Below are 57,671 nucleotides of genomic sequence, written 5' to 3'. Positions count from 1 at the left end.
ACGCGTGCGGCAGAATCCATCGCTTGCCGGCGCCGTGCTGGAAGAAAGTATGCGGCTCGACCCGCCTGTATCGCTCGTCATGCGCTTCGCGACCGATGACACGGAACTGGGTGGAAAGGTCATTCCCAAAGGCATGCCGGTCTATGCCATGCTCGGGGTCGCCTGTCATGATCCGGACATCTTCCCCGATCCCTACAGGTTCGACATCGACCGACCCAATGGGAAGGACCATCTGGCCTTCGGCTATGGTATGCACACCTGCATAGGCAATGCGATCACCCGCAATGTCGTGCCGCTGCTCCTGAACAAGTTGCTCGCGCGCATGCCCGACCTGCGGCTCGCCGATCGCGACGATGCGGTGCAGTGGGACACATCGACCCCCCGTGCGCGCCACATCGGCAAGCTCTATCTCGAAGCGCGATAGACCATTTCGGTGAAATGCCCCACAAGAGGTCTGGTATCGACGTAGGCGAAGCGTGCGTTCGGGGTGTCGCCTTCCATGGCGATGTCCATGCCCGACGCGCGTATCGTCCGCATCGCAGCCTCCCACGAAGGCATGTCGGATTGCATGTAGCCCAGATGATGGAGCCCTATCATGGCGCCACCGATCGGCAGGGCGTCGAGATAGATCGAAGGCCAGTTGAGCCGGGGTTGGATGATCTCGATCTCGACATCACCCATCGACAAATGAGCCAGCGACCGTATCGCGACGGCATTCCCCGCCGGATCGGCGAAATCCGAGATCAGGTCAATACGGCGTGCGCCCATCCGGGTTTCCAGCATGGCGACCGCGCCCCGAATGTCGCGGGCGACATAGCGAAGCTGGAAGAAAATGCCGAATGGATCGACCGTCTGCTTCATATCTGTGTCCCTCTAAAACCAAGAGCCGCGCCTTGAGCGTCCTGTCCGAAGGCAGGTGGCGGAGATGAAGGCGCACGCTAAACATCGGCGGCAATCGACGCTTAAAAGAGCGCCTGCTATATGTGGAGAGCGGACCATGGCTTCTGATCCCGTCCGGCGGCTGAAGGATGTTTCCACCGCCGCACCGTCGCGTGTCCCTCTCGACATTGTCGAGACTGCTTCGCCCCAGAAGCGCCTGCGGATTCTGCATCGTGCGACCGAGATTTTCCTGGAGCGCGGATTTGCCGGCACCAATCTGGACGAGATCGCCTTCGCAGCGGGCGTGGGAAAGGCAGCGATCTACCAGTTGTTCGGCGACAAGACCGAACTGTTCGCGCAATGCCTTCTGGAAGCAGTCGGGACGAGTTCGGTGCTGTTGCGGAATACATTGCGAACCGACCTGCCGATCAAGCAGGTGCTGAGCGACTTTGCCGAACAACATATATTGCGCATGTTCCGTCCCGTCTGCGGATCGCAGCCCTATTATCAGTTCGCGCGCGTCCTGTTGAGCGCGGCCATAACTCATCCCGAACTGAGCCGTCGATGCCTGGAAGTGTTCCGTCAAGAAGAAGGCTTGCCGCTGCGGCAATATTTTGCCGAAATGCTGCGCACCGGCGCCCTCGTGAATGCCGAACCGGAGTTTCTGGCCGAACATTTCTTCCAGACCATCTTTTTCACCAATCATGTCATTCTCGAACCAGTCCATGCCGAGGAATATCGCGACATTCGCGCGCATGCCGAGCGGACCGTGCATCTGTTCCTCTACGGCTGCAGCCCGCTCGCTCCCTCCGCCGTCGAATGAGGAACCTGTGCGCTTCCGTTCGGAGTCACCTCCACGGGAGATGCATGGGCGTACCGACCCGTAACATGATCCGACTTTAGCGCGCGTTCCGCGCGGCGCAGCCCGGCAAAACCCGCAAGTTCTCCTGAATTGAAGCATGCCCCGCGCTGCCTATGCTCTCCCATGTCGGCAAGATCGTACAAAGCGATGCCGGGTGCACATATGGGAGGGGTTATCATGAAGTTGATGGAAATGGTGAGCGCGAGCGCGCTGGCCATGGGGGCGGTGACGGTCTTCCCGGTCTATGCCCAGACAGCCGAAAGTTCCGCGAAGGCGCCGCCACAGGAAACGGCCAGCGACGCATCCTTTAGCGACATCATCGTCACGGCTAATCGGCGCGAGGAAAATGCCCAGACCGTTCCCGTATCGGTGATTGCATTCGGCACCGAGGCGCTGGCCGAAAAGAGCGTGCGCTCGCTGGGAGACCTGACGGCCGTCGCCCCCGGCATACGCTTCGTCCACCAGGGCGGCGGCGGCAATATGAACGTCGTCATGCGCGGGCTGCAGCGCATCCCGATCGGCGTCGCGCCGAATGCGGTCATCAATTACTTTGCCGACATCCCGCTGAATTTCCAGGGATCCAACATTCCAGCCTATGATCTGGGCAGCGTTCAGGTGCTCAAGGGACCGCAAGGTACATTGTTCGGCCGCAACGCCATTGGTGGCGCCGTAATCATTACGCCCCAGGCACCTACCTATAATCTGGAAGGCTATGTCCGCGGCAGCTACGGCAATTACGATTATAAGGACGTCGAAGGCGCCATCAACGTGCCGATCATCGATGGCAAGATCGCCCTGCGCCTGTCCGGCAAGATGACCCGCCGTGATGGATACACCAAAAATCTGTCCGGCGGGCACGACATGGACGATGTTCACCAGGACAGCTTCCGCGCCTCGCTGCTGATCGAACCGACCGACGGGTTCCGCAATATCACGATATTCGACTGGTTCCGCGCACGCGAGGCCGGCACCGGCTCGATCTTGAGCGCCGTGCTGCCCACGGGCCTCGTCCGTGTCCCGCAACTGGCCCATTTCTTCGATTGCCATACCGTCAACGCGTTCAACCCCGGCTGCGGCGCCATTCCCGGCGCCCTTCCGGCGGGCAACGACATTGACGACACCTTTGCGCTCCAGCAACAACTGGGGCCACGCAAGACCTTCTCGGAAATCAACCAGCGCCTCAACCGCGACCTGTGGGGCGTATCCAACAAGACCGAGTTCGCGTTGAGCGACGCGGTGACGCTGCGCAACATCTTCGGCTATCGCCGCACCCATCTGGAAACCGACCTCAACACCGACGGCGTCGCCTTCACGCCGCTGCCGATCATCACCGCATCGAACCGGGCGCGCGAAGAGCAAATCAGCGACGAATTCCACGTCTTCGGTACGCTGTTCAACGACCGGCTCGATTATCTGGTCGGCGCTTTCTACATCAAGGAAAACCCGACCGGTTTGGAGGGCAGCAACTTTCCCGTCGCCGCCGCCGCGGGCCCCTGGGTGATCGCCTATACCGACAAGACCAACAAGGCTGTGTTCGGCCAGCTCGGTTTCAAGATCACGGACAGCATCAAGCTGAATGGCGGCATCCGCTACAACAAGACGTCGCAAAGCGCCTGTTCGGTAACCGAGAAGAACACGGTGCCGACCATCCTGATCGACACGTCGGAACCCTCCATCGCCCCGGACGCCTGTGCCTCGGCGGCTGGCGCCAGCACGGCAAGCACGAAGGAAAGCGCAACTACCTACAATGTGGGTGTCGACTGGCAGGTCTCGGATTCAATCTTCGCCTATGTCACCCACCGGAAGGGCTACCGCGAGGGCGGCCTCAACTATCCGGGCTTCACCACGCCTTGCACGACGGGCAATTCCAACGGCGTCTGCATCGGCAACAACGGCTTGCCCACGGCCAATCCGGCCGACCTTCGTCCCTATCAATCCTATCAGCCCGAAACGCTCAAGGATGTCGAAATCGGCGTGAAGTCTGAATTCCGCCTGGGCGAGGGCCGGCTGCGCTTCAACGTATCGGCCTATCGCGGCACTTATTCGAATGCTGTGGTCGCCTTCAACACCTCAGCCATCGTACCGTCGAACGACACGTCGGCGCCCCAATCGAGTTCGATCGGCATCAATGTCGGCAAGCGCCGCCTGTCGGGCTTCGAGACCGAAGTGATGTTCCAGCCCAACCGGAGCCTCAGCTTCACCAACACGCTGGCCTATGTGCATCAGAAGATCCTCTCGAACACGCTGCCTGACATTCCAGGCCTGCAACTGCCCTCGCTTACGCCCGCTTCGCCCAAATGGTCGCTCACCAACTCGATCCGCTGGGTGCTGCCGTTCCGCCCGGCCGATGGCGAGATCGTGCTGAATGCCGACCATTATCACCAGAGCCGCTTCTACAACGGCAACGACACGTTCGCGGCCTATGACAATGTCAACGCGCGGATCGAATGGAGCGGCATCGGCGGTAGCGGCATGACGGTGGCGGCTTTCCTGCGCAACGCCTTTAACGACACCTACGCCTATGCCAGCTCGGCCAGTTCGGCGAGCCTGGGCATCTTCACCCGTTCCTATAACGAGCCGCGTATGTACGGCCTGGAGCTGGGCTACAAATTCTGAAGGATTGCGGCCAAAGGGGGACGCAATGGCCCGCCGGATACATATCCGGCGGGCTCTTTTTTACGTGTGCCTACTCCAGAATCGTCGTCATCAGCACCATACAGCCCACAACTTCCTGCGCAGCCGTCAGAACGGTCAGACCTGCTGGCGCGCTCGCCATTGGCGCGCCGCCAGGAAAAAGGCGACGGCCGCACCGAGCTGGACGGTTGCAAGCACGCCAATCGCCGCACTGATCGAACGCGCGCCCAGCGCAGGCGCCAGCCAATCCGACAACAGGCCCGTCAGCAAAGGCCCCAGCCCCGACCCGATGAGGTTGCACAGCACTGCGAACAAGGCAAAACCCACGCCCCGCGCGCGTTCGGGCGCCAGGCCGGCGATGCCCGCATTGGCCGGCCCGGAATAGACCAGCGCACTCACGCCCCACAGGGCAAAGCAGGCGAGCGCAACCGGGAAATATTGCGACACCGCGAGCGCGATCCCGGCGCCGCCGTTGAACAGCGCGGCGATAGCGAGCGCGGTCAGCATCCCGCCCTTGCGCTTCCGCTCGAACCAATCCGACGCAAAGCCGAAACCGATGCTGCCCAGCGTCGCCAACAGCCCGAAGGCAAGCGCTACCGTGACGCCCGCAGTCGCGACCGGCAGATGATGGACCCGCATCAGATAGGGCACCATCCAGCTGCCGACACCCGACATGGACAGGGTATAAAGCACCGACCCGCAATAGACGGGCAGCAGCGCGCGATCCTGGATAAGCCCGCGCGCGGTCGTCCAGAAGCCGCGCGCCACGCTCGTATCGGTGATCGCCCGACGCTTCGGCTCGGGCACGGTCAACCAGATGAGCGCGGCGAGCAGCAGGCCCGGAGCGCCATAGACGAAGAATACCGCTCGCCAGCCGAAATGCTGCGCGATATAGCCCCCCACAAGAAAGCTGACGATGCCGCCGACGCCGGCGCCAGCGAAGAAGATGCTGGAAACGGTCGCGCGCTTCTCAGGCGGATACAGGTCGCTCAGGATCGAAAGCGACGTCGGCGATCCGCCCGATTCCGCCGCGCCGACGATGGCGCGCGACACCGCCAGATGCCAGAACTGCCCCGCCAGCGCACAGAGCATGGTGCCCCCGCTCCAGATCGCGACCAGCGCGCCGAGCAGTCGGGACCGGTTCGTCCGGTCGATCATGAAGCCGAGCGGCAGGCCGACCAGTGCGTAGAACACACCATAGCTCAGCCCCGTGGCGAGACCCACCTGCGTGTCGCTCAGGTGGAATTCCGCCTTGAACAACTCCTGCGTCACCAGCACGGCATTGCGATCGAGCAGGTAGAAGAAATAGACGCAGGTCAGGAGCGCCAGCGTGTAGGCCGGACGGCGCGCGCGTCCTCTGGGACCGCTCATGCGTCGGCCGCGCGGGCGACAATGTGCGGGTCGGCAATCTGCCGGTCGATGAAGCCATCCCAATCGCCTGCCCGGTCGATCAGATGGTCGCGGATCTGGGCGTGCGTCGGCAGCATGAAGCTGTTGGCCAATATGGCGTCGGCGACCTGCTCTCCGACCTCGGCTGGCTCCATCAGGTCAAAAGCCGGCCCCGGCCCCCGCGTATCGGTGGGCGGGCCGAAAGTGCGCAGGCTTGCCATGATGTTCGTCTTCACCGGTCCGGGGCACAGCACCGTAACCCCAATACCCTTGGGGCGCAGATAGAGGGCGAGCCCCTCGGAAATCTGGACCACCGCCGCCTTGGAGGCCGAATAGGCCAGCCGGTCGAAGGCATAGGTCATGAGCCCGGCGAAGGAGGCGGTATTGACGATATGGCCGCTGCCCTGCGCGATCAGCAGCGGCAGGAAAGCGAGGTTGCTGCGCACCACCGACAGCAGGTTGACGTCCAGCACCCGGCGCCACTCGTCAAGCGGGACATGCTCGGGCAATCCCCGGGTCAGCCCGCCGGCATTGTTCATGACGATATCGACCCGACCGAACCGGTCGAGCGCCTTGTCCTTGAGTGCCTCGAACGCGTTGTCGCAGGTGATGTCGCACGGCTGGGCAATGGCGTCGCCGCCGGCGGTCTCGATCTCTCCAGCCACCGTCTTCGCGGCATCGGCGTTAATGTCAGCGACGAGGATCGACGTGCCGCGCGCCGCCAGCGACAGCGCCGTAGCGCGGCCGATGCCACTGGCGGCACCGGTGATGATGGCGACTTTTCCCGCAAGACTGTCCATGACCGACCCTCAGCCCAACATGCCTGCGCGCCCCAGCGCGGCGATCGCGACATTGCGCGCGCTGTGCGCAGCGGGGAAACCGGCATAACCGCTCGCCTGGTAGATGACCTGCTCCAGCTCGGCGACCGTCGCGCCGTTGCGGATGGCGGCGGGAAAATGAATTTCCAGTTCCTCATAGGCGCGCAACGCGATCAGGATCGACACCGTCACCAGACTGCGCGTCCGTGTGTCCAGCGTGTCGTCGGTCCACAACGGCTCGAAGATATTGTTCATCGCCATCTCGCCGATCTGGCCGGCAAAGGAAGGCCCAGTCGGCCCCTTGCCAAGTTCGGCGGCCATTTCGGGCGCCAGCATCCTCTTCAGAAGGCCCATAGCCTGCTCGCGTTTCTCTCCCATATCCCGGTCCTTCTCATTTGGCTTTTGCAGGTAAGGCATAAGCGATCAGATAGTCGCCGGCCCTGGTGTTCATCATGGGATGGCCGCCGGCCGCGACGGCCACCATCTGTCGCCCGCCGGGCGACAAATAGGTCATCGGTGTCGACTGGCCGCCGGCTGGCAGGCGCGAGCGCCACAGCACCTCGCCGGTCGCGGTGTCGAAAGCGCGCAGATAGCGGTCCTGGGTCGCGGCGAGGAAGAACAGACCCCCGCGCGTCGTCACCGCGCCGCCCATATTGGGCACACCGATACGGAAGGGCAGCATGGATGAAAGGCCGAGCGGACCACTGTCACGCGCTGTGCCCAGCCTGTGCGTCCACACCAGCTTGCCCGTGACCAGATCGACCGCGCTGATATTGCCCCAGGGCGGAGCCTGGCAGGGCGCGAAGATGGGCGAGAGGAAGGGATAGATCTTCACCGCGACCGGCGTGCCTTTGAGCGCGGCATAGCCCGCCCCCTCCCCGCTTGTCGTCTTCGTCAGGTCGGCAGGGGCGATGCCCATCTTGTCGGCGGTCGCACGCGCGATGAGTTTGATGTAATTTGCCATGCGATTGGAATTGACGATCATCAGATGGCGGTCGGCGTCGATCGACACGCTGCCCCAGTCCGACCCGCCCAGGAAACCGGGCGATACGATATTGGGTGTGAAGCCGGGCGGCGTCAGCGGCCCGTCATAGCGCGCCTCGCGAAAGGCGATACGGCACCAGAGCTGATCCAAGGGCGTCACGCCCCACATGGACTGCTCGGTGAGCAATGGCCCCCGGAAGGACGGCATCGCATCCGAATAGGGCTGGCTGGGCGATGGGCGCTCCCCCGGCACCGCGCCGCGCGTTGGCGCAGCATGTTCTGTCACGGGATAGAGTGGCTTGCCCGTCTCCCGGTCCAGCACGAACATCTCGCCCCGCTTGGTTGGCTGGATCAAGGCATGGCGGACGCCACCCGGCATCGGCAGGTCCACCAGCGTCGGCTGCGACGCGACGTCATAGTCCCACAGGTCGTGATGGACGGTCTGGAACTTCCAGCGCGGGGTTCCGGTTTCCGCGTCCAGCGCGACGACGGAACCCGACCAGGCGTCGTCGAACGGGCGGCGGGCGTGGCCGGCATAGTCCAGCACTGCCCCGCCCAAGGGCGCGTAGATCAGGCCCAGCTTGTCGTCCACGCTCATCGGCGCCCAGCTATTGGGGGTGGACGGGGTATAGGTTTCCCCCGGCGGCGGCGCGCCCTTGCGGTCAGGCCGTCCGATGTCGAACGCCCAGCTCAGCCTGCCGGTGACGGCGTCGAAGGCGCGGATCACGCCGGACGGCTCGCCCCAATACATATTGTCGAACACCCATCCGCCCAGCACGATGCGGCCGCGCGCGATGGTTGGCGCGGAGCTGACATAATAATAGCCCTTGGGCGACTTGGGCATGCCCTCCTGCAGGGACACGATTCCGTTGTGGCCGAAATCCTGGCAAGGCTTGCCGGTCGCTGCATCCACCGCAATCAGGCGCGCGTCGATCGTGTTGGTGAAGATGCGCGCGGCACAGGCGCCGGTCGCTCCGGGCACGGGATAATAAGATACCCCCCGGCACGCACCATGAGGGGCGCCACTGACGTCGGTGCGCGCGCGATAGCGCCAGCGCTGATGCCCGGTCTCCGCGTCCAGCGCCACGATGTCGTTATAGCTGGTGCAGGCGTAGAGCGTGTCGCCGACCTTGATCGGCGTCACCTGCAACGACCGGGGTGCGCCGGCCGGCGCCGGACCGAAGCGGTAGGTCCAGGCCGGCTGAAGGTCGCCGACATTGGCAGGCGTGATCTGCGCCAATGGCGAGAAGCGGGTGCCCCCCGCGTCATTGCCATAGCTTGCCCAGTCGCCGACCTGCTGCTGCGCGGGGACCGCCGCCATCGTCGCGACCGGGACCGGCGCCATGCCGGTCTGGAATAGAGGATCGACCGGCCGGGTGCCGAACGCAGCGTTGAGCGCCGCGCCCAGCAGCAGGGCGGCCACTCCTATGCCGATCCGCGTCGGCCAGGACCAGGGCGCGTCGCCCGCCAGCTTGCGCCGGGTCCAGGGCATGAGGAACCACAGGCCCAGCACCGTCGGCGCGGCGAGCCGCGCGGTCAGCGCCCAGCCGTCGAAGCCCGACTCCCAGATCGACCAGGCCAGTGTCGCCGCCAGCATCACGCCATAGACTTTGGCCCCCGCGTGACGTCCCGTCCCCACCAGTACAGCACTGGCGATGACGGTCAGGCCCGCCAGCAGATAATAGGGCGATCCGCCCAGCCGCACGAGCGACGATCCACCCCAGGCCAGCACGATGCCCAGCGCCAGCAGCAACAGGGCGAACAGATAAGGGCGCGCGCGAAAGCCGCGGCGTTCCGGCGATGGCACGACAGCCGCGTTCACCGCGGCAGCCCGATGCCGACGGTCTTGACCCGCAGGAACTCGTCCAGCCCCTCCTTGCCGCCCTCGCGCCCATAGCCGCTGTCGAGCAGTCCGCCGAACGGTCGCTTGGGCTGGATGTTACGGGACTGGTTAATCAGCACGCAGCCGCTCTTCAGCTCTTCCGCCAGCCGCATCGCAATGCCGAGATCGCGCGTTTCGGCATAGGCGGACAGGCCGTAACGGGTGGCGTTGGCGATGCGGATCGCCTCGGCCTCGTCACGAAAGCGACTGATCGCCAGTACCGGGCCGAACAATTCCTTCTGCGCCAGTTCCGAATCCGGATCGACCTCTCCGAATATGGTCGGCTCGATGAAATAGCCGCTGGCCAGTGCACCGCCGATCCGGTTTCCACCCATCAGCAATGTCCCCGCACCCCGTGCCTTCGCGGTTTCGATCATCGCCAGGATGCGGTTCATGCCGGCCTCGTTGATCACCGGGCCTGACGTCGTGACAGCGTCGAAGGGATCGCCGACCTTGATGTGGGCGGCGATCGCCAACACCCGCTCGACGACCTGGTCGTAAATGTCCGTATGAACCAGCAGCCGCGTGGGGAAGGCGCACCCCTGGCCGCTCATCATGCCGATCGAATTGAACACGCCGAAGGTGCAGGCTGCATCCAGATCGGCATCGGGGAAGATGATATTGGCCGACTTTCCGCCCAGTTCCAGCACCGCGGGTTTCATCTGTTCGGCGCAGGCCGCCAATATCTTGCGCGCCGTCACTGGCCCGCCGGTGAAGCTCACCTTCTCGACCAGAGGATGCCGCACCAGCGCGTCGCCCGCCTCGATCGATCCGGGGATCATGTTGATGACGCCAGCCGGAATGCCCGCCTCCGCCGCCAGCTTCATGAACAGCTCGCCAGAATAGGGCGTCATCTCGGACGGCTTCACCACCACCGTATTGCCCGCCGCGATCGCCGGCGCGACTTTCATGCCCAGCGAGATCAGCGGACCGTTCCAGGTGATGATGACGCCGATCACGCCATAGGGTTCGGCCAGCGTGTAGCCCAGTTCGCCGTCGGCCATCACCGTGCTGTTGACCCGGCTTTCGATCCGGTCCGCCCAACCGGCATAATAGTCGATCCATTCAGCGGCGATATGCGCCCCGCCCGCCGCAAAGGTTGCAGGCGTACCGTTGTCCAGCGCCCCCAGCCGTCCGAACTCCGCGTCATTATCGCGTATCAGTTGCGCCAGACGCTGCAGCATCTGGCGCCGCTCGATGGGCTTGGACCGGCGCCAGCTCTTGAACGCCTCTGACGCAGCCTCAACCGCCTCCTGCGCTTCGGCGGCGCCCGCCAGCGGGATGCGGCTCGTGGTCGATCCGTCCGCGGGATAGATATGATCGTGCGTGCCGCCAGATGCCTGCGCTAATCTACGGTCGCCGATATGCAGATGGACAGGGATCGGGGTTGTCGGTGCGGTCACGTCGGCTCTCCGGAAGCAGGATGGCGCGTGGCGGCAAGCAGCCCGCCGTCCACAAGAATGTCGATACCGCTGATGAAGGAGGCATCGCGCGATATGAGGAAGTCGACGGTCGCCGCGATCTCCAGCATCGTACCCTCGCGCGCCAGCGGCGTGGCGGCCAGCAGGTCGTACTTCATCGGCTGCTTTTCAAATTCAAGCGCGCCCATCGGCGTCGCGATCAGGCCCGGCGACAGCGAAAGGATGCGCGCGCCTTGCGCTCCCCATGCCCGTGCTTCACGCTGACACAGGCGGATCAGGGCTGATTTGGATAGACGATAGGCCAGTGTAGGCGTCGCGGGTTCATCTGGCGCCGTTTCGATCCTGTCCAGGAAAACGGGCGCCAGCGGATCGTCCAATATCGCGTGCAGCGACGGATCGATCGGCGCCGCATGCGCAGCCAGCGAAGCAATGAAGATCGCGGCCGTGCCGCCGGTCGCCAGCGGCAGCATCGCATCATGAATCAGGCGGGCGCCGATTAGATTTACCGCCATGATCGTGCGAAAATCACCCATGCTCGGCGACAGTCCGACGACATGGGCCAGCGCTGCCAGCGGCCCCGCTTTTGCAACCACCTCAGCAAATTCCTCAACCGCAGCGCGGTCGGTCACGTCACACACGACGCCGCGCGCATCATGACCTTCCCCACACAAGGCAGCAACCAGCCGATCAAGACTAGCCCGATCGCGGTCGGCAACTATCAACCTATTACGCGCGCCAAGCCGGCGCGCGATCGCTGCGCCCATGCCACCGGCCCCGACCACCACCGCCAGGGGAAGGTCGGGTCGCGCGCTCGTTCCTACCGTCGATCTTGTCACATATCCTCCGCTTCCGGATGGACCATGCGATAGGCTCGCGCCCTTGGACATGGCGCAAAACTGCCGCGTTCTGTCATATGGCCGCGTCAGGCCAAGCCACGCATGTTTGCCCCGATATCTTCGGCAACAGCCGGGTTGGCGGGAGAAACGATGTGCGTGAACTGATGGATTCCACCCATGCCCTGGGAGACCGCGAGGCGCTGACGCGCATCTGGGAGGAGCATGGCTACTGGTTCTTCCGGGATGTTCTCGATCGGGAGGCGACGACCGCATTGCGTGACGAATATATGCGCGAACTCAAGGCGCTCGAACTGGTCGATGCCGATTCAACCGACCCGTTCTGGAACGGCCGACCGATCGAGAATTTCCCAGCCACCTTCCGTACGCTGCACCAACGGAAAGTCTGGCAGAAGTTCGTCCGCGAGCCCCGGATCAACGCGTTTTTCGAGGATGTGCTGGACGACGCCGTTTACTGGATTCCGATGGATTATTATCGCATCGTAGCACCGAACAGGAACGCCACGTCCGACGCTTATCTAGGCCTGCATCAGGATGGCATGTCCAATCCCGGCGTGGAGTTCGTCACCTGCTGGATGCCGCTCACAGATATCGATGACAAGGTCGGCGGCCTGGTCATAGCCGCGGGCCAGGAGAAACGCGGTTACATGGCATTTGCCGACGGCAAGGCGGGCTTTACCGACGGACCGATCCCGGAGGACAGTTGGAGCACGGCCGATTACCGCCTTGGCGACGTGGTGATCTTTACCCGTACCATGCCGCATTATGGACGCTCGAACACGTCCGACCGGTTCCGCCTGTCCCTTGATATTCGTGCGGTGCGCAGATCCGACCGACTTCCGGTCGTCGGCACCGTCAAGAGCATATCGACAGATCAAATCGTCATCCGCAGCGAAGAAGAAATCGATGTCACGCTTGTTTTGGACGACAAGACCTTTCTGCGCGGGCCAGCGCCGAACAGTCCTAACCCGGTCCCGATCAATCGGCATGACGTCACCCAGGCCCTGCCCGCTGGCACAGCCGTGATGGCAACGGAAGAAAATGGCGTCGCCCTCGTCTTAAGACCTCAAAACTGAATGATATCGAACTTTTGGATTGAACTGTGCCCCGCAGGGCCGCAGTCGAATGGAATGCTGAGAGGATTATATAGGCGCACCGATCATGTCCGTCGCCCAGCAAGATGTAGGCGGGCGACGTGCGCCGCCCACTGCGTTGAGGCGATGGGTTCCATGCCGTGGTGGAAAATCGGGCCACCCGCCTCAGTGCGCAAAGGCCGCCGGAAACGATCTGCCGATCTCGCGCCCATTTTTTGCCCATAGCGATTTTCTCAAGCGACTCAGGCCGGCTCAAACCGCTGCAACATCAAGCGCATCCTCAAACCCCAACCGGGCCAAGCCAGCAAAGCGCTTGCGAGACACAGGATGGCAATGGGCATGACGAGCATCCACAATGCCCAGAGCGAGCCACCGCCCGCCTGGCTCAACCAGGCGCCGGTGAACAGGCCGGAAAAGCCCAGACCGATCTTCGATGTCGCCGTGAACCAGCCATAGGCCCGGGCGGCGGCGGCCGGATCATCCGCCATGCCCCAATTGCCCAGTTGCTCGGAGAAGCTGGACCAGGCCAGCAGGATCACGCCACCAACGGACATTCCCAAAAGGCCAAGAATTACGGCGGCACTCCATGTCCCTTGACCGATCGCTGCGGGGAGGGCGATGGTTGCGAACGCGCTGCCCATATAAGCCACACTCAACGCTCTGGCGGACCCCATATGCGCGGCGAGAGGCGACCACAGGCCGACCGCCGCGAGGCGGACCACGGTGAGGATCAACAGGGCATAGTCGAACAACCAGCCCTGCATCGCGCCCGCATGTAGCATCGCCTTGCCCATGGAGCCCAGCGCTGCGAAACCCAGCATCTGGGCGAGACAGAATAGCGCGAGTCCGCTTAGCGACACCCCCTTGGCATGGCCCATGCGCGCGTTACGGAAAATTGGCGTCGCGGGGCGAGCCATGCGTATCAGCCAGGGAAGCGGCGCCAGCAGCAAGCAAGCCAGGCCGGCAATTCCCAGGAACATCATCCGCGCAATATGCGGCCCGATGACTGCCGTGTCGATCATCGGTAAAGCCGCCGCAGCCACCATGATTGCAGTCAGGGCGCTCAGGATCGATCGCCACCGCGCTACGACCAGATGGCCATGGAGATTGGCGAGTACAGCCGCCGTGGCGTTGTGCGGGACGTCGAGGAGCGAGAAGGCCGTCCTGAACAGGAAAAGCGCAAAAATCGTCTCGGCTGTGGACTCGGTCGGTAACCAGGGCAGAACGATGAAGGACAGGCAGCCCAGTCCCGCCGCCAGGCCGCACAGGCTCGGCAATATCATGCGGATTGCCGCGCAGCGATTGACAATATGGCCCCAGACGCCATCTACCATCGCGTTCCAGAAGGAGGACAGCACGAACAGCGCGCCGGCCGTGACTGGCGGCATATGCAGTATCTTGACGAGGATGAAGAGGGTGAAGGCGTCGGTGCCCGCCCACAGCAGGCTCTTGCCCGCATGGGTCATGCCGAAGGCGATCGGGAGCAGGCGATTGGCGGTCACAGCCGGGCCGATAGACGCCATGCGTGACAGGCTGGCGACAATCCGAATTGGGACGACGCGTCAAGCTGGACTGTTCGTCGCTACACGATATGCAATGGCGCATGACCAGTTCTCCCGATCGAAGCGCCACCCGTAGTCTTGAAGGCAACGCGGCTATTTTGGACGCCGCCCGAACCGTCATCGCGCATCGGGGACTGTCCGGCATGAGCCTGCGCACCGTTGCCGACGAGGCCGGCATATCCGTAGGCTCGATCAGCTACCGCATCGGCGATCGCGCGGCGCTGGTCCGCGCGATCGTGGACCGGGAAATCGATCTGCTCACCGCAGTCGGGCATCGCTGGCGAGAACGACTGGCCGGTGTCGATCCTGTCGCGGCGCACATCCTGCCCGACCTGATCTGCGAATGGCTCGACCTGCCCGAGCGGCGTACGTCGGCGATCGTCACTTGTGAACTCGCGCTCCTCGCCAGTCGGGACGCCCGGGCGATGCCGGACGTGAGGATCTTGCTCGACCATGGCGAGAAGCTCTGGACCGATCTGCTGGGCGTCCCGACCGACCGGCCGGGCCTGAGCCGAAGGGTCGCGCGCTATTGCCTGGACGAACAGCCCTTTTCGCTGCTGCTGGCGGATAATGTGGATTATAGGCTGTTGCGCCATTCCACGGTGCGTGGCTTGCTGCGGGACCACAGCCTGCCGGTCGGGGGCGACCGGAACGCATGGCATATGCATCTGGTCGACCGACTGGCGGTGCCGGCTGCCGCCGCACTCGGCAAGGCGGCCGAAATACCCGAGGGCGCCAAGGCTGTCATCGCCGACCATATCGCTGACGTCATCATCGCACAGGGTGTGGGCGCGCTATCGCATCGCGTCGTCGGCCACGCCTGCGCCATGGCCGCATCCAGCGTGGCGCATCATTACCCTTCCCAGCGGGACATACTTTCCGCGGGGGTGGAGGCCATCTATCGACGGATGCGCGCGGATATCCGGGCGACCAATGCCGCGGCACCGGGCAGCGGCGATGTGATCCGCCTGACCCATGACAGCGCCCTGACCGCATTGTGGAATCCCGACTTCATACCGTTCGCGATCGATATGCGGCGGCGGCGCGCGGAAAATGTGCATGTTCAGGTCGCCCAATGGTTGGGCATCGCCCCCGGCTTCGACCGTGCGCGGGTGCAGGCAATGGTCATGGCGATGATCGGCAATGGTCTCCGCGCAATGGCCGTCGGAGAAGCGCCGTTGTCCGGCCCCGATGTCACCGCACTTCTCGCGTGATGCAGTACGATCGTTTTAAATTATCTTTTATGGTAGATATTATAGTCGAACTATCGTCTTAAAACCGTCACCAATCAGCCCTAGTGCCGCCCCAACATTTGCAGGGACGGAGCAAAAATCATGTCAATTCTCAAGGGAAAGCGCGCCTTTTACCTGGTTTCTACAATGCTGATGGGCGCCGCCGCGCCCTTCGGTGCGGGAATCGCCCAGGCGCAGGAAGCTGCGGAGGATACAGGCCTCACGGAAATCGTGGTGACCGCCGAGCGCCGCGCCGAAAGCAGCCAGAAGGTGCCATTGGCGATCCAGTCGATCAGCGGTGAGACGCTGGCCAAGGCCGGCTACACCTCCGTCACCGACCTTCAATATACCATGCCGGGCGTGCAATATGATCCGACGCAGGGCGCCGCCTTCCAGATCCGCGGCGTCGGCAGCACCTCCTTCGACTTTTCCAACGCAAAGTCGGTCAGTGTCGTGGTCGACGATGTCGTGATGGACGGCCAGCGCGCCAATGGCTTGACCGGACTGGTCGATATCGAGCGCGTCGATGTGCTGATGGGGCCACAGGGCACGTTGTTCGGGAAGAACGCCACATCCGGCGTCATCGCGGTGACCACCGGCAAGCCCAGGATCGGCGATACCTCCGTAAAAGCCAGCGCCAGCTTCGGCGAGCATGACGAGCGCATCCTGAACGGCACGGTGAATATCCCGCTGGGGCCGATCGCCGCATTGCGCGTATCGGGTTTCGACCAGGCGTATGACGGCTTCGGCCGCAACGTGACGCTGAACCGCAAGGTAGGATCACAGCATGAATATGGCGGCCGCGCCAAGCTGTATCTGGAACCATCAGACAAGTTCAACCTGATGCTGTCGGGCGACTATGCCTATCATTGGGACAGCAGCGTGCGCACGCCGGTCTCTGGCCAGCCCGCCGCCGTCACCGCGATCCTCAATGAACTGGGCGTCTTCCCCGGCCCGAAGAGCGCCGACACGGCCGACTCGTCCTTTGGCCAGATCACGACCGAGGAATGGGGCACGTCGCTGCGCCTGAACGCCAAGCTTGGCGATCTCGACCTGACCTCGATCACCGCCTATCGCGTCACGCGCTATGACAATGCGACCCCCGCCAGCCTCGTACCTGTCGATCGTTATGCCTATATCCCGTTCAATAACGGTTATCTGGATACGCAAAAGGTCAGCCAGGAAATCCATCTCGCCTCCCCCACCGGCGGGTTCGTTGAATGGCTGGTCGGCGGCTTCTACAACGACCTGCGCGCGCGCCAGGTGCAGTTGCAATGGGGTACGCTCGGTGCGCCGTTGTACACTAACGGCGTACCCGCACCGAGGTTGTTCGCGCTGACCGGCGCGATCGGGGTGGACGCAAACGCTTCCCGCTTCGACGCACAGAACGAGACGATGGCCGCCTTCGGCCAGCTCAAATTCAACATTTCGGACCGGCTCAGCCTGACGCTGGGTGGCCGCTACACCCACGATAACAACTCACAGGGTCTGGACTTCATCACCGTCGATCCCGTGCCGATCGCGGGCTATACGCCGATCTTCGTCGGATCGAGCGCCGCCCCCACCATCGACTATGGCAAGGTGTCGGGCGACAACTTCTCGTATCGCATCGCTCCGCAATTCCAGGTCACCGACAATGTCATGCTCTATGCGAGCTATTCGACCGGCTACAAACCGGCGGGAATCGCCTTTGTCGGCAACAAATATGCGCCCTATCGCGATGAAACGGTCAAGGCATGGGAGGCGGGCATCAAGTCCGAATGGTTCGGCCGCCGTTTGCGCGTGAACGTCGATATTTTCCGCTCGGACTTCAAGGACTTCCAGGCGACCATCCTGACCAAGATTCCCGATGGCAATGGCGGCCTGCTGGACGCGACGGTGATCGGCAACGCCGGTGGCCTGCGCACGCAGGGCGTGGAAGGCAATATCGCGGTCCAGCCGGTGCGCGGCCTGACCCTGTCAGGCGCGCTCAGCTATACCGACGCCAAGTTCACCGACTATGTCTACAACGCCACGACCGACTATACCGGATCGCGCCTGACCAACTCGCCCAAATGGTCGGGCACGGCGGCGATCGACTATGAAACCGAATTCGGCCCCGGTTTCGAAGTGCGCGCCCATGCCGACTATGCCTATCGCAGCGAATATTGGACCGTGGTGGGCCAGCCGGCCTACTCTAACGTGCCGAGCTATGGCCTGGTCAACACCCGCCTGACCTTCGCGCTGCCCAGTAAGACGGTCGAGTTCGGCGTCTATGCCCGCAACCTGTTCGACACCTATTTCTCGACCGGCTGGCAGAATTACGGTGCGCTCGGCCTGCTTCACTACACATCGCCCAATGCCCGTCGCACGGTTGGCGGCTTCGTCAACGTCAGCTTCTGATTATCGGACCGGAAACACCCATCATGAAAAACTACATCGTCGGCAGTCTGGCTGCCGCTGCGCTCCTTTCAGGGGTGGCGGTGGCCCAGGCCCCGCAACCCTCTGCCGCGCCGAACGAAGACGCGCTGCAGATCAACCAGATCCAGGTGGTAGGCACCCATAACAGCTATGCCATGCCCGCCGACCCGCGCGTCATAGCGCTGATGGCGCCGCGCCTCGCCACGCTGATGCAGTCGATGGTCAAGACCCTGTCGCCTGAAAAGGCGGCCGCTATGCAGGACGAGCATCCCGGTGGCATCACCGACATGGCCAAGACCCTCGACTATGTGCAGATGCCAATTCAGGCGCAGTTGCGCAGCGGCGTGCGCAGCCTGGAAATCGACATGCAGCCCGATCCCAAGGGCGGCGCCTATGCCGATCCGCTGCCCTATCGACAGTTGCGCGAACAGGGTGCCACCGATCTCGCGCCCATCTATCGTGACGAACTCGCCAAGCCCGGCATGAAGGTCTTCCATGTCGCCGACCTTGATTTCCGCAGCCAGTGCCCGACGCTCAAATCCTGCCTGACGATCCTGAAACAATGGTCGGATTCAGAGCCGAACCACAGCCCGGTCTTCATTCTGCTGGAACCCAAGTTGTCGGGCCTGGACAAGGCTATCCCCGGCGCGACGGCCGTACCGCCGTTCGACAAGGCCGCGTTCGAGGAAGTCGATGACAGCATTCGCACGATCCTGGGCCGGGACAAGGTTTTCACGCCCGACGACCTGCGCGGCGACATGCCCACGCTGGAGGCCGCCGCACTGGCCAGGCGCTGGCCGACCGTGGCGCAGGCGCGGGGCAAGTTCCTGTTCCTCTATCTGGTGCCGGGCATGAACCTCCCTGCCTTTGCCCCCTATCTTGACGGTCGCCCCTCATTGCAAGGACGCATGGCCTTCGTGCAGGGCAAGGCGGGTATGGCCCACACGGCATTCATGCTCTTCGACAACGCCCTGACGCGCGGCGCCGATATCCGCGACGCCGTGCAGAAAGGCTATCTCGTCCGCACCCGCGCCGACATCGACACGGCCGATGCGCGGAACAATGATGGCGCGCGCAGGGACGCTGCGTTGGCCAGCGGCGCGCAGATCGTCTCCACCGACTATCTCACCGCGCCCAATATCTATGCCAATGACTATCATCTGGCTCCCTTCGCCAGGGCCTGGCGATGCAATGTCCGGACATCGCGCTGCACGACGGCCAAATAACGCCCTGCCTCGCCGTAGTTGCCGCGGTTCGACCCGGCAACTTTCGCACCGGCGGCCCTGAACTTGGCATGTCCACTCGCTGGGCGTTCTCGCAATGCGGGCAGGAACCGGAAGTTGCGCTGGACGGTCCGCTGACCCTCGATCAGGCGAATGCCATTCTGGACGTTGCGTTGGCAGGAGGGGGGTTGGCCTATGTCAGCGCATGGTCCGCTGGTCTGCGGGCGGTCACTACGCTGCAGGGACGTGAATGCACGCGCGCAGTTGCAGTGAGGCATGGCCGCGCTCCAAAGCTGACCGAGCGCAAAGTCCCAACGCAAACCATGAAGCGGCCCGGCAGCAGCGGCTCAAACCCCTTGCCCTGCCAAGCCACGGGGTGTCCAAACTGTCAGCGGAACGAAAGGCCCGTATTCCGACCCGTTCCCGGTTCTTGCCTATTGCGGACGCGGTTCGGCACGCATCATCTGCGAGATTTGCTCTTCGGCAACGGTCGATTCGGCGATAAGTTGGCGCAATGCTGTCGCGGTGTCTGCCAGCAGACCGTCACTGAGAGCACGCTCGCCGTTGATAAAACGGCGAATAGCCCGCTCGTCGATGCCAAGGCGCCGCGAGAAGGATGTGATGCCACCAAAGAGCTGGACACAGTGCGCAAAATGATCCCGCCGCTCATCCGCTGATAGGGCCGCCATGATTTTTCCTTTTCTTTTTGCTGCCGGCGGCCATAGGCTTTCTTGAAATTGACGCAAGGCAGACAACGCAAAGGCCTCATCCACGCTGCGGTGTCATGCCGGGAAAATCCGGAGATAAGCCTCCTATGCCCGGATATTTTCTTCATTCTCACCGTGCATGGTCACCGTCCGCATTTATTGCCTGAAATGGCGTTATACGCGCTCGTTCCTCATTCCGAAGCGCCGCAGCATCTGCGCCCCATCGCAAGAATGAGACTGCAGCGCGTGTGCCGTGGCATGAGCGCAACGGTTTCGCTGATCCTGGTGTTTACCATCCCCACATGGACCGCACATTGTGCGGCCCTGCACTGATCTCGTTACGCGTCATGCAGACCCGTCCGCGCGCGCCGCAGAACCTGCAATCGCGGCTCAGGCCAACGCCATCCTGCCTTCTCCAGCTAAGGCCTCGTCGGTGACGTACCCCGCACTCCGCTTGAATCAATAATCTTCCTTGCCTCGATCGGCCAGCTATTGCCTGTAACTTTCACATTGTCATTTTCAATATTATTAAGATATTTGCTCCATTCCCCATTTATCTTTCCACCATTATACCAATTCTGCGTTGCTACATTGTCCAACGCGGTGCGTTTGGGAGCAATATGAGACTGGGTGTTGAGATTCAACCACACCCCACCCACATTATCGATGACATTGTTACGTACGGTCACATAGCGCGAACCTTCATCAAGATAGATGGCGATGCCCCCGGCCCCTGTGACATCATATATATAATTTTCCGCGATCAGGCCGCCTGGATCAGCAGACAGATGATAGATTGCGCCGCCATCGGGGAACCATTGCTTCACCCGTCCCACACGATTTCCCTTCACGACCGTATCGCGCAGCGTCGTTGGCGTGTCATATACGATATTTCCCGGCTGATCATAATATCCACGCTGTTTTCGCCAATATTCCGCGCTTCCACCAGGATCATTGGCACCCCATCCCCAGCCTATATCTATGCCGTCATAGGGCGTGTCGGACACATCACTGTTCATGATGATCGTAGCAGAGGCATAGGTCACAAGAATGGCCGATTGCTCTTTATAGTCGTGCGAAACACCTTTGATGCGATTGTTGCGAATGACGATATCGCGCAATCCCATCTCCGGACGCGAGGGATGATGGGCGTCAGGCTGCACCCCGCCCGCCATGATCGCTCCCCCGGCCAGATCGATAAATTCACTGTTCGTCACCTCGATCGCCGCCGCGCCAAAACCAATGCCGCTATCATTGGCCTCCGGATTGTTGCCGATACCCAGCGCGATCTGCCCCAGTTCGGAAAATCGATCTTCGTCAAAGACGATGCGCCGCGCTGCTGCAAGCTGCACGGCAGCAGGTTGCTGACTCCAACGATTGCGCATCCGTTCGAACGACCAGCACCCCCAACTGCAATCGCGGATGGGATCGGCCGGGTAATCGACAAGTTCGCCTGCAAGGTAGGCGCCGCTCTGTTGACTGGCATAGCCATCCGGCCCGGACGGGCGTCGCCAACTCGTATGGCTGAAATGGAGCCGACGAAATTCCAGATCCCGAACGGGATCCTCATAGGTGCCAGCGATGGAAACCAGATGGTCCAGATGCGGCAGGACCACTTCGATCCGGCTCATATTCTCGCCCGGCATCGGCTTATAATAAAGCTGCCCGGCCTTGGGATCGACGAACCACTGGCCCGGATCGCGCAGAAATGCCAAGGCATTCACTAGGAACATGCGGGCCACCTCTACCGAAACCGGACGGGCAAGCGTGTCATATCCGACCAGATTGTTGCGCCAGCCAGGCTGCCGCATCACGATCCTGTCGCCGTCGATATGATCCACCACCGCATGGCGATGGGTGAACCAGCTCATCCCTTCGACTTCCAGCCTGCCCTGATCAGGCAATTTTGCGAGAAATCGCCAAGCAGGGTCACGGATTTCCAGACCCCATGGATGGAAGGCCACCGCCGATCGGGGAATTTCCACCGACGCACGCTGGACCAATCGCCCGGCAACGCTCAATTGTCGCGGGTCCATGCCGACCGGCACGCGCGCGACCCAGATATCGCGCTGCTTGTCGATTTGGCTCCAGCCCGTGACCGGGGCGCCGCCGGACAGCATGGTGCGCAGACCGGGCGCGCCTTCCCAACGTACGGTGTAGCCGTTTTGCCCACCGTCTCTGGCGTTGAAACGGAGCGGCGCCTGCAGGCGATAAACGCCTTCGGCCAGCGCCACGGTGACATCGTGATCATGATTGAGCATCCGCACCGCCTGCTGGGCACGGACCAGCGAGGCGAAGGGTCTCGTGGCTGACCCGTCCCCATCGTCCGATCCTTTTGGAGAAACATGCACGACCAGCGGCGCGGCGTCGGGGCGGTTGGGAATGACGATCCGCAGATGATCCCCAGCCTGACGGTCACGCGCGCCGACCTGTGGGATGTCCGGCATCGCGGGCAATTGCGCCCCTGTCGGGAACGGCCAGCCTGCAAGGGCCGCGCATATGAGAGACCACCGCATCCGCATCCACTTCCTCCGCTCATCCGTCATCTTTGGCTATCCCATTCAGGGTTCGATCGTCACAATCACGCGTCGGTACCGGGTAACAGGCGGCGTTCCCTTATCTGTGACCGACAAGATGAAATGCGCCTCGCGTCGCTCCTTGACCATCGGAGCGGTAAAATCGACCGTCACGATATTCGGCGCGATCCCCGACGGAATCGCCGACGCCCAGCCACCCACTTCGGGATAATGGAGCCAATAATAGCTCAGGCTGTCCCCGTCAGGGTCTGTCGTGCCCAGACCGCTCAGGAAGAAACGCTGTCCGGCCTTCACCGTCATCCGGTCGGGATGCGCGAGTTGGACCTTCGGTGGATGATTGGCGTCCTTATAGGCCTTGATCGCCCAGTCCATCCGCGCGGCGAAGTCGTTCTGAAAATCCGTTCGCCAGCGCCAGAGCGTGGCGCGAAAATCCCTGATCGACCGTTCGGCGGGCGCAACCGCGCGCCCGGTCGCGTTACGGGTCAACGGCGCCACGGCATCGGTCGCGTTGGTCCAGATCGGCCGTGTCTCCTGTTCGATCGGCACCCCACCTGTAAAGCCATTGGGGTCGGTCGCCGCGGCGGCGGGCACGTAGAATTCATACCGCCCTCCCCAGCCGCCCCAGTCCGGGTGGTCCGGATCGCTCAGTCCATTGGGCAGTAAGGACAGATAAGCCGGCGTATCCCCTTCCATCCCATAGGAAACATCGGGATAGGCCGCGCCCAGCGGGCCGTGCCCTTGCTGGATATTGTCCCGTAACCAGTCGTTGCCGATGACGCTGTTGTCGATGCCTTCGATCCGGCTATGGATGCCAGTCCACGTCCCGGCGCCATAGCCGCCGGGACTGACGATGTAGAAAAGCGCGGGGAAGTTCCGGCGTATCCATGCGCCACTGTCGTCCTGATCGGAAATCGTATAGACGCGCAGGCGGCTCACAAGCCGCGCCACATCCTCAGCGGACCTCGTGGCGCGCAAGCTGTAAAGCGCTTGTGCCAAACTGTTCCCCCGCCCCAGACCGAAATCCAAAGCGGCCGTGGATCGTCTTTCTCGATCGCCTGCACGATCAGGCGCGATCCTGCCGTGTCCCGCCCTTCGCCTACCGCCGCCATCCCATAAGCCGGCTGTCCTTCGCGCACTAGGGCGTGCAAGCGCCCAGCGCTGGGATAGCCCGGTTCGTGCAGGTTCAAATTGGGCTGCACCTTGCCATAGGCATCGATGACGCTTCGGATCGAATCCGCATGGACCGCCTGCTTCATATGAACGGACGTCGTCGCGACCAGGCCTTCCAGATCGATCTGGTTGGCGTAGAGAAATAGCCGAACGAAAGACTGTGTATCGTCCGGGTCGGCCTCGATATCGCTCAATATGACAAGCCGCTGCTTGGACGCGGATGCAACGGAAGAAGGGGGAGAGGACGCCTGCAATGCGGACGGATGGAACATGGCCACCATCGCAGCCATGAAGGCGGTTCGTCTCATGAACACCCTCTTCCCAGTCTCATATGATTATGTCAGGTCGAATTCGGAATGACCGACCTGACATGTGACGATCAGAAACGGAAGCGCACGCCTGCGCGGTACATCCTGCCGATCACGTCATAGAGCGCCGGATTGACGAAGAACGGTGATTTTGCCGGATCGCGATCAAACAGATTATCGACCTTGAAATAGGCGGTAACCTGCGGTGTGAGATTGTAGGTGCCGCCGATGTCCATGTAAAAGGCGCCCGGCATATAGTTCTGGTCGATGGTCGGCGCATTGTTGGTGGAGGCAGGGCAGCTACCTGGCTCGCAGACCACATATTGATGCCCCAGCACACCCGAACTGAACCAGCGTTCCTGGATCATGAACGAAAATTTGTCATTCTCGTAGCTCTGTATGGCCAGGAATTTCCAGTCGGGCGTATTGCCGGTGTTGACGCCGGCCGAATCCACCGGGATCGTGCCGATCAGGCCGGAGTCCGTCACGAATTTGCGGACATGGGTCGCCAAGCCACGCAAGGTCAGGCTGCCCGGCAGGCCCAGCGGCCGCTGCCACTGATAGCTGGCCTCGATATCGAAGCCGCTCGTATCGATCGAAGCCAGGTTGAACGCCTGCACGTTGATGAAGTTCGGCCCCTGCTGGTTGTTCAGGTTGAACGCGCCACAGGTTTCGGGCCGGACATTCTGGAAACATAAATTGACGATGTCGCCCGCGCCCAGGCTGGAAATGACATCCTTGATCTTGATCTTGTAGTAATCGAACGATGCGCTGAAACCCGGCAGCCAGGATGCGCCGGAAAAGGCGATGCCCGCCGTCGTATTGCGCGCAGTTTCGGGACGTAAATTGGCGTTGCCGATACTGTTCTGGATCGCCAGCACATTTCGGCCGGTGAACGGATCGAAGAAGTTGGGCAGCGTCGTGGTGACGGGCGCCGCAAACAATTCCGACAGGTTTGGCGCGCGCACGTCCTTCGACGTCACGCCGCGCAGGCGGAATCCGTCGACCGGCAGGTTCCAGGTGCCACCAACCTTCCACGCCCAGATAGTGCCGGACGTGCTGTAGTCGGTCACGCGCACCGCACCATTGATGTTCGCCTTGCCCAGCGCATCGCTGTTGATGATCGGCAAGTCGGCCTCGAAGAAGGCTTCTTTCACGCCATAAGCGCCACCACCGCTCTTATAGTTGCCGGCATACCAATTATTGCCGCCCGGCAGCAGCGTGGGGTCGAACGGATAGTCCGCGGTGTTGGGGACGAAATTCGAACCCATGCCATAGGCGTCGGCGCGTACGCGGTAGAATTCATGCCGATATTCGCCGCCGAATGCGATCGAGAGCGGACCGGCCCACAGATCGACGGGCGAACCCGAGAAGTTTATGCTGACCACGTCCTGCGTCTGGCGCGTCCGCTGAAACGGGCCGTTTTCCGGCATAATATAGGCAAGCGCCCCGGCCGACGGATTCCCGCCGAAGATGTTGAGCGGCTGGCATCCGTTCGCCCGCGCGGTGGCGCTGGCGCACACGATCGATCCGTTCAACGTGGTCGCGTTGATGGCGTCGTTGAAACGATTGGTCAGCAGGATATTGGACACGTCGATGGCGGTGAAATTCACGCCATGCTCGAAATAATTATCGTAGGACCATTCGGTCCCCAGCAGGTCGAACGCGCCCTTGGCGCCGATTACGCCGCGATACTGCCGACGATCCGTATCCACGCGGGTATTGCCCAACGCAGCATTGCTGGTGCCGTAACTGAAGTTGCTGATGCCCGCGGTCGCGCACGCCGCCTTGATCGAATCGGGCACGAACGGATTGGCGCACTGGATGGTCAGGCCCGGCTTGTTCATCCCGCCAACCGGCGTGTTATGCGTTTTCACCTGACCGAAATTGAAGGTGAAATAAAGTTCGTCATTGTCGGCGAAGTCGAAGCCCAGACGCGCATAGCTGTTGATACGCTTGATCGCCGACTGAAGCGTCCGACCCGCATCGACATTGCCCGACAGGTCGCCGCCAAGACAGAAGCCGGGGAAGCAGCCGTCAACGACATTCGAGCTGCCGCGCGTCGGCACGCCGTTTGAACCATAATTGAATTGAAATGGATTGCCATTCTGGTCGAAGGCCGTGCCTTGAAGCGGGCCAGCCGTGATCAAGCCATATTTGGCATAATTGATGGCCTGGGCATAATCGCGCAGCACGTAGCGCGGCGATCCGTCGTTCACGACACCGCGGTCGATCAGGCTGGTCTGCTTGAACCAGTCGCGCCCACCGGCGAGGCCGATACCGAAATCGCCGCCGCCTACGCCCTTTTCATCGGCATATTCGCCACTGACGACCAGATGCGCGCGATCGTCGAGAAAGCTGGTGCCGGCCGCCAACTGGATCAGGAACTGCTCATTGTCGCTATATCGGCTGATGCCGCCCTGGACATTGCCCTTGACGCCCTTGAACCGGGTGTCGGTAATGAAATTGACGACGCCGCCGACCGCGTCCGATCCATAGGATGCGGACGCGCCGCCATTCACCACATCGACCCTCTGGACGAGAAGTTGCGGGAACAGGCTGATGTCGGGAACGCCGGTCACATTCGCGCCGACGACACGCTGGCCATCCAGCAACGTCAGGGTACGGATCGCGCCCACGCCGCGCAGCGAGAAAGAACTCAGTCCCTGCTGCCCGCTCGACGTGCTGAACGTGTTGACTGACGTGCCGCTCGACCCCTGCAAGGAAGGCAGTTGCGCAATGGTAGTGAAGATATTGGGCTGCGCATTGGCTTCGATCGCGCCCGAATCGATCACGGTCGTTGGCGTGGGCGCGGTATAGCCGCTGGTCTTGATACGCGATCCGGTGACGACGATCTCACTCTCGGCGGCGCGTCGCTCTGCGTCTTGAGGCGCGGCGACATCAACTGCATTTTGCGCGAAGACGGGCGCAGCGACCATGGAGGCCAGCATGGCCGCCATGCTGACCGTGGCGGACGCCATGCAGGATTTTACGACACGAAAACTGGATTGTGACATAATGCTCTCCCCTGGATTTTTCTGTCTGTCGCGGAGCAAGCTCCGGAACGGCACCTCTTCTGCCGACCATGTCAAAGACTCGACAGAAATTTAGTTAGCGCTAACAACGTCTATTGATATCTTCCAGGATTGTTGTCAATAGTCTGACAAGACTGAAAAGATGAGGATGTCATGCGTTGGAACGACTAGCGTCACTTCATACACGCAAGCGCGCGGATCATAGGAAATCCGCGATGTTACGCCCACGGCGTCCGTCCCCGATAATTTATGTTAACGTTATCAAGCGGTGGTTGCGATGACCGGGCGCATGGGAAAAATAAGATGGACCATCATCGGCCTGTTCGTGGGCGCGATGGTCATCAACTATCTTTCGCGTTCCGTCCTGGGGGTCGCGGCGCCGATCATTCTGACGGAACAGTCGATAAACAGTGTCGAATATGGCTGGATCACGAGCGCGTTTCAGCTCGGCGTCATGTTTCAGCCAGCGGCAGGCTATTTTCTCGACAGCGTAGGATTGCGTATCGGTTTTGGCGTCTGCGTCGCCGCCTGGTCGCTCATCACAATGGCGCATGGCTTCGTCAACGGCTGGTTCGGATTTGCGGCCCTGCGCGGCTTGCTGGGATTGGCCGAGGGTTCCGCGCAACCCGCAGGCCAGAAGCTGGTGGCCGAATGGTTCCCCTCCAAGGAACGTGGGCTGGCCGGCGGCGTCTACAATATCGGCGCGTCCTTCGGCGCCGTTTTCGCGCCGCCATTGGTAGCATGGGCCGTCATGATGCACAGTTGGCGGCTGGCGTTCGTCATTGCTGGGGCCATCGGTCTGATCTGGGCATTACTCTGGCTATTTTATTATAATAGCCCCGCCCACCACCCGCGACTGACCGCACAGGAACGCGACTATATTGCCAGTGGACAGGAGGCCCGGCTCGCCCCGCAGGCGACACGCGCGTCCATCCTGTCGCTGCTGCGCCAACGCGACCTTTGGGGGATTGCCCTACCCAGGATGCTCGCCGATCCGGTATGGGGCATGTTGTCCTTCTGGATGCCCTTATATCTGGCCCGCGTGCGCGGTTTCGATCTGACGCAGATCGCGCTCTTCGCCTGGCTACCCTTTCTCGCGGCCGATCTTGGATGCCTGTTCGGTCCGGCCGTCGTCACCTTCCTGCAACGGCGCAACGTCGACCTGATCGATGCCCGCCGCTGGACCTTCACTTTGGGCGCCGTGATGATGACCGGCATGGCCTTTGTCGGCATGGCGACGAACCCTTATGTCGCGATAGCGTTGCTCTGTCTGGGCGGGTTCGCGCATCAGACGCTGTCGGTCACCGTCATCACGATGGCGTCGGACCTCTTTCCGCGCAACATGGTGGCCACCGCGGCAGGTCTGGCCGGACTGGCGGGCAATCTGGGCGTTCTCGTCTTCACGCTCCTCCTGGGCCAGACCGTCGACCAGGTCGGCTACGGCCCATTCTTCATCATCCTTGGCCTCCTGGACCTGCTGGGCGCCATTCTCTTGTGGACGTTGATACGCAAACCGGCATGAACATCATCTCAAATCCCATCCTTCCGGGTTTTAATCCCGATCCATCGATCCTGCGGGTTGGCGATGATTTCTACATCGCGACATCGACCTTCGAATGGTATCCGGGCGTGCAGATTCACCATAGCCGTGATCTGGAACATTGGCGGCTGATCGGCCGCCCATTGGCGCGCGCGTCACAACTGGACATGCGCGGCGTGCCCGATTCCTGCGGCGTCTGGGCGCCCGACCTCAGCTATGCCGATGGCCGCTTCTGGCTCATCTTCACCAATGTGAAGCGGTACGGCGTCACCACGGTCAACGGCGCGAAGGGCGCGTCATTGCGCGACTTCCCCAATTATGTCGTCTATTGCGACCAGATTGACGGCGACTGGTCGGACGCCGTCCACCTCAACAGCAGCGGTTTTGATCCCGCCTTGTTTCACGACGAGGACGGGCGAAGCTGGATGCTGAACATGCTCTGGGATCACCGTCCCGGCCGCGGCCGTTTCGCGGGCATCCAGATCCAGGAACTGGATCGCGCCGCCCTGAAACTCGTTGGCCAGCCCCATCTGATTTTCGAAGGAACCGATCTGGGTTTCACGGAAGGCCCCCACATCTACAAGCGCGACGGATGGTATCATCTTTTGGTGGCGGAAGGCGGCACCGGCTGGGATCATGCGGTGGTGATGGCCCGTTCCCGCGACCTGCTGGGTCCATATGCGATTCACCCCGACGCCGTGGTACTGACAGCGGCCGGCAATCGCGAAGGGCCGCTTACGCGCACAGGCCATGGCGACTTGGTGGAACTGAAGGATGGCACGCCGTGGCTCGCCTATCTGTGCGGACGGCCCATCCCGAAGCGAGAGCGATGTATCCTTGGCCGCGAGACGGCGATCCAGCCGATGCGATGGCATGACGATGGATGGCTCCGAACGCTGGACGGCAGCGCACAGCCGATGGAGGCCCCTGAGGCGCCCAAACTGCCGTCGATGCCCTGGCCCCAGAACAGATGGGATGGCGGCTTTGATCGCGGGGATTTACCCCCAGAATTTCAATGGTTACGCACCCCCATGCCGGAGCGGCTTTTCAGCCTGTCCGAACGGCCCGGCTTCCTGAGACTGCATGGCCGGGAAACCGTCGGCAGCCATTTCGAACAGGCGCTTGTCGCCCGCCGGCTGGAACATGGTCGCTTCACCGCGACGACATGCGTGGACTTTTCGCCCTGTTGCTTTCAGCAGGCAGCGGGCCTCATCCTCTACTATAACAGCACGAAATTTTACTATCTGAGCATCAGCAAGGAAGCGGACATTCGCGAGTTACAGCTGATGATCGCATCGCCCGCCCTTGCGGAAGGCATTACTATCGAGGTGATCGGACCGCTGCCGGAAGGATCGATCGAGCTGAGGGCACAAGTCGACGGAGATGCGCTGATCTTCGGTTGGCGCAGCGAAGGGGCATCAATCTGGCATATACTGCCCCAACAACTCGATGCGACGATCCTCTCGGATGAGGTCACTTGTCCCGGCCTTCCCAATTTCACCGGGACCTTCGTCGGCATGGCCTGTCAGGATTTGTCCGGCATGGCGACCCCAGCCGATTTCGCCTGGTTCCTCTATGAAGGTAATGACGACATATGCGCGCCGGTCGATTGACGCTCGACGATCCTGTGATCGAGGATGGTTTCGCGTGGGACGCGCGATTTGCCCTTTTTCGCCGCGATTTCGGCGATCAACAGGCTCAGCGCTTCGGCCGCGAGTTCGCGCACAGGTTGATGGACTGTAGTCAACGGGGGCCACAGCGTGCTTGCCAGGGTGGTATCGTCGAACCCTGCCACAGCGAGTTCGGTCGGAACGTCCAGATGCCGCCGATGCGCTACAGAAACGACCGCGGCGGCCATGTCATCATTACTTGCGAAAATGGCGGTCGGCCGCCTGGGCAATGTCAACAGATGCTCGGCTGCGGCCAGTCCCGACGCATAGGTGAAGTCGCCCTGAACTACATGGACCTCCACCCCACCGGTTTCACGGACCGCTGCATAGAATCCGGCCATCCGTTCCGCGCTCGCCGCTTGGTCGGGGTTGCCCAATATGAAACCCAGTTGCCGGTGGCCCAGATCAAGCAGCAACCGGGCCATCTGGTAGGACGCCGCGCGATCGTCGATGCGAACGCAGATCGTACCGGGCGTCTGATAGGCCCCCACCGCCGCCATAGCGCATCCTGCATCCCGCAGCACGCGCAGCACATCGGGCGCCTCCCCCAGCGGGGGGGCCAGCAAAGCGCCGCTCAGCCCGGATGCAACCAGATCTTCAATGGCTTCGACCGCCGGAGGGCGCCCGCCTTCTCCTTTCAGCAACATCAGTCTGGCGCCGCGCGACGACGCCTCCTCGAAGACGCCCGTCAAAAACTCGCTCATGAAGGCGGCGCTCGCATTGGAATAGATGATGCCGATCCGCAATTCCGTCGAATTCACCAGATTGCGCGCCGCGACATTGGGCGTGTAGGCAAGCGCCTTGATGGCGTCCTCGACAGCCGCGCGCGTTTCCGCGCTGACGCCCGATCGCCCATTGATGACCCGCGATACGGTCATCGAGGAAACCCCGGCGCGCTTTGCAACATCCACTATGGTCGCGCCACGCCCCACCTGCTGCGATCGTGCCATGTTTTTCCTTACGCGCTCCCAAATCGATCAGCCGACCTAAAACATGGACCGGCATCGGCAAAGCAGGAAATACGGGCCTTCCTTCAAGGCCACTCCCATCGATCACAGCCAACTGACGGCGAAAACAGCAAGGCGGACCCAATCCTAAAGGGGAAGCGCACCGCATCATCCTCTCCTGACGTCCATCCATAAGGACCATCTTCATGCGCCGCTCGCTCCTTGCCTTTTTCCTCCTCAACGCCATGGCGGCGCCAGCCCTGTCGCAGGACGCACCCGGCACCAATCCCATCATCCGAGACAAGTTCACCGCGGACCCTGCGCCGATGGTCGATGGGAACCGTCTCTATCTCTATGTCGGCCATGACGAGGCGCAACGGGACGAAATGTTCAACATGCGCGAATGGCTCGTCTATTCAACCACCGACATGCGACATTGGACCGACCATGGCCCGATCATGAACGTGTCCGACTTCAAATGGGCCAAGAAGGACGCCTGGGCGTCGCAGACCATCAAGAAGAATGACAAATACTGGTTTTACGCTGCAGTCGAACATGACGGCACGCATCCGGGCAAGGCGATCGCTGTGGCGGTTGCCGACAAGCCCACCGGCCCGTTCGTCGATGCTAAGGGATCGGCGCTCATCACCAACCAGATGACGCCCAAGGGCACGCATAGTTGGGAGGATATCGACCCAACCGTCTTTACCGACGATGACGACGTCACGTGGATCGCCTGGGGCAATCGCCAATGCTATATCGCGAAGCTCAAGCCCAACATGATCGAGATCGACGGGCCGATCCGCGAGATCACACCGCCGCATTTCGAGGAAGGGCCCTGGCTGCACAAGCGGGGCAAGCTCTATTATCTGACCTACGCCTCGCTCGACCGCGCCACCCATCGCGACGAGCGTATCTCCTACGCTACGGCACCGTCGCTCGGCGGCCCCTGGATCTATCGCGGGGAATTGACCGGGTCGGGCAAATACAGTTTCACCATCCACGCCGGCATCACCGAGTTCAAGAAACAATGGTATATTTTCCTGCACAATGCAGCGCTCGCCATCGGCGACCAGAGTGGCGCGATCGGGCGTCGTGCCGTGACGGTGGAGCGGCTGGAATATGAGTCGGACGGCACCATGAAGACCGTCGTGCAAACGGAGGCCGGTGTCACGGCCAGTGATCCGGAAACATAAACACAGCTTGCGCCGAACATTCATAGCGGATTATGTTAGCGCTAACGATAGATGCGGCGCGCGTCAGCGCAGCAGTGGGAGGAGAGAATAATCATGGCCCGACGTACTTTGCGCCTGTCTGCGCTCATGCCTTCGATACTGTCTCTGTCGCTGTTCGCCGCCTCCGCCCACGCCGCCCCGGCGCGGTTCGAACGCTTTACCTATAAAGGGCATTCGACGGAAAAGGTCGTGGTCAAGCCCGGTGAATATCGCAATCCGATCCTGACCGGCTATTATCCGGACCCGTCGGTGACACGTGTTGGCGACGACTATTATCTCGTCAATTCGTCCTTCGCCCATTATCCGGGACTGCCGATCTTCCGGTCGAAGGATCTGGTCAACTGGACCCAGATCGCCAATGCCATCGACCGGCCCGAACAGTTGAACTTCGACGGCCGTCGGACCTCGCAGGCGGTGTTCGCGCCCGATATCAGTTATCACGACGGCACCTTCTACATCGTCAACACCTGCGTCGAATGTAAGGGCAATTTCGTCATCACCGCCCGAGACCCGGCCGGCCCCTGGTCCAACCCGATCTGGCTGCCCTTCGAAGGGATCGATCCGTCCATCTATTGGGAGGGCGACAAGGCCTATATCGTCAACAACCGCGCGCCCGACGAAGCGCCCCGCTACGACGGACATCGCGCCATCTGGATTCAGGAATATGACTGGCGCACCGACAAGATGGTGGGGGAAAGCACCCAACTCATCAACGGCGGCGTCGACATCGCCAGGAAGCCGGTCTGGATCGAAGGACCGCATATCTTCCGCAAGGACGGCTATTATTATCTGACTGCGGCCGAAGGCGGCACCAGCGTCAACCATTCTCAGGTCGTCTTCCGTGCAAAGGCATTGCGCGGCCCCTACATCCCGTTCGAGGGCAACCCGATCCTGACGCAGCGCGATCTTGATCCGGCGCGGCCCGACATGATCGGCTCGGCCGGCCATGCCGAACTTGTCCAGACGCAAAATGGCGACTGGTGGGCGACCTTCCTGGCCGTCCGCCCCTATGACGGCGACGATCATTATAATATCGGCCGCGAAACCTTCCTGCTGCCGGTCGAGTGGAAGGACGGATGGCCGATCATCCTGCCACGCGGGCAGGCCATCCCCCATGTCCTCAAGGCGCCCAATCTGCCCGCCCAAGCCAAGCCTATTTTGCCCACCAGCGGCGATTTCGCCTATATCGAAGAATTCGACGGCGCGGCGCTGCCGATGGAATGGGTCGGCATCCGTACACCGCAAAAGCCCTTCTACCACCTCACGGGCGGCGCGCTGGCGCTGGAAAGCGGCGCGTCCCTTGGTGACCTGAACGGCGTTCCCGCCTTCATCGGACGGCGGCAACAGCATAGTAACGCCACCTTCTCCACCACGCTGCGCTACACCCCGGCCAAGGATGGCGACCGCGCCGGCCTTGCCGCCGTACAGAGCGATCGCAGCAACCTCTTCTTCGGCCTCACCCGGATCGCGGGCAAGCCGGTGGTCGCCCTGTACACCCGCGACACGGCGGATGCCGACACGCTGGTCGCCTCCGCACCCGTCGCCACTAGCGGCCCTGTGACCCTCACCATCCGCGCGACCGGCGGAACGATCGCCTTCGACTATGGCGTCGATGGCACTATTAAGACGCTGAAGGCTGACGTCGACGCCACCCTGCTCAGTACGAAAAAAGCGGGCGGCTTCGTCGGCACGGTCGTTGGCCCCTATCACTACATGCCGGCCAACTGAGGCGCACCGCCATGATCCGGACCGCATGCATTAGCCTCGCCCTCACCACCGGCCTGATCGCCGCCGCCCTGCCCGCGCAGGTCTGGCGGTCCGATCAGGGTGATGGCACCTATCGTAATCCGGTGCTGTTCGCCGACTATCCCGATCCCGACATCATTCGGGTCGAGGACGATTTCTATTTCGTCTCCACCACCTTCGCCAACGCGCCGGGCGTCACCATCCTCCATTCGAAGGATTTGGTGAACTGGCGTATCGCGACCCACGTGGTCGACCGGCTTGACGGCGACCCCCGCTATGACCTCAAAAACGGTGGCGACTATCGCCACGGCTTCTACGCAGCCAGCCTGCGCTGGCACAAGGGCCTGTTCTATCTCGCCGTCACCCCGGTTGGCCACAAGACGCGTATCTACCGATCGGCCAGGATCGGCGGCCCCTGGGCCTATAAGGAACTGGACCGCGAAGCCTTCGATCCCGCCTTGTTCATCGACGCGGACGGAACCGCCTATCTCGGCACCTCGATCGGCTCGGACGGCACGGTCACGCTGCTGACGCTCAACGACGATCTCTCCGCCGTCACCGCCGCAAAAGTCACTTATTATAACAAGGGCGCGGAGGGATCGAAGATCATCCGTCACAATGGCTATTATTATCTTTTCAACGCCATCCCCGGCAAGCTCGCGATGACTATATCGCGCTCGCGCAGCCTTTGGGGGCCATGGGAAACCAAACCGTCGATCGATGACAAGACCGGCGGCCATCAGGGCGGGATGGTCGATATGCCGAACGGTAGCTGGTATGGCTTCGTCATGGTGGACGCTGGCGCGATCGGCCGCATGACCAATATCAGCCCCATCTTCTGGAAGGACGACTGGCCCTGGTGGGGCAGGCCAGACAAGCCCGACGTCGTGCCCGAGCGGTCGCCCAAGCCGATCGCCGGCCATCCTTTCACCGAACCGCCTTCGTCGGATGATTTCTCCTCGTCGAAACTTGGGTTGCAATGGCAATGGAACCATAATCCAGACGACAGCAAATGGTCGCTGACGCAGCGTCCCGGCTTCCTGCGTCTTCATGCAACTCGTGCGGACGGCATCTGGACCGCGCGCAACACGCTGACGCAAAAGGCGCAGGGGCCAAGGATGCGCGCCATCGCAAAACTCGACATCGCCGGTATCAAGGCGAGCGATATCTGCGGTTTGGGCAGCTTCGGCAAATATAGTGCCCAGATCTCGATCGTGGGTGGTGCGAAAAACGCACGATCGCTGCGGATGCAGCTGACCGAAAGCACGAAGGACGGCCCCCGCACCCAGGTCCGCGTCCCCGCCATAGCCATCGCCGGCAACAGCATATGGCTGCGTACTGACATGGATTTTGACATGAAGCAGGGCCATGTCGCCTACAGCCTCGACAACCGCAAATGGACGGAAGTCGGCGGCCCGTTCCCGCTTGCCTTCGACTGGCGCACCGGCACCTTCCAGGGACAACAGATCGCACTGTCCTGCTATAATTCCACCGCCTCGGGCGGCTATGTCGATATCGACAGCTTCACCCTCGCGCCCTTGGCCACAGGCTTGCAGCCATGACCCTGAGCCGTCGTGAAACCATGGCCGCCATGGCAGCCGGCACCGCCGCGCTCGTGTCAGCCCGGCCGACCGCCGCAGCGCCCGACGCATCAGCCGCGCCCTTGCTATGGTATCGCCAGCCCGCGACGGCATGGACCCAAGCGCTACCCATTGGCAATGGGCGTCTGGGAGCGATGCTGTTCGGCGGCGTCAATCAGGACAGGCTGCAACTCAACGAAAGCACGCTCTGGGCAGGCCAGCCCTATGACCCCGTCGATCCGCAGGCCAAGGATATATTGCCCAAAGTGCGTGCGCTGATCTTCGCAGGGAAAATCGCGGAAGCCGAAGCGCTCGCCAACCAGACACTGATGGCCAAACCGCTGACCCAAATGCCCTATCAGACGCTGGGCGACCTGATCCTCGACTTCCCCGGCATCGGCGACGCCAGCGCCTATCGCCGCGATCTTGATCTCGACAAGGCGATAGCGACCACCCGGTTCGACGCGAACGGCGTCACCCATGTCCGTCAGGTCGTCGCCTCCCCGGTTGACCAGCTCGTTGCGGTCCACTTGACCATTGGCAGGTCAGGCAAAATCGATGTCGACATCGCCTTGCGCTCACTCCAACGCGACATCGAGATCATGGCGGATGGCCCCGTCGGGCTACTCCTCACCGGCCGCAATGGCGCATCCAAGGGGATCGAGGGCAACCTCTGCTTCGCCGCGCGTCTGGCGGCACAGATCGAAGGCGGCCGTGCCACGCATAGCGCCGATGGCCGTCTCAGTATCCGCGACGCCAAGGCCGTCACGCTGTTCATCGCCATGGCGACCAGCCACAAGCGCTTCGATGATGTCAGCGGCGATCCGGTCGCCGCCACCGCCACCACGCTGGCCAGGGTCAAGGGCCGCCCATTCGTCCGCATCGCCACCGACACCGCCGCCGCGCACCAGCGCCTGTTCCGCCGCGTCACCCTTGACCTGGGCACTACGCCGGCCGCGCTGCTGCCCACCGATCAACGCATTGCCGGCTCCCAGACCAACGACGATCCCGCGCTCGCCGCCCTCTATTTCGACTATGCTCGCTACCTGCTCATCTGCTCGTCCCGCCCCGGTGGCCAGCCCGCCAATTTGCAGGGCCTCTGGAACGACAGCCTCAATCCGCCCTGGGGTTCCAAATATACGATCAACATCAACACGCAGATGAACTATTGGCCGGCCGAGCCGACAGCCTTGGGCGAATGCGTCGTGCCGCTGGTTGATTTGGTGCGCGAACTGGCCGTTACCGGCGAGCGCACCGCCCGAACGATGTATGGCGCGCGGGGCTGGGTCGCCCATCACAACACCGACCTGTGGCGCGCCACCGCACCGATCGACGGCGCGCAATTCGGCTTGTGGCCCACCGGCGGCGCTTGGCTCTGCACCCATTTATGGGACCATTATGACTATAGTCGCGATCGCGCCTATCTGGCGTCCATCTATCCCCTGATGGCCGGCGCGGCGCGTTTCTTCCTCGATACGCTCCAGCGCGATCCAACCACCGGCTTTCTCGTCACCAACCCGTCGATGAGCCCTGAAAATCCACACGGCCATGGCGGGACGCTCTGCGCGGGGCCAACGATGGACATGGGGATATTGCGCGACCTCTTCACCCAGACGATCGAGGCCGCGACCATTCTGGACACCGACGCCGCGCTCGTCGCCGAAGCGCGCGCTGCACGCGACGCGCTCGCGCCCTATAAAATCGGGAGTCAGGGCCAGCTTCAGGAATGGCAGCAGGATTGGGACTCCGACGCGCCGGAGCAGAATCACCGTCATGTGTCCCACCTCTACGGCCTCCACCCGTCCCACCAGATCACGCCCGACGCCACGCCCGATCTTGCCGCAGCCGCGCGCCGTTCATTGGAGATACGGGGCGACCGTGCGACCGGCTGGGCGACCGCCTGGCGCATCAACCTGTGGGCGCGCCTGCGCGAAGGCGATCATGCGCACGACATCCTGCGCTTCCTGCTCGGGCCGGAACGCACCTATCCCAATATGTTCGACGCCCATCCGCCGTTCCAGATTGACGGCAATTTCGGCGGTGCGGCGGGGATTGTCGCCATGCTGATGGACAGTCATGGCGACGTCATCGATCTGTTGCCAGCGCTTCCGAAAGCCTGGCCGACCTGCCGGATCACCGGCCTGCGCGCGCGTGGCCGCTGCGGCGTCGATCTCTACTGGAAGGACGGCCAACTCGACCATGCGATCCTGCGCCCCGAACTGTCGGGCCCGCGCACCGTCCGCCTCGCTGGCAAACGCCGGACCCTGACACTCAAGACCGGTGCGCCGGTTTCCCTGACGCCCAAGGATTTCGCATGACCTTCCGACGTTGCATCCTGCCGATGCTCGCTCTGTGCGCCAGCACCAGCCTCCGGGCACAAACCCCTGCTTCCGACTTAGTCGATCCACTGACGCCCACCGGCCGCTGGAGCGCCTATCAGTCCGGCAGCGCACAGCTGCCCCCGATGGGCTGGAACAGCTGGAACGCCTTTTTCACGGAAATCGATGAGGAGAAGCTGCTCGGTTCCGCCCAGCGTATCCTGGATACCGGCCTGGCGAAAAAGGGCTATCGCTTCATCAACATCGACGATGGCTGGTGGCTGAAACGCCGCACAAGCGACAATAAACTCATCATCCGGGCCGACAAATTTCCTTCGTCCCGCATCGTAAAGGGCGATCCTTCCTTCCGTCCCCTGACCGATAAACTCCATGCCATGGGTTTCAAGGCCGGCATCTATTCCGACCTGGGCCGCAACAGTTGTTCGCAGGCCTATTCTGATGGACCCGCGCAACTGCCCGAAGGCACGGTGGCCGAGCGGGAAGTCGGCCTGTACGGGCATAGCGATCAGGATATCCGCCTCTTTTTCGCGGACTGGGGCTTCGACGCGATCAAGGTGGACGGCTGCGGCATCCGCGCTTTTGCTGCTGATGCGGAACGCGTCCGTAATGGCCAGTTCCGCGCCCTCCCGCCTCTCATCGACCAGCACAGCATTACCCGATCGGACATCCCGGCGGTCAAGACGCTCTTTGCCGATATCAACCGATCGCTCGCCCAATATAATCCTGACGGCGACTATCTGCTTTCGCTCTGCATCTGGGGCAGCGCCAATGTTCGCGCCTGGGGCAAGGATGTCGGCAGCATCTCGCGCACCAGCGACGATATCTCGCCCGACTGGGGGCGGATGCTCACCAATTATGACAGCGCCGTGCGCCGCGCATTCTATGCACATCCGGGTAGCTGGAACGATCCCGACATGCTCTTCATCGGCAAGGGGGATTTCGACGCCAACCATCTGACCGAGGCCCGGTCGCATTTCGCTCTTTGGGCGATGATGAATGCGCCGCTGCTGATCGGCTCGGATTTGCGCACCACGCCCCAACCGCTGCTCGATATTTTTGGCAATGCCGACCTGATCGCGCTCAATCAGGACCCTGCCGGCAATCAGGCGACGGTCGCCTTCGACAGCGATGGTTTCCAGATTCTCGTCAAGACGCTGGCGAACGGCGATAAAGCCGTCGCGCTGTTCAACCGGGGATTGTCCGCCGTAAATGCTGTGCTGACCGCCGAGCACCTGAAGTTTCGCACCGATCGCCCGATCGCCTTGTCCGATCTTTGGACGGGTGCGAAGAGCGAGTTCACCAAAGAAATGAAGCTGCGTGTCGAACCGCGCCAAACCCTGGTGTTTCGCGCGAAAGGCGGCCGCCTATTGGCTGACGGCCTTTATCTGTCGGAGCAGCCCGGCGTCGTGAATCCGGCAGTGGACGGGGTGATGCGGCCCGAACCAGATCCCACCATCTATCGGTCGATACCCGGCTGGCGCGGCACGCGCGGGATTGGCGAGCGGCCCATGTATGCCGGATGGGGCGGCGCGATGGCCGATGCGACGCCCTATAATCAGGCGCTTGTGATTGCCGGCCGCACCTTCGCGTCGGGCGTGGGCATCCTTGCCAACTCGCGGCTTGAAGTGCGCAGCAAAGGCTTTGCCCGCTTCACCGCGTCGGTGGGGGTGGACGACAGCGCGCTGGATGGCGATCAACCGGTCCGTTTCTTCCTCTATGGCGACGGCAAAGCGCTCGCCAGCACGCCACCGCTGCGTCGCGGGGCACCTGCCCAGCCGCTGGACGCAGACGTCAAGGGGGTCGCCATCCTCGAACTCATCGCCCGTGCCGACGGCGTTACAGCTAACGCCGTGCCGGTGACCTGGGGCGACGCGGCCCTGCGCCGCTGACAAGGAGAGAGAATGGCATGCGCTACCCACTTGCCCGCCGGACGTTGCTGACTTCGGCCAGTCTGCTTTTCCCGCTCTCGCCCGCCATGCTGCGCGCCGCGACCGCGCGCGGCCCACGGCGCGCTACGCCGGTCCCCAGCCGCCATGTGCGGCTAAAGCCTTCGCTCTTTGCCGATGCGATGGCGGCCAATCGCCGCTATCTTCTCTCGCTCGACCCGGAACGGTTGCTCCACAACTTCTACATCAGCGCGGGCCTGACCGCGCCCGCACCGGTCTATCGCGGATGGGAGAGCGAAAGCATCGCAGGCCATACGATGGGCCACTGGATCTCCGCCGTATCGCTGATCATCGCCAATGGAAACGACCCTGAACTGACAGCCGTTCTGGACCGAACGCTGGCATCCATGCAGCGCATTCAGGAGGCCGGTAAAGACGGCTATCTGGGTGGCATGACGGTGACGCGCGACGGCCAATCGGTGCCGGGCAAGATCGTGTTCGAGGAAATCCGTCGCGGCGATATCCGCGCGACCTGGGAACTCAACGGCGCCTGGGTGCCGATCTATGCCCTGCACAAGATTCTCGCGGGTCTGATCGACGCCTATCAATTGGCCGGGCGCAGCCCTGCGCTGTCGATCGCGGTCGGCCTCGGCGACTATTTTGCGACCATCGTCGAGGGGTTGAACGATGATCAACTCCAGAAAGTCCTGTCGGTCGAACATGGTGGCATATTGGAAAGCTATGCCGAACTCTATGCGCTGACGGGTACGCCCCGCTGGCTCGATGTCGCGCAGCGGCTGCGCCATCATGCGGTGGTCGATCCGCTGGTGCGCGGCGAAGACAAGCTGGCGGGCCTGCACGCCAACACGCAGATACCCAAGGTCATCGGCCTGGCGCGCCTGCATGAGGTGGGCGGCGAAGCGCAGGACGCCAACGCGGCCCGTTTCTTCCATAAGGCTGTCACCGGCCATCACAGCTATGTCATCGGCGGCAATTCGGAACGCGAACATTTCGGCCAGCCGGACAGGCAGGGCGAACAGTTGACCACCGCGACCTGCGAAGCGTGCAACAGCTATAACATGCTCAAGCTGACCCGCCATCTTTATGGCTGGTCGCCCAGCGCAGACTGGTTCGACCTCTATGAACGAATCCAGATCAACCATATGCTCGCCCATCAGCGGCCCGACACGGGCCAGTTCGTCTATTTCATGCCGATGGAAGCCGGGGCCAAGCGTGACTATTCAACCCCAGAGGACAGTTTCTGGTGCTGCGTCGGTTCGGGTATGGAAAGCCACGCCAAACATGCCGATTCCATCTATTGGCGCGATGGGTCGACGCTGTTCGTCAATCTCTTCATTCCCTCGACGCTGGACCTGCCAGCAGGCCTGACGTTGGACATGAACACGCGCTATCCGCACGACGGCCTGGTCACCCTGACGGTCGCCCGCGCCCCTCGCCGCGCAACCACCCTGGCCATCCGCCGCCCGGCCTGGGCAGACGGCGCGACCGTCATGCTCAACGACCAGCCGTTCGCCGCGCAACCGCAGGACGGTTACTGGCGCATCGATCGTCGCTGGCGCGCGGGCGATCGCATCGCCGTCACCATCCCGATGACGTTGCGATCAGAACCGCTCGCCGGCGCGCCTGAGACCTATGCCTATATGAGCGGCCCGCTGGTCCTCGCGGCCAATCTCGCGCCGGCGGATCAGCGCTTCGATGGTCCTGCCCCTGCTCTGCTGATCCAGAATGACGCAGCCAGCGCGCTGACGGTCCTTTCCGATCAACCGCATCATTATCGCGCGACCGACGTGCTGGGCCAAAAGCACGACATCGTTCCTTTCTATCCGCTTTACGACCGCCGCACCGCGGTCTATTTCCGCACCTTCACACCGCAAAGCTGGCAGAAAGAGCGCGCGGCCTATCTTGCGGCAGAGGCTATGCGCGTCGACCTCGCGCGCCGCACCATCGACATTTTCCACATCGGCGAGATGCAGCCCGAACGCGATCATGGCTTCACCGCTACCGACGGACAGAGCGCTGAATTCTACGGCAAGAAGAATCGCTCCCTGCCGGAAGGCGCGCAGGCCAGTTTCACCATTCAGCGTCGTCCAGGCCCTGCCCTTCTCCAAATCACCTATTGGGGCAACGACACCGGCCGCGAACTGCGTATCCTCGTGGATGGCCAGGAGGTCGCCATCGAACGACGCGAACAGCGCAAGCATAATGAATGGCTGCTCATCGACTATCCGCTCGCACCGACACGAGCAGCCCAGTCCACCGTCACGCTCACAGGCCTCAAGGGCAAAAGCACCATCTATGGCGTTCGAAGCCTGGAGGCGCATTGACGGCATAGACGAACTGTTGGCGCAATGCCTGTCAAATATTGGGTGCCAATCGGCCAATAGCGCGCGCGCGCCGACCATAAAACAGCTCGAACAGGGGGCCAGCCATCATCGTGGTCACGACGGCCATCAGCACCAGCATCGAAAATAGCGCCGGCTGAATAATCCCCTTCTGTATGCCGATATTGACGATGATCAATTCCATCAGACCACGGGAATTCATCAATGCTCCGATGCCCAAGGCGGTGTGATTATCTTCCCCGACAAACGGGCCGCCAGATAACAGGCGCCAAATTTGGCGACGATGGAGACGAACAATATCCCCAAAGCTATCAAAAGATAGGGAACCGAGCTCATGACGTCCAAGCGCGTGTTAAGGCCGGAATAGGTGAAGAACATCGGCAGAAGGAGGACGACCGCTATAGGCTCGATCTTCGCCTTCAGTTCTTCCACGAACAGACCGCGCGGCATGAACACACCCAAAATGAAGCCGCCGAATATCCCGTGAATGCCGATGGCATCCATGATGAAAGCGGACAGGCAGAATAGGGACAATGTTATGGCCAATATCGTTGCGCTCATTTCGCCCCGCGCCTCGACGGCGCGACCCAGCGGCGCCAATAATTTTCGGCCGAACAACAGGAGAAACGCAGCGTACAGAACCGCGCCCACGATCGCGACGACCGCGATCGCGCTGTTACCCCCTGACAAAGCCAGCACCACGGCCAGAACACACCATGACGCCGCGTCGTCGAATGCGCCCGCCGTCAGCGACAGCGTTCCGAGCGGACTATCCGCCAAACCGCGCTCGTTGATGATCCGCGCCAGCATAGGGAAAGCGGTCAGCGCAATACATGCACCCATGAACAAGGTGGCCTGCCCCTGCCCCAACCCATCCGCAAACAGACCAGGAACCTGCAATATATAAGGCGTGATCAACACGGCCATCAGGAACGGCGCAAGCAGCCCGGCCGCCGAAACCATGGCTGCATTGCGCGCCTTGGATCGAAAATGATCAAGCCTCAAGGTCAGGCCGACGAGGAACATATAAAGGGATACGCCCAATTGCGATCCGGCGTAAAGGACGCTGCTGGTTTCCTTTGGAAAGATCATCGCGTGCAGCTCCGGTGCGATCATCCCGAACAGCGACGGCCCCAGGATCACACCCGCGATCATTTCGCCCACCACCTGAGGCTGAGCCAGAAATTTTCGGCCCAGCCATCCCACCGCGCGACATGTCGCCATGATCAACACAAGTTGCAGAAAGAAATGAACGCTATAGTCCGCCGGCGTGTAACTGACCATTTTTGCGGTCACCGCGGGGCCGTGAGGGTCCAACGTGCCCTTCAACACGGATAGAATGTCACCGCCCATATCGGACCCTCCCCATTTTATCTTTGGGAGCGCTATCATGAAGTGTGTCTAAGTAAAAGCGTTTCAGCGGATGGCGGCCTCGAATCAAGCGCACGTCATCCAGTCAAGCTTGTCCACCAAATGCTCTGTCGCATATATGGAGTAACGACCGGCATGGCAGGAAGCCCAGCGAAATGCGCTTTGCGTGGGTCTAAACCCTTTACAGCTTCAATTCCCGCCACCTTCCCCTTCTAAGAAGGCAGATACCGAATTCAGATCGGGAACAGGCCGACGTTCCAGATTTTCTGACGAAGACTGGCACGGCCTTGGCCGTTGCAGCCTGTGACGGTCTTCCGTCTCGTCGCAAAACGGCGGAGCATCCCCGCATCAGTTCGAGCTACGCCAATCGGAAATTTCAAGCGCGCAGCATCCTCATCCATCGCACGAAATCAGCGCTCGCATTGGGATGAACGTTGTTATTGGCCCATGACCAGAGCAGATTATTATGTGCGCGTGCCTGGCTTGGCGGCATGCCGAAAGCTGCTTTGAACGCACGATTGAAGGCGGACTCGCTGGAAAAACCGCATTCGAAAGCGATTTCCGAAATCTTGCGTCGACGGTTTTCCGGTATCGTCAATGCCATCGCGGCGATAGTCAACCGGCGCCGGCGGATGTAATCGGCAATGCCCCCCATCGTATCGAATGCCCGATATAATGAAGCGCGCGACATGCCCAACGATGCCGCCAGCATATCTGCATCCAAGTCCGGATCGCGCAGCCGTCGGTCTATCTCCGTCGTCAGCCGGCTGATCGGAGACGGCGTGAAGGTGGCGGTAGAAAGATTTTGGCGGTTTGAAGCAGAAAGAAGATTGGTGATGAGCGCTACCGTCGATTTCGCCGCGACATCGGCTTCATCAGCACCAAGGGCTGTGGTGCGTTCAGCCAAAGCAATCATATAGCTTGCCAGCATACCCGTAATGGCGCCGCCCGCGGGCAAAACCAGACCATGCAAACCATCTATGCGACCGTTAGTCGGGTCGAAAAAGGCGCGCGGGATCAGCAATGTGATATTACTGAAATCATTGGCCTGCGTCTGCAGGGTCTGGGCCAGATCGAATATGACGATGTCGCCGCCCCCCACCGTCACCGGTCTGTCGCCGGCCACGCCGGTGAAGCCGCCTTCGACATAAAGCTGGACCAGGAAATGATCCAGACCGCTCGACGCCACGAGCGCGGGCGATCGATCAAACGCCAGCGCCGAGGATCGGAAGGTGCCGAGCATGATGGTGCCCAGATGCCAGGCAATCAGGTCGAGCCGATAATCGTCGTCCGATCGCCTGGAAATGGCGAAGACATCCTGCACAGACTGCTTAAAGGCCGCGAACGCCATCTCCGCGGAGACGTCGTCGGTCGATACCTGGAAAAATGGGATGCCTCTGTCGGATGGTGACGTCATGGACCGAATCAATAAACCTTTAAAATCGAACATAATTAAATTTGGCTTTATGCTTTACGCCCATAACGTCTCAGAGTTCCAGCATTCTGTATCACCACCCCGCCAACGCGTTGACTTGTCGCTGCGCGACGGCCGAATTGCGCGGCGCGACGGGATAGCGGGCTAATGGGAGCCTTCTTCCGTCGATGTCGCAGGGGGATTCGCCATGTTCGCGGTAGGCATTTCGCGCAGCTTTTTCGTCGTCAGTGCGCCGGAGCGCGACACGCAGACGGTTCTTGATCTCGCGCCCTTTTTCGAGACGAAGCCTGTTCCGAAGCGAATGACCTTCGTCGCCGGCACGGCCATGGTCGCCGCGCTGGCCTGCATGTCGTTCGCGGATCGGGCGGAAGCTGCCGGGGCCTGTGGCGACGTCAGCGAACAGGGTAGCGTGATCTGCGACGACAGCGGCAATCCTTTCGCCGACGGCATTGCCTATGGGGCGCAGCCCTCCGCCGCCGATCCGGCGTCCGACCTGCTCGATCTGGACATGCTGGTGCGCAGCGGCGTTGCCATCGTAATGCCGGCCGGCGGCAACGCCGCGCCCGCGATCGACCTTTCGGCGACAGACGCTGCCTCGGTCTCGCTCTACGCGGAAGAGGGTGCCGTGGTCGTGACCGAAGGCGTCGACCAGACCGGCCTCAAGATCAGGACGGCAAACGGCGACATCACGGCCATCGCCCCGGATATAGTGACGGCCGGCAGTTCAGCCCGCGGCATCGATCTTGAAACCAGCAACGGCGCGATCGACCTGCTCGCCCGCTCCGTCACCACCTATGGTGACGACGCACGCGCGATCGATGCGCGCGCGCTGAACGGCGGAGACGTGACTGTGATCGCCGAAGGCCCGATCGCCACCTATGGCGACCGGAGCGCCGCGGTCGCTGCCGGGGCGCGGATCACGCCGAATAGCGGATCGGGCAGCGTGACCGTCAGCGTTGGCGACATCTCGACCTGGGGCGATGGCAGCGATGGCCTAATCGCGCGCGGCGCGGACGCAGCAATGGCGCTGAATGGCGACATCGTCACGCGTGGCCAGAACTCTTACGGCGCCTATGTTCGGTCTGCTCAGGGCGATGCGTCGATCGGCGCATTCGGGACGATCGAAACCTTCGGTTTGGGCAGCGTCGGCATCGATGTCTACGGCGCCGGCGATGTCGCGGTTGTCGGCGGCGGCAGCGTCGTCACCCATGGTGCGCTTTCGACCGGCGTGTCCGCCCGATCCGATGCGGGCAACGTCGTGATCGACCTCGCCAGCGTCCATGCGACGTCGGAAGATTATAGCGGCTCGTTCGGCGTCATCGCCAGCACCGGCACCGGCGATGCGCTGATACGCATCATCGATGCCTCGACCGCCGCCGGCAGCGTTCGCACAGTCAGCGCATCCAGTGCATTTGGCGATGCCGCGATCGTCGCGACGGGCCTGATCGCCGCGACGGGCGAACGCGCCGTCGCCGTGGATGCCAGCGCGACGAACGGCAATGCTGCGGTCGCCGTGCAGGATGTGGTCGTGACCGGCTATCGCGCGACCGCGATCGATGTGGAAGGCTATTCGGCCGGCGTCCTGATCGACGGCACCGTGTCAGCCCAGGGTGGCGGCAATGGCAGCGACTTTGCGGTTCGGGTGCGCGGTGAGCGGCCCTATATCCCCGGATCGGTCGCAATCGGCCCGGACGGCGAATATGTCTATACCGACGGCAGTTTCGCCGACACCGGTGGTGACATTGCTATCGTCAATAACGGTACGGTAGAGGCTTCGGGCGGCGGCGTGGGCGGCATTTCCGCCTATACGCGCGGCGCGGTGACGATCAGCGGCAACGGCAATGTTTTCACGCAGGGCGACGAGGCCAAGGCGATCCAGATCCTCGCTGGCGCCGATGTGACGGTCGATCTGAACGATGTGGCAACATCGGGCGATTTATCGACCGCGCTGGAGATCGAAACGCCAACCGTCGCCACTGTTACCGTTGGATCGATTACGACGGAAGGCGCAGGGTCTCACGGCATCACCATCGCCGGGCGTACCGAAACCTACAATCTGCCAGGCTATTATGTCGGCGACCTTTATTATGGCGGCGAACAGATATCGATCCCCAAGCCGGCAACCGCGGCGGATATTCAGGTAGGCAGCGTCACCACGAGCGGCGCGTCCTCCAGCGGCATCACCGCCTATGTTCTGGGTGACGTCGCGATCGCCGCCGGCAGCGTGACCACGGCCGGTACCCGTGCCAACGGCATTACGACCCGCAGCGGGGGCGACGCATCCATCCTGGTGGATACGCTCTCCACCAAGGGGCGAAGGGCCGATGGCATCTTCGCCAGCGCCTTGGGCGAGGTTGCTGTCGGCGTAGGATCGGCCAGCACGACGGGCGATCGTGCGACCGCGATCAGGACGGTGTCCGCCGGTGACGCGACCGTGATCCTCGGTGAACTGACGTCTTCCGGCAACACCGCCACCGGCATCGACGTCACGACGGCCGGCGTGGCGAATGTCGCGCTCGGCACCGCCACGCTGGACGGCGACTACAGCACCGGCATCAGCATCAGCGCATCGGGCGGCGCCAATGTCGTCGCGGGCGACATCAGCGCGACCGGCTATTATGCGACGGGCATTTCGGTGGCGACGTTCGGCGATGCGACGGTCGCGCTGCGATCGGCCGATATCTCGGGAACCTACGCCAGCGCGATCGATGTCACGGCAGACGGTGATGCGACCGTCTACGCAGGCCAGTTGGCGGTCGAGGGCTATCGCGCCGACGGCATATTGGTGACGACAGGCGGCGCAGCCAATGTCGGCGTTCAATCCGCCAGCATCTCCGGCGCATATGGCAATGCGATCGACGTTACCGCGGCAGGCGATGTGGGTATCGTCGCCGGTCGGTTGGCGGCCGAAGGGGAGAGTGCGCAAGCCATATTGGTATCTAGCGGCGGCCGCACCACGATCGGACTGGAGTCGGGCAATGCCACGGGTGACTATAGTGGCGTGATCAGCGTGGAGTCGGCAGGCGACGTCGATATTCTCGCCGGCCAATTGTCCGCGACCGGCAACTACGCCGGTGGCATCTATGTCTATAATGGCGGCATGGCGACCGTCGCCGTCAATGCCGTCTCGGTGCAGGGCGAATCCAGCTCGGCTATCGATGTCACCGCCGCCAGCGGCGCGGCTATCGTGGCGGGCCAGGTCTCGGCAGAAGGCGATTATGCGGGCGGCGTGATCGTATCGACATATGGCCCCGCCAGCATCGCGCTCAATTCCGTGTCCGTGTCAGGACGTGAAAGCCAGGGGATCAGTATTGCTTCGGGCGCGGACGCCTATGTCGGGGTCGGTTCGATCATAGCAGAGGGTGCCGACAGCGTCGGTCTGGCCCTCCAGACCGCCGGTGCCGCCGATATACTGGTCGGCGCAGCCACCGTCAGCGGCGATGGCGCCAGCGCGATCGACATCATGGCAGGTCAGGATGTCGAACTGACCGTCGGTGATCTCACCGTCAGCGGCGATGGCGCACGCGGCGTCAACGTCCTCAGCGGCGGTGCCGCGTCGGTTACCGTGCTTGGCACCGTCATCGGTTCGGCAGACCAACTTCGCGGCCCCGACGTGCCTGCCGGTCCCGGCGGTCGGCTTCAGGACCCTGCCAGCGCGATCATCTCGGTCCAGGCGGCCGATGCCGCAGCGGTCTATCTTGACGGCAGCATCACCACCACGGGCACGCTGGAAGGCGGCATCGCGGTGCGCAGTCCCGGCGGTGCCTTGGTCAGCGGTACGGGCAGCGTGTCGACCAGCGGCGATGGCGCCACCGGCATCTATGCGGGTGCGACCCAGGGCAATGTGGTGATCTCGACCGGCACCGTCTCGACGCAAGGCGACAATGCGAACGCCGTGCATGCGCGCAGCTATGTCCGCGCCTATGCCGATGTCGCGTCGATCAAGACCAGTGGCGACGGGTCGATCGGCTTGCTCGTGGAGGCAGGCGAAGTTGCCGCCGCCATGGCCGGTTCGATCGCTACCAGTGGCGCGACGGCCCATGGCCTCGTCTCGCACAGCTATGGCGCGGCCTATGGTGCGGCGCAGAGCATCACGGTGACCGGCGCAGGCGCGCTCGGCATGGATGTGTCCAGCTACGCCCAGGGCAACGCAACGGCGATCGCCGGTACGGTGCATGTTGCCGATGGCAGGGGCATAGGCGTCTTCGCCGCCAATGGCATGGCCTCCATCACGGTCGAACAGCTTGTCCAGGCGAGCGACACCGGCGTCGGTCCCGGCCTTGCCGCCAGCGGTGCCACCGGCGCGTCTATCACCTTCGGATCGGTGCAGAGCAGCGGCGACGGCAATACGTCGGCGGTCGCGGCTTCTGCGACAAGCGGCGACATCCTGATCCAGGGCGGCACGATCATCGCGACCGGCGACCGGCGCAACGGGGTGCTGGCCACCGGTATGAGCGGGGACATCAGCATCGCGATCAGCGGCACTATCACCACCGACGGCGCGGGGGCCACCGGCATTTACGCTGCGACCGGCGGCGCGGTCGACATCGCCGCGAACCGCGTCGTGACCAATGCGACGCGCTATGCCTCGATCGAGGCGCAGGGCGCAAGCGTCACCCTGCGCGCCAATAGCGTAGAAGCGCGTGGCGACAATGAAACCGACGGCCCACTGGCGGCGGTCATGGCGAGCGGCGCAACCTCTGCCGACGTCACTGTCGGCACGGTCTTGGCCACCGGAACAGGCCGTGACGGCGTCGCCATCGCCTCTTATGGGACTGGTGCGCTGACGGTCGTGGCGGGCGGGACCGTCTCGGCCACGCATGATGCCGTGACGTTCCAGACCGGACGGGGCGCAAGTCTGATCAATGCGGGCACGATCTCCGGCGGCACCGGCGCAGCGGTACGCGCGACCGGCGCACCCATCACTATCGTCAACAGCGGTGCTATATCCGGCGCGCTGGCGTTGACCGACAGCAATGACAGCGTGATCAACAGCGGCACCTTGCGCCTGACGGACGGCACCAGCTTCGGCGCTGGCGACGATCGACTGGTCAACAGCGGCGCGCTGCTGCTGGCCGGCGACGTGGGTTTCGGCGCAGGCACGGACGCCGTCGTCAACCGCGGCACACTGCGCCTGGCACCCAATGGCGCCGCAAGCCTCGCGGCGCTCGCTATAACACCGGTCAGCCGCAGCGTCACGGGCCTCGAAAGCTTTGCCAACAGCGGCCTGATAGAGATGCGTAACGGCGTAGCCGGTGATACCCTTACGCTATCCGGCGCCTTTACGGGCAATGGCGCAAGCACGCTCGGCCTCGACCTTGCCTATGGCGCGACGATCAGCGCCGACAAGCTGGTGATCGGCGGCGCAGCGACGGGGTCGACCATAGTGGCGCTCGACATTAGCGGTACGCCGGAACTGGGCCGTACTCCGACGCTAATCCAGGCCGGGACGGGCACTTCTGCGACCGCTTTCACTTTGGCCGCAAACCAGGTTTCGAGCGGGCTGTTCCAGCGCGGCCTTGTGTTCGACACGGCGACCAACGGCTTCGCGCTGGCGATCGCGCCCTCGACCGCGGCCTATCGCCTGCTCAATATCGGTGAGACGGCGCAGTCGCTTTGGATCGAGAGCGCCGACAGCGTAGCGGCGCATCTGTCCGCCAATCGCGATGCGGGCGTGACCGGTTCCGGTTTCTGGATGTCGGCGGTCGGTGGGGTCGCCAAGCGTGACGAAGCCGGCATCTTCAACGCTTTCGGCTTCGATCAGGCGGCGAATATCGGCTATAAGCAGGATGTGTTCGGCAGCCAGTTGGGCGTCGATATCGGCAACGGCAATATCGGCTTTGGTCTCACCGGCGGCTATGCCAGTTCGATCGTCAGCTTCACCGGGTCGGTTGACCGCGTCAGCTTCGACGCCTGGAACCTGGGCGCTTATGCAAGCTTTAGCAGCGGCATATTGTTCGCCAACGCTCTGGCCAAATATGACTTCTACAATATCGATGTGAAGCTGGCGTCGGCAGGTGCGAATGGGAAGAAGATCGACGGCAACGCCTATGGCGCACGCGGTGAGATCGGCCTCAGCCTGGGGTCGGACGCCTTCCATATCGAACCGGTCGCCAGCATCTCCTGGCAGCATGTCTCGATCGATCCGCTCGATCTGCCATTGACGGTCGATTTCGACGATCTGGAAGGTGGCCGGGCGAGTGCGGGCCTGCGGCTACGCTCCACGCGCGACATAGGCGGCGGTGCGAAGCTGAACCTCTATGCGCAGGGCGACTATGTCCAGCCCTTTGGCGGCAAGGCGGCGGTGACGTTCAGCACCATGACGACCGGCGTATCGTTCGATGACGACAGGATCGGCGCCTATGGCAAGGGCCGGGTCGGGCTGTCGATCACGCAGGGGCGCATTACCGGCTTTATCGAGGGCGATACCCGCTTCAGCAGCGACTATCGCAGCGGCGGCGGCAAGGTCGGCCTGCGGATCGGCTTCTGACATTTAATCAAGGGGATAATTGCCGCGCCGGCGTTCAGGCCTTAATCCTCGAACGCCTGCACGGCGATCATTCCCCTTCACGATTCCGGATCCTGCATGTCCTCCACCACACCGCCGCCCGCTGCGAACCAGGCTACCAATCTCACCGTATCGCGTGGGCTTGCCGGCTGGCTTACCCAGCACCGCACCAGCATGGCGTTCAGCTGCTACCAGAGCGGCCAGTTGTTTCTCGTCGGCGTGCTGCCGAACGGCAGCGTGTCCTTCAATCAACAAAAATTCACCCGCGCCATGGGTTTGTGCTGGCAACCGTCCGGTCGGCTGTATCTAGGCGCGCTCGATCAGGTCTGGCGGCTGGAGAATATGCTGCGCCCCGGCGAAGTCGGTAACGGATCGTTCGATCAGGTGCTGATACCCCGCAATGCGCAGACGACGGGCGACATCGACATCCACGAACTGGGCGTCGACCCCGATGGCCACATCCTGTTCGTCAACACCAAATATAGCTGCCTAGCGACGCTCGACGTGCGGCACAGCTTCAGGCCGCTGTGGAAGCCACCCTTCATCTCCCGCCTTGCGCCGGAGGATCGCTGCCACCTCAACGGCCTCGCGATGGTGGACGGCAGACCAGCCTATCTGACGGCGGTCAGCCGTAGCGACGTCGTGAACGGCTGGCGCGAGCGGCGGCATGAGGGCGGTGTCCTCATCGACTATCGCGACGGCAGCATCATCACCGACCAGCTATCGATGCCCCACAGCCCCCGAGTCGATCGCGACGGCAGCATCGTCCTGCTCGATTCCGGTCGCGGCCGCATCTGCCGCATCGACCCCGTCAGCGGCATGCGCAAGGACATCGCCTTCTGTCCCGGCTTCCTGCGTGGCCTGGCACTGCACGACGGTTTCGCGTTCGTCACCCTGTCCAAGCCGCGCAACGGCACGTTCGCGGGCCTGCAACTGGACGACGAGATGCGCGGCCGAGACGCGACCGCCTGGTGCGGTGTGATGATCGTGGACCTGTCGACCGGCGACGTGGTCGAATGGATCAAGCTGGACGGTTTTATCGCCGAATTGTTCGACGTGGTCGCCATGCCAGGCGTGCGCTGCCCCATGGCGGTCGGCCCAGGAACCATCGAGATGCAGAATAATATTAGCTTTGAAGCACTGCCAGTAGACTGAATGGCCATCATGATGCAGTCGATGCGTTCTGATTGACAATGGCGCTGACGTACTCCCCTGGAATGTGACCGATTTTGAGTAGAGTCCGACGCGAAGGAGTCGGACGGAATGAAGCGGAGCAGGTTCAGCGAAGAGCAGATCATCGCGATCTTGAAGGAGCACGAAGCGGGAATGGACTTGTAACGGTTTTGTACCGGTCACTTGAGGAGACCGACGAGATGATCAAGCATAGTGAAGAGTTCAATCAGGAGGCAGTGCGCATTGCGCTGACCAGCGGGTTGCCGCGCGAACGGGTTGCGTCGGATTTGGGGATTGGCAAGTCGACCCTGAACAAATGGGTGTCACACTATCGTCCGTCAGACCTGGTGTCCGCGCCGCAGGCAGATCTTGCGCGGGAGAATGAACGGCTTCGCCTGGAGAGCCGTGTGCTCCGGGAGGAGAGGGAAGTTCTAAAAAAGGCAACCCAGTTCTTCGCGAGCCAAAGTCCGTGAGGTTCGCCTTTGTGCATGGCTGGCGGCATCGTTGGCCGGTGGAGTTAATGTGCCGTGTTCTGCAGGTCAGCGAGCGCGGCTATCGGTCCTGGCGCTCATGCCCGATCAGTCGCCGGGAGCGCACGGATATGAAGGCGCTCGCCCATATCCGGGAACAATATAGCCTGAGCCTTGCAAGCACAAGGTGACGACAGACAGCCATCATCGCCTGGGTGTCGCGGCGAACCGGCTGGACGGGGATTTTGCCGCCAATACGCCCAACCGCAAATGGGCCGGCGACATCACCTATGTCTGTACGTGAGAAGGCTGGCTTTATCTCGCCGTCATCCTCGACCTGCATAGCCGCCGTGTCGTTGGTTGAGCTGTCAGCGACAGGATGAAAAGTATCTTGCGACCCGGGCGCTGGATATGGCGGTGCGCCTTCGCCAGCCACCCGAGGGCTGCATTTTCCATTCCGATCGCGGCAGCCAATATTGCTCTTATGATTATCAGAAGAAACTGCAGGCCTATAGCCTGCGTCCATGCCCGGCTCCGGCTGAACGCGACCTTCAGCTTATGAGCCTGACGGGACGGCAGCACCAAAGGCAGTTCGGGTGGAACGCCGACGGCTGATGATCCTGGGGATCATCGGGCCAGGTCGTCTGACTGCTGACGTGGGCTGTGGTTCATTGGGTGCGACCTGTGGTTGCGGGAGCAGGATTTGAACCTGCGACCTTCAGGTTATGAGCCTGACGAGCTACCGGGCTGCTCCATCCCGCGCCAGAGGCACGACCAGAGATCGCAAAAGACGTTGTGAATGGGTTTTTTTGTGTTCCGATATATGCGCGAGCTTCAATGCCTGGCGACGCCCTACTCTTCCAGTGCTTGAGCAATAGTACCATCGGCGCAGACTGGTTTCACGGCCGAGTTCGGGATGGGATCGGGTGGGTCACAGACGCTATGGTCACCAAGCAATGAAGCTGGCGCATATATGGGTTTTTGATCGATGCCGTGCACATTTTGGTTCGTATATAAACATATATCTGGGCTGGCTTAACAACCTACGATCGCTGACATGCGCTGGAGACCAGTGCTGTCGTTGATGGTGGGACTCTTAAGCGCGAATAGGACAATTAGTATCGGTTAGCTTCATGCGTTACCGCACTTCCACATCCGATCTATCAAGGTCGTGGTCTTCGACCGTCCTAAGAAATCTTATCTTGAGGGAGGCTTCCCGCTTAGATGCTTTCAGCGGTTATCCCGTCCATACATAGCTACCCAGCTGCGCTCCTGGCGGAACGACTGGTACACCAGAGGTATGTTCAACCCGGTCCTCTCGTACTAGGGTCAACTCCTCTCAAATTTCGACGCCCACGGCAGATAGGGACCAAACTGTCTCGCGACGTTCTGAACCCAGCTCACGTACCACTTTAATTGGCGAACAGCCAAACCCTTGGGACCTGCTCCAGCCCCAGGATGTGATGAGCCGACATCGAGGTGCCAAACGATTCCGTCGATATGAGCTCTTGGGAATCATCAGCCTGTTATCCCCGGCGTACCTTTTATCCGTTGAGCGATGGCCCTTCCACGAGGGACCACCGGATCACTATGACCGACTTTCGTCTCTGCTCGACTTGTCAGTCTCGCAGTCAGGCGGGCTTATGCCATTGCACTCTAACAGACGGTTTCCAACCGTCCTGAGCCCACCATCGCGCGCCTCCGTTACTCTTTAGGAGGCGACCGCCCCAGTCAAACTACCCACCACAGAGGGTCCCTGTACCGGATAACGGTACGAGGTTAGACATCAGAAAACAGCAGGGTGGTATTTCACCTATGGCTCCACATCAACTGGCGTCGATGCTTCAAAGCCTCCCACCTATGCTACACAGCTCTTTCCTAATGCCACTCTGAAGTTGCAGTAAAGGTGCACGGGGTCTTTCCGTCTAACCGCGGGTACTCCGCATCTTCACGGAGAATTCAATTTCGCTGAGCATATCCTGGAGACAGTGGGGAAGTCGTTACGCCATTCGTGCAGGTCGGAACTTACCCGACAAGGAATTTCGCTACCTTAGGACCGTTATAGTTACGGCCGCCGTTTACCTGGGCTTCAATTCAGAGCTTGCACTCCTCCTCTTAACCTTCAGGCACCGGGCAGGCGTCAGGCCCTATACGTCGTCTTGAAGCCGACTTAGCAGAGCCCTGTGTTTTTGCTAAACAGTCGCTACCCCCTGGCCTGTGCCCCCCATCAGAACTTGCGTTTAGATGGGGCCTCCTTCTTCCGAAGGTACGGAGGCAATTTGCCGAGTTCCTTCAGGATACTTCTCTCAAACGCCTTGGTATACTCTACCATTCCACCTGTGTCGGTTTAGGGTACGGTCTATACGGAGGGGCTATTTCCTGGGACACCTTCCCAGCCAGGAGCAATCCAATAAGCCCTGACCAGTTACGGCATCCGTCACACACCTCCAGGCCCACGAATATTAACGTGGTTCCCATCGACTACCCCCTTCGGGCTCGTCTTAGGGGCCGGCTTACCCTGCTCAGATTAGCTTTAAGCAGGAACCCTTGGAATTTCGGCGACAGTGCATCTCACACTGTTAATCGCTACTCATGTCTGCATTCGCACTTCCGATACCTCCACGGTCGGTTACCCTTCCGCTTCAACGGCCTACGGAACGCTCCGCTACCGCGTGATCATAAGATCACACCCTAAGCTTCGGTGCATCACTTTAGCCCCGTTACATCTTCGCCGCAGGATCTCTTATTTAGACCAGTGAGCTGTTACGCTTTCTTTAAAGGATGGCTGCTTCTAAGCCAACCTCCTGGTTGTTTTGGAAATCCCACATGCTTTCCCACTTAGTGATGACTTGGGGACCTTAGCTGTAGGTTAGGGCTGTTTCCCTTTTGACGACGGACCTTAGCACCCGCCGTCTGTCTGCCGGACTAGACTCGTTGGTATTCGGAGTTTGGTTAGTATTGGTAGATCTCGCGACCCCCGCAACCATCCAGTGCTCTACCCCCAACGGCAATCATCCGACGCTCTACCTCAATAGATTTCGCGGAGAACCAGCTATTTCCCGGCTTGATTGGCCTTTCACCCCTAAGCACAACTCATCCGACAATTTTTCAACATTGAACGGTTCGGTCCTCCAGTGCGTGTTACCGCACCTTCAACCTGGTCATGCATAGATCGCCGGGTTTCGGGTCTAATGCATCAAACTATGGTCGCCCTATTCAGACTCGCTTTCGCTGCGCCTACACCTAACGGCTTAAGCTTGCTTGATACACTAAGTCACAGACCCATTATGCAAGAGGTACGCGGTCAGGTCTCAAGGACCCTCCCACTGCTTGTAGGCATCCGGTTTCAGGTACTGTTTCACTCCCCTCATCGGGGTGCTTTTCACCTTTCCCTCACGGTACTGGTTCACTATCGGTCATGTACGAGTATTTAGGCTTGGAGGGTGGTCCCCCCATGTTCAGACAGAGTTTCACGTGCTCCGCCCTACTCAAGTCCTGAGATATCATTTTCGCATACGGGGCTGTCACCCGCTATGGCGTCCCTTTCCAGAGACTTCTGCTAATTATATCCCAGGCGCTGGCCTGGTCCGCGTTCGCTCGCCACTACTAACGGAATCTCGGTTGATGTCTTTTCCTCCGGGTACTGAGATGTTTCAGTTCTCCGGGTTCGCTTCACCAAAGCCTATTTTATTCAGCTTAGTGATACCTCTCCCATTTAACACGGATCCTGATTGCTCAGGACCAGTCTTAAATGGTGAAGGTGGGTTATCCCATTCGGAAATCGCGGGATCAAAGCCTGCTCACGGCTCCCCCACGCTTATCGCAGCGTGCCACGTCCTTCATCGCCTGTACATGCCAAGGCATTCACCAGATGCCCTTACCTCACGCTTGAGAGTCCACACCACCAACGACAATACTGGGTAGCATTTGCCGTCAGCTGTATCGGTGTGGTTATTAAACTCAGCCAGATAATCTTGTGTGTACGACATTTGATCGATCGTCCGCCATTTCCTTGCGGAAACGCCGAAAAACCAACCCCATGTCGCCACGGCATCGATTAAAAAACCCATTCACAATGTCAAAGAGGCTCGCAGGGCGAGCCATATCACCGGACGTATCCGGCAAACCGCTACTCTTCATCTCTAGAGAAACTGGTACAACACACATGGTGGAGCTTATCGGGATCGAACCGATGACCTGATGCTTGCAAAGCAACCGCTCTCCCAGCTGAGCTAAAGCCCCTCACCATGTTGCTGGTGGGCCGGGGAGGAGTTGAACCTCCGACCTCACGCTTATCAGGCGTGCGCTCTAACCACCTGAGCTACCGGCCCAGCTGCCAATCAGGCTGCGTTAGCAGCCAGAGGCGCTTGAGCCTGCTCAGCTATCAGCACAACGTTACCGTTGCGCTAATCTCTAG

Annotated in this window: 31 protein-coding genes, 3 tRNA genes, 2 rRNA genes and 3 pseudogenes (1 of these 39 cut by a window edge); 18 read left to right on the top strand and 21 right to left on the bottom strand. The window is 61.7% G+C overall.

Features of this window, described 5'->3' with window-relative positions; all coding sequences use genetic code 11:
- Window positions 1–424, top strand: partial view of a cytochrome P450 gene (locus SBA_RS22475; RefSeq protein WP_261937094.1) — the 3' portion only. Its footprint begins 815 nt before the window's first position; 424 of the gene's 1,239 nt are visible here — the last part of the coding sequence; its start codon lies beyond the left edge, outside the window; it ends in the stop codon at window positions 422–424.
- Here SBA_RS22475 and SBA_RS22470 read toward each other — a convergent pair.
- The gene (locus SBA_RS22470; RefSeq protein ID WP_261937093.1) at window positions 406–861 is read right to left on the bottom strand and encodes a VOC family protein; all 456 of its coding nucleotides are present in this window, start codon (window positions 859–861) and stop codon (window positions 406–408) included. The two genes, SBA_RS22475 and SBA_RS22470, sit on opposite strands and share 19 nt — an antisense overlap.
- A 136-nt stretch (window positions 862–997) precedes the next feature.
- Here SBA_RS22470 and SBA_RS22465 point away from each other — a divergent pair, with 136 nt between their 5' ends.
- Together SBA_RS22465 and SBA_RS22460 are read left to right on the top strand one after the other, a co-directional pair.
- A complete protein-coding gene (locus tag SBA_RS22465) occupies window positions 998–1,702 on the top strand; it encodes a TetR/AcrR family transcriptional regulator (protein WP_261937092.1) in 705 nt (234 codons plus the stop codon).
- A 216-nt stretch (window positions 1,703–1,918) separates the two neighbouring features.
- Window positions 1,919–4,357: a TonB-dependent receptor gene (locus SBA_RS22460; protein ID WP_261937091.1), complete on the top strand. Its 2,439-nt coding sequence runs from the start codon at window positions 1,919–1,921 to the stop codon at window positions 4,355–4,357.
- Window positions 4,358–4,492: 135 nt separating this feature from the next.
- Here SBA_RS22460 and SBA_RS22455 read toward each other — a convergent pair whose 3' ends face one another.
- From SBA_RS22455 to SBA_RS22430, 6 genes are read right to left on the bottom strand one after another with little or no spacing between them, the layout of a single operon-like run.
- On the bottom strand, window positions 4,493–5,746 hold the full coding sequence (locus SBA_RS22455; protein ID WP_261937090.1) for an MFS transporter: 1,254 nt from the start codon (window positions 5,744–5,746) through the stop codon (window positions 4,493–4,495).
- On the bottom strand, window positions 5,743–6,564 hold the full coding sequence (locus tag SBA_RS22450; RefSeq protein ID WP_261937089.1) for an SDR family oxidoreductase: 822 nt from the start codon (window positions 6,562–6,564) through the stop codon (window positions 5,743–5,745). Before SBA_RS22450 ends, SBA_RS22455 begins: the two co-directional genes overlap by 4 nt.
- Window positions 6,565–6,573: 9 nt before the next feature.
- Window positions 6,574–6,960, bottom strand: coding sequence for a carboxymuconolactone decarboxylase family protein (locus SBA_RS22445; RefSeq protein ID WP_261937088.1), 387 nt, complete (start codon window positions 6,958–6,960; stop codon window positions 6,574–6,576).
- Between the two features lie 13 nt (window positions 6,961–6,973).
- A complete protein-coding gene (locus tag SBA_RS22440; RefSeq protein ID WP_261937087.1) occupies window positions 6,974–9,388 on the bottom strand; it encodes a membrane-bound PQQ-dependent dehydrogenase, glucose/quinate/shikimate family in 2,415 nt (804 codons plus the stop codon).
- Window positions 9,385–10,851 (bottom strand): aldehyde dehydrogenase family protein, encoded by a 1,467-nt coding sequence (locus SBA_RS22435; RefSeq protein ID WP_261937086.1) that lies wholly within the window; start codon window positions 10,849–10,851, stop codon window positions 9,385–9,387. Before SBA_RS22435 ends, SBA_RS22440 begins: the two co-directional genes overlap by 4 nt.
- The gene (locus SBA_RS22430) at window positions 10,848–11,705 is read right to left on the bottom strand and encodes an SDR family oxidoreductase (RefSeq protein ID WP_261937085.1); all 858 of its coding nucleotides are present in this window, start codon (window positions 11,703–11,705) and stop codon (window positions 10,848–10,850) included. Before SBA_RS22430 ends, SBA_RS22435 begins: the two co-directional genes overlap by 4 nt.
- Before the next feature lie 152 nt (window positions 11,706–11,857).
- On the opposite strand from SBA_RS22430, the gene SBA_RS22425 reads away from it, so the two are divergent.
- Window positions 11,858–12,799 (top strand): phytanoyl-CoA dioxygenase family protein, encoded by a 942-nt coding sequence (locus SBA_RS22425; RefSeq protein WP_261937084.1) that lies wholly within the window; start codon window positions 11,858–11,860, stop codon window positions 12,797–12,799.
- 260 nt (window positions 12,800–13,059) lie between these two features.
- Here the strand turns inward: SBA_RS22425 and SBA_RS22420 are convergent, their stop codons facing one another.
- Window positions 13,060–14,340: an MFS transporter gene (locus SBA_RS22420; RefSeq protein ID WP_261937083.1), complete on the bottom strand. Its 1,281-nt coding sequence runs from the start codon at window positions 14,338–14,340 to the stop codon at window positions 13,060–13,062.
- 80 nt (window positions 14,341–14,420) lie between these two features.
- Between SBA_RS22420 and SBA_RS22415 the strand changes: the two genes are divergently transcribed.
- From SBA_RS22415 to SBA_RS22405, 3 genes are all read left to right on the top strand, one after another.
- Window positions 14,421–15,593 (top strand): TetR/AcrR family transcriptional regulator, encoded by a 1,173-nt coding sequence (locus SBA_RS22415; protein WP_261937082.1) that lies wholly within the window; start codon window positions 14,421–14,423, stop codon window positions 15,591–15,593.
- A gap of 120 nt (window positions 15,594–15,713) precedes the next feature.
- Window positions 15,714–17,993: a TonB-dependent receptor gene (locus tag SBA_RS22410; protein ID WP_261937081.1), complete on the top strand. Its 2,280-nt coding sequence runs from the start codon at window positions 15,714–15,716 to the stop codon at window positions 17,991–17,993.
- A gap of 23 nt (window positions 17,994–18,016) precedes the next feature.
- A complete protein-coding gene (locus SBA_RS22405; protein WP_261937080.1) occupies window positions 18,017–19,237 on the top strand; it encodes a phosphatidylinositol-specific phospholipase C1-like protein in 1,221 nt (406 codons plus the stop codon).
- Between the two features lie 431 nt (window positions 19,238–19,668).
- On the opposite strand, the gene SBA_RS22400 is transcribed toward SBA_RS22405, so the two are convergent.
- From SBA_RS22400 to SBA_RS22385, 5 genes and pseudogenes are all read right to left on the bottom strand, one after another.
- The gene (locus SBA_RS22400) at window positions 19,669–20,007 is read right to left on the bottom strand and encodes a hypothetical protein (RefSeq protein WP_261937079.1); all 339 of its coding nucleotides are present in this window, start codon (window positions 20,005–20,007) and stop codon (window positions 19,669–19,671) included.
- Between the two features lie 353 nt (window positions 20,008–20,360).
- A complete protein-coding gene (locus SBA_RS22395; RefSeq protein WP_261937078.1) occupies window positions 20,361–22,202 on the bottom strand; it encodes a right-handed parallel beta-helix repeat-containing protein in 1,842 nt (613 codons plus the stop codon).
- Between the two features lie 300 nt (window positions 22,203–22,502).
- Window positions 22,503–22,778, bottom strand: coding sequence for a hypothetical protein (locus SBA_RS25335; RefSeq protein ID WP_390902493.1), 276 nt, complete (start codon window positions 22,776–22,778; stop codon window positions 22,503–22,505).
- 360 nt (window positions 22,779–23,138) lie between these two features.
- Window positions 23,139–23,920 (bottom strand): annotated as a pseudogene (locus SBA_RS25330) (DUF1593 domain-containing protein); the annotation flags it as partial.
- A 107-nt stretch (window positions 23,921–24,027) separates the two neighbouring features.
- On the bottom strand, window positions 24,028–26,973 hold the full coding sequence (locus SBA_RS22385) for a TonB-dependent receptor plug domain-containing protein (RefSeq protein ID WP_261937077.1): 2,946 nt from the start codon (window positions 26,971–26,973) through the stop codon (window positions 24,028–24,030).
- Between the two features lie 295 nt (window positions 26,974–27,268).
- On the opposite strand from SBA_RS22385, the gene SBA_RS22380 reads away from it, so the two are divergent.
- Entirely contained in the window at window positions 27,269–28,513 is a 1,245-nt protein-coding gene (locus tag SBA_RS22380; protein ID WP_261937076.1) for an MFS transporter, read from the top strand.
- Window positions 28,510–30,144 carry a glycoside hydrolase family 43 protein gene (locus SBA_RS22375; protein ID WP_261937075.1) on the top strand — a complete coding sequence of 545 codons (1,635 nt, stop codon included), beginning with the start codon at window positions 28,510–28,512 and terminating at the stop codon, window positions 30,142–30,144. The genes SBA_RS22380 and SBA_RS22375 overlap by 4 nt, the downstream gene beginning before the upstream one ends.
- Here the strand turns inward: SBA_RS22375 and SBA_RS22370 are convergent.
- Window positions 30,105–31,151, bottom strand: a complete 1,047-nt coding sequence (locus tag SBA_RS22370; RefSeq protein WP_261937074.1) for a LacI family DNA-binding transcriptional regulator — start codon at window positions 31,149–31,151, stop codon at window positions 30,105–30,107. The two genes, SBA_RS22375 and SBA_RS22370, sit on opposite strands and share 40 nt — an antisense overlap.
- A gap of 203 nt (window positions 31,152–31,354) precedes the next feature.
- On the opposite strand from SBA_RS22370, the gene SBA_RS22365 reads away from it, so the two are divergent.
- From SBA_RS22365 to SBA_RS22340, 6 genes are all read left to right on the top strand, one after another.
- Window positions 31,355–32,344, top strand: a complete 990-nt coding sequence (locus SBA_RS22365; RefSeq protein WP_261937073.1) for a glycoside hydrolase family 43 protein — start codon at window positions 31,355–31,357, stop codon at window positions 32,342–32,344.
- 126 nt (window positions 32,345–32,470) lie between these two features.
- Window positions 32,471–34,111, top strand: a complete 1,641-nt coding sequence (locus SBA_RS22360) for a glycoside hydrolase family 43 protein (protein WP_261937494.1) — start codon at window positions 32,471–32,473, stop codon at window positions 34,109–34,111.
- A gap of 11 nt (window positions 34,112–34,122) precedes the next feature.
- Window positions 34,123–35,691, top strand: a complete 1,569-nt coding sequence (locus SBA_RS22355) for a glycoside hydrolase family 43 protein (RefSeq protein ID WP_261937072.1) — start codon at window positions 34,123–34,125, stop codon at window positions 35,689–35,691.
- A complete protein-coding gene (locus tag SBA_RS22350) occupies window positions 35,688–38,027 on the top strand; it encodes a glycoside hydrolase family 95 protein (RefSeq protein WP_261937071.1) in 2,340 nt (779 codons plus the stop codon). Before SBA_RS22355 ends, SBA_RS22350 begins: the two co-directional genes overlap by 4 nt.
- Window positions 38,024–39,937, top strand: a complete 1,914-nt coding sequence (locus tag SBA_RS22345; RefSeq protein ID WP_261937070.1) for an NPCBM/NEW2 domain-containing protein — start codon at window positions 38,024–38,026, stop codon at window positions 39,935–39,937. The genes SBA_RS22350 and SBA_RS22345 overlap by 4 nt, the downstream gene beginning before the upstream one ends.
- A gap of 17 nt (window positions 39,938–39,954) precedes the next feature.
- Window positions 39,955–42,279: a glycoside hydrolase family 127 protein gene (locus tag SBA_RS22340; protein WP_261937069.1), complete on the top strand. Its 2,325-nt coding sequence runs from the start codon at window positions 39,955–39,957 to the stop codon at window positions 42,277–42,279.
- A 31-nt stretch (window positions 42,280–42,310) separates the two neighbouring features.
- Here SBA_RS22340 and SBA_RS22335 read toward each other — a convergent pair.
- Both SBA_RS22335 and SBA_RS22330 read right to left on the bottom strand, forming a co-directional pair.
- Window positions 42,311–43,650 (bottom strand): annotated as a pseudogene (locus SBA_RS22335) (cation:proton antiporter).
- A gap of 394 nt (window positions 43,651–44,044) precedes the next feature.
- Window positions 44,045–45,118 carry a helix-turn-helix domain-containing protein gene (locus SBA_RS22330; RefSeq protein ID WP_261937068.1) on the bottom strand — a complete coding sequence of 358 codons (1,074 nt, stop codon included), beginning with the start codon at window positions 45,116–45,118 and terminating at the stop codon, window positions 44,045–44,047.
- 172 nt (window positions 45,119–45,290) lie between these two features.
- On the opposite strand from SBA_RS22330, the gene SBA_RS22325 reads away from it, so the two are divergent.
- The 3 genes and pseudogenes from SBA_RS22325 to SBA_RS22315 all read left to right on the top strand — a co-directional run.
- Window positions 45,291–51,593, top strand: a complete 6,303-nt coding sequence (locus SBA_RS22325; RefSeq protein WP_261937067.1) for an autotransporter outer membrane beta-barrel domain-containing protein — start codon at window positions 45,291–45,293, stop codon at window positions 51,591–51,593.
- Between the two features lie 96 nt (window positions 51,594–51,689).
- Complete coding sequence (locus SBA_RS22320) at window positions 51,690–52,766, top strand: TIGR03032 family protein (RefSeq protein ID WP_261937066.1); 1,077 nt, start codon at window positions 51,690–51,692, stop codon at window positions 52,764–52,766.
- 218 nt (window positions 52,767–52,984) lie between these two features.
- Window positions 52,985–53,761, top strand: a pseudogene (locus SBA_RS22315) (DDE-type integrase/transposase/recombinase); the annotation flags it as partial.
- Between the two features lie 178 nt (window positions 53,762–53,939).
- Here the strand turns inward: SBA_RS22315 and SBA_RS22310 are convergent.
- From SBA_RS22310 to SBA_RS22290, 5 genes are all read right to left on the bottom strand, one after another.
- Window positions 53,940–54,016: transfer RNA gene (locus SBA_RS22310), tRNA-Met, on the bottom strand.
- A gap of 77 nt (window positions 54,017–54,093) precedes the next feature.
- Window positions 54,094–54,208 (bottom strand): 5S ribosomal RNA (gene rrf / locus SBA_RS22305).
- Window positions 54,209–54,350: 142 nt separating this feature from the next.
- A 23S ribosomal RNA gene (locus SBA_RS22300) occupies window positions 54,351–57,144 on the bottom strand.
- Between the two features lie 276 nt (window positions 57,145–57,420).
- Window positions 57,421–57,496 (bottom strand) — tRNA-Ala (locus SBA_RS22295).
- Window positions 57,497–57,508: 12 nt separating this feature from the next.
- Window positions 57,509–57,585 (bottom strand) — tRNA-Ile (locus SBA_RS22290).
- Between the last annotated feature and the right edge of the window lie 86 nt (window positions 57,586–57,671).

This window comes from Sphingomonas bisphenolicum (assembly GCF_024349785.1).
GTDB lineage: Bacteria > Pseudomonadota > Alphaproteobacteria > Sphingomonadales > Sphingomonadaceae > Sphingobium > Sphingobium bisphenolicum.
This window is presented reverse-complemented; position numbering and strand designations above follow the sequence as displayed.

Excerpts from the sequence above, each read along its gene's own strand:
- SBA_RS22360 (WP_261937494.1), top strand. The coding sequence starts at position 32,471 with ATGCCTTCGATACTGTCTCTGTCGCTGTTCGCCGCCTCCGCCCACGCC.
- SBA_RS22415 (WP_261937082.1), top strand. The coding sequence starts at position 14,421 with ATGACCAGTTCTCCCGATCGAAGCGCCACCCGTAGTCTTGAAGGCAAC.
- SBA_RS22410 (WP_261937081.1), top strand. The coding sequence starts at position 15,714 with ATGTCAATTCTCAAGGGAAAGCGCGCCTTTTACCTGGTTTCTACAATG.
- SBA_RS22445 (WP_261937088.1), bottom strand. The coding sequence starts at position 6,960 with ATGGGAGAGAAACGCGAGCAGGCTATGGGCCTTCTGAAGAGGATGCTG.
- SBA_RS22365 (WP_261937073.1), top strand. The coding sequence starts at position 31,355 with ATGCGCCGCTCGCTCCTTGCCTTTTTCCTCCTCAACGCCATGGCGGCG.
- SBA_RS22325 (WP_261937067.1), top strand. The coding sequence starts at position 45,291 with ATGTTCGCGGTAGGCATTTCGCGCAGCTTTTTCGTCGTCAGTGCGCCG.
- SBA_RS22330 (WP_261937068.1), bottom strand. The coding sequence starts at position 45,118 with ATGTTCGATTTTAAAGGTTTATTGATTCGGTCCATGACGTCACCATCC.
- SBA_RS22370 (WP_261937074.1), bottom strand. The coding sequence starts at position 31,151 with ATGGCACGATCGCAGCAGGTGGGGCGTGGCGCGACCATAGTGGATGTT.
- SBA_RS22380 (WP_261937076.1), top strand. The coding sequence starts at position 27,269 with ATGACCGGGCGCATGGGAAAAATAAGATGGACCATCATCGGCCTGTTC.
- SBA_RS22460 (WP_261937091.1), top strand. The coding sequence starts at position 1,919 with ATGAAGTTGATGGAAATGGTGAGCGCGAGCGCGCTGGCCATGGGGGCG.
- SBA_RS22450 (WP_261937089.1), bottom strand. The coding sequence starts at position 6,564 with ATGGACAGTCTTGCGGGAAAAGTCGCCATCATCACCGGTGCCGCCAGT.
- SBA_RS22385 (WP_261937077.1), bottom strand. The coding sequence starts at position 26,973 with ATGTCACAATCCAGTTTTCGTGTCGTAAAATCCTGCATGGCGTCCGCC.
- SBA_RS22420 (WP_261937083.1), bottom strand. The coding sequence starts at position 14,340 with ATGGCGTCTATCGGCCCGGCTGTGACCGCCAATCGCCTGCTCCCGATC.
- SBA_RS22455 (WP_261937090.1), bottom strand. The coding sequence starts at position 5,746 with ATGAGCGGTCCCAGAGGACGCGCGCGCCGTCCGGCCTACACGCTGGCG.
- SBA_RS25335 (WP_390902493.1), bottom strand. The coding sequence starts at position 22,778 with ATGACGGTGAAGGCCGGACAGCGTTTCTTCCTGAGCGGTCTGGGCACG.
- SBA_RS22465 (WP_261937092.1), top strand. The coding sequence starts at position 998 with ATGGCTTCTGATCCCGTCCGGCGGCTGAAGGATGTTTCCACCGCCGCA.
- SBA_RS22395 (WP_261937078.1), bottom strand. The coding sequence starts at position 22,202 with ATGCTCAATCATGATCACGATGTCACCGTGGCGCTGGCCGAAGGCGTT.
- SBA_RS22470 (WP_261937093.1), bottom strand. The coding sequence starts at position 861 with ATGAAGCAGACGGTCGATCCATTCGGCATTTTCTTCCAGCTTCGCTAT.
- SBA_RS22345 (WP_261937070.1), top strand. The coding sequence starts at position 38,024 with ATGACCTTCCGACGTTGCATCCTGCCGATGCTCGCTCTGTGCGCCAGC.
- SBA_RS22320 (WP_261937066.1), top strand. The coding sequence starts at position 51,690 with ATGTCCTCCACCACACCGCCGCCCGCTGCGAACCAGGCTACCAATCTC.
- SBA_RS22405 (WP_261937080.1), top strand. The coding sequence starts at position 18,017 with ATGAAAAACTACATCGTCGGCAGTCTGGCTGCCGCTGCGCTCCTTTCA.
- SBA_RS22375 (WP_261937075.1), top strand. The coding sequence starts at position 28,510 with ATGAACATCATCTCAAATCCCATCCTTCCGGGTTTTAATCCCGATCCA.
- SBA_RS22355 (WP_261937072.1), top strand. The coding sequence starts at position 34,123 with ATGATCCGGACCGCATGCATTAGCCTCGCCCTCACCACCGGCCTGATC.
- SBA_RS22350 (WP_261937071.1), top strand. The coding sequence starts at position 35,688 with ATGACCCTGAGCCGTCGTGAAACCATGGCCGCCATGGCAGCCGGCACC.
- SBA_RS22340 (WP_261937069.1), top strand. The coding sequence starts at position 39,955 with ATGCGCTACCCACTTGCCCGCCGGACGTTGCTGACTTCGGCCAGTCTG.